Source organism: Bacillota bacterium, assembly GCA_012727955.1.
Taxonomy (GTDB): Bacteria; Bacillota; Limnochordia; order DTU087; family JAAYGB01; genus JAAYGB01.
Genome location: JAAYGB010000047.1, coordinates 57,672 through 115,342 on the forward strand (window position 1 = coordinate 57,672; position 57,671 = coordinate 115,342).

At 53.1% G+C, this 57,671-nt stretch carries 55 protein-coding genes, 2 tRNA genes and 1 riboswitch (1 of these 58 only partly in view); of the genes, 32 read left to right on the plus strand and 25 right to left on the minus strand.

Annotated elements, in window-relative coordinates; translation table 11 throughout:
* Positions 1 to 180 precede the first annotated feature (180 nt).
* Complete coding sequence (locus GX030_08440) at positions 181 to 1,194, plus strand: patatin-like phospholipase family protein (GenBank protein ID NLV92403.1); 1,014 nt, start codon at positions 181 to 183, stop codon at positions 1,192 to 1,194.
* 70 nt (positions 1,195 to 1,264) lie between these two features.
* Here the strand turns inward: GX030_08440 and GX030_08445 are convergent, their stop codons facing one another.
* Positions 1,265 to 2,650: a DUF4139 domain-containing protein gene (locus GX030_08445; protein ID NLV92404.1), complete on the minus strand. Its 1,386-nt coding sequence runs from the start codon at positions 2,648 to 2,650 to the stop codon at positions 1,265 to 1,267.
* A gap of 263 nt (positions 2,651 to 2,913) precedes the next feature.
* On the opposite strand from GX030_08445, the gene GX030_08450 reads away from it, so the two are divergent.
* From GX030_08450 to GX030_08510, 13 genes are all read left to right on the plus strand, one after another.
* The gene (locus GX030_08450; protein ID NLV92405.1) at positions 2,914 to 4,041 is read left to right on the plus strand and encodes a hypothetical protein; all 1,128 of its coding nucleotides are present in this window, start codon (positions 2,914 to 2,916) and stop codon (positions 4,039 to 4,041) included.
* A gap of 260 nt (positions 4,042 to 4,301) precedes the next feature.
* Positions 4,302 to 6,077, plus strand: coding sequence for a glycoside hydrolase family 2 (locus GX030_08455; GenBank protein NLV92406.1), 1,776 nt, complete (start codon positions 4,302 to 4,304; stop codon positions 6,075 to 6,077).
* A gap of 235 nt (positions 6,078 to 6,312) precedes the next feature.
* Positions 6,313 to 7,434 carry an extracellular solute-binding protein gene (locus GX030_08460; GenBank protein ID NLV92407.1) on the plus strand — a complete coding sequence of 374 codons (1,122 nt, stop codon included), beginning with the start codon at positions 6,313 to 6,315 and terminating at the stop codon, positions 7,432 to 7,434.
* Between the two features lie 91 nt (positions 7,435 to 7,525).
* Positions 7,526 to 8,404, plus strand: coding sequence for a sugar ABC transporter permease (locus GX030_08465; GenBank protein ID NLV92408.1), 879 nt, complete (start codon positions 7,526 to 7,528; stop codon positions 8,402 to 8,404).
* An 83-nt stretch (positions 8,405 to 8,487) separates the two neighbouring features.
* A complete protein-coding gene (locus tag GX030_08470; protein ID NLV92409.1) occupies positions 8,488 to 9,228 on the plus strand; it encodes a carbohydrate ABC transporter permease in 741 nt (246 codons plus the stop codon).
* A gap of 119 nt (positions 9,229 to 9,347) precedes the next feature.
* Entirely contained in the window at positions 9,348 to 10,181 is an 834-nt protein-coding gene (locus GX030_08475; protein ID NLV92410.1) for an RNA methyltransferase, read from the plus strand.
* 81 nt (positions 10,182 to 10,262) lie between these two features.
* A riboswitch (cobalamin riboswitch) is annotated at positions 10,263 to 10,467 on the plus strand.
* 146 nt (positions 10,468 to 10,613) lie between these two features.
* The gene (locus GX030_08480) at positions 10,614 to 12,434 is read left to right on the plus strand and encodes a TonB-dependent receptor (protein NLV92411.1); all 1,821 of its coding nucleotides are present in this window, start codon (positions 10,614 to 10,616) and stop codon (positions 12,432 to 12,434) included.
* A 43-nt stretch (positions 12,435 to 12,477) separates the two neighbouring features.
* The gene (locus tag GX030_08485; protein ID NLV92412.1) at positions 12,478 to 13,083 is read left to right on the plus strand and encodes a MotA/TolQ/ExbB proton channel family protein; all 606 of its coding nucleotides are present in this window, start codon (positions 12,478 to 12,480) and stop codon (positions 13,081 to 13,083) included.
* A complete protein-coding gene (locus GX030_08490) occupies positions 13,061 to 13,465 on the plus strand; it encodes a biopolymer transporter ExbD (GenBank protein ID NLV92413.1) in 405 nt (134 codons plus the stop codon). Before GX030_08485 ends, GX030_08490 begins: the two co-directional genes overlap by 23 nt.
* A 17-nt stretch (positions 13,466 to 13,482) precedes the next feature.
* The gene (locus GX030_08495) at positions 13,483 to 14,931 is read left to right on the plus strand and encodes a TonB family protein (GenBank protein NLV92414.1); all 1,449 of its coding nucleotides are present in this window, start codon (positions 13,483 to 13,485) and stop codon (positions 14,929 to 14,931) included.
* 20 nt (positions 14,932 to 14,951) lie between these two features.
* On the plus strand, positions 14,952 to 15,650 hold the full coding sequence (locus tag GX030_08500) for a hypothetical protein (protein ID NLV92415.1): 699 nt from the start codon (positions 14,952 to 14,954) through the stop codon (positions 15,648 to 15,650).
* A gap of 184 nt (positions 15,651 to 15,834) precedes the next feature.
* Positions 15,835 to 16,608 (plus strand): nitroreductase, encoded by a 774-nt coding sequence (locus tag GX030_08505; GenBank protein NLV92416.1) that lies wholly within the window; start codon positions 15,835 to 15,837, stop codon positions 16,606 to 16,608.
* Between the two features lie 14 nt (positions 16,609 to 16,622).
* A complete protein-coding gene (locus GX030_08510; protein NLV92417.1) occupies positions 16,623 to 17,519 on the plus strand; it encodes a sugar phosphate isomerase/epimerase in 897 nt (298 codons plus the stop codon).
* Between the two features lie 32 nt (positions 17,520 to 17,551).
* Here GX030_08510 and GX030_08515 read toward each other — a convergent pair whose 3' ends face one another.
* The 7 genes from GX030_08515 to sleB all read right to left on the minus strand — a co-directional run bounded on the left by GX030_08515 (position 17,552) and on the right by sleB (position 24,377).
* Complete coding sequence (locus tag GX030_08515; protein ID NLV92418.1) at positions 17,552 to 18,280, minus strand: DUF1624 domain-containing protein; 729 nt, start codon at positions 18,278 to 18,280, stop codon at positions 17,552 to 17,554.
* Positions 18,281 to 18,322: 42 nt separating this feature from the next.
* Positions 18,323 to 19,162, minus strand: a complete 840-nt coding sequence (gene erm, locus GX030_08520) for a 23S ribosomal RNA methyltransferase Erm (GenBank protein ID NLV92419.1) — start codon at positions 19,160 to 19,162, stop codon at positions 18,323 to 18,325.
* A gap of 131 nt (positions 19,163 to 19,293) precedes the next feature.
* The gene (locus GX030_08525; GenBank protein NLV92420.1) at positions 19,294 to 19,326 is read right to left on the minus strand and encodes a hypothetical protein; all 33 of its coding nucleotides are present in this window, start codon (positions 19,324 to 19,326) and stop codon (positions 19,294 to 19,296) included.
* A gap of 167 nt (positions 19,327 to 19,493) precedes the next feature.
* Entirely contained in the window at positions 19,494 to 21,389 is a 1,896-nt protein-coding gene (locus GX030_08530; GenBank protein ID NLV92421.1) for an ABC transporter substrate-binding protein, read from the minus strand.
* Between the two features lie 371 nt (positions 21,390 to 21,760).
* Positions 21,761 to 23,134, minus strand: a complete 1,374-nt coding sequence (ypeB, locus tag GX030_08535; protein ID NLV92422.1) for a germination protein YpeB — start codon at positions 23,132 to 23,134, stop codon at positions 21,761 to 21,763.
* A 22-nt stretch (positions 23,135 to 23,156) separates the two neighbouring features.
* Positions 23,157 to 23,639, minus strand: a complete 483-nt coding sequence (locus GX030_08540) for a spore cortex-lytic protein (protein NLV92423.1) — start codon at positions 23,637 to 23,639, stop codon at positions 23,157 to 23,159.
* Positions 23,640 to 23,696: 57 nt separating this feature from the next.
* Entirely contained in the window at positions 23,697 to 24,377 is a 681-nt protein-coding gene (sleB, locus tag GX030_08545) for a spore cortex-lytic enzyme (GenBank protein ID NLV92424.1), read from the minus strand.
* A 506-nt stretch (positions 24,378 to 24,883) separates the two neighbouring features.
* Here sleB and GX030_08550 point away from each other — a divergent pair.
* Positions 24,884 to 25,717, plus strand: coding sequence for a sugar phosphate isomerase/epimerase (locus tag GX030_08550; GenBank protein NLV92425.1), 834 nt, complete (start codon positions 24,884 to 24,886; stop codon positions 25,715 to 25,717).
* A 138-nt stretch (positions 25,718 to 25,855) separates the two neighbouring features.
* Here GX030_08550 and GX030_08555 read toward each other — a convergent pair whose 3' ends face one another.
* Positions 25,856 to 26,032: a hypothetical protein gene (locus GX030_08555; protein ID NLV92426.1), complete on the minus strand. Its 177-nt coding sequence runs from the start codon at positions 26,030 to 26,032 to the stop codon at positions 25,856 to 25,858.
* Between the two features lie 618 nt (positions 26,033 to 26,650).
* Here GX030_08555 and GX030_08560 point away from each other — a divergent pair.
* Positions 26,651 to 26,744, plus strand: a tRNA-Ser gene (locus tag GX030_08560).
* A 5-nt stretch (positions 26,745 to 26,749) separates the two neighbouring features.
* Positions 26,750 to 26,826: transfer RNA gene (locus GX030_08565), tRNA-Arg, on the plus strand.
* A gap of 150 nt (positions 26,827 to 26,976) precedes the next feature.
* Here the strand turns inward: GX030_08565 and GX030_08570 are convergent.
* Entirely contained in the window at positions 26,977 to 27,162 is a 186-nt protein-coding gene (locus tag GX030_08570) for a 4-oxalocrotonate tautomerase (protein ID NLV92427.1), read from the minus strand.
* A 214-nt stretch (positions 27,163 to 27,376) separates the two neighbouring features.
* Here GX030_08570 and GX030_08575 point away from each other — a divergent pair, with 214 nt between their 5' ends.
* A complete protein-coding gene (locus tag GX030_08575; GenBank protein ID NLV92428.1) occupies positions 27,377 to 28,246 on the plus strand; it encodes a hypothetical protein in 870 nt (289 codons plus the stop codon).
* A 101-nt stretch (positions 28,247 to 28,347) separates the two neighbouring features.
* On the opposite strand, the gene GX030_08580 is transcribed toward GX030_08575, so the two are convergent.
* The 4 genes from GX030_08580 to GX030_08595 all read right to left on the minus strand — a co-directional run bounded on the left by GX030_08580 (position 28,348) and on the right by GX030_08595 (position 31,230).
* The gene (locus GX030_08580) at positions 28,348 to 28,557 is read right to left on the minus strand and encodes a cold-shock protein (GenBank protein ID NLV92429.1); all 210 of its coding nucleotides are present in this window, start codon (positions 28,555 to 28,557) and stop codon (positions 28,348 to 28,350) included.
* Positions 28,558 to 28,722: 165 nt separating this feature from the next.
* Positions 28,723 to 29,958, minus strand: a complete 1,236-nt coding sequence (locus GX030_08585) for a Gfo/Idh/MocA family oxidoreductase (GenBank protein ID NLV92430.1) — start codon at positions 29,956 to 29,958, stop codon at positions 28,723 to 28,725.
* 384 nt (positions 29,959 to 30,342) lie between these two features.
* The gene (locus GX030_08590) at positions 30,343 to 30,717 is read right to left on the minus strand and encodes a response regulator (GenBank protein ID NLV92431.1); all 375 of its coding nucleotides are present in this window, start codon (positions 30,715 to 30,717) and stop codon (positions 30,343 to 30,345) included.
* Positions 30,718 to 30,837: 120 nt separating this feature from the next.
* Complete coding sequence (locus GX030_08595; protein NLV92432.1) at positions 30,838 to 31,230, minus strand: helix-turn-helix transcriptional regulator; 393 nt, start codon at positions 31,228 to 31,230, stop codon at positions 30,838 to 30,840.
* Positions 31,231 to 31,378: 148 nt separating this feature from the next.
* Here GX030_08595 and GX030_08600 point away from each other — a divergent pair, with 148 nt between their 5' ends.
* Entirely contained in the window at positions 31,379 to 31,603 is a 225-nt protein-coding gene (locus tag GX030_08600; protein ID NLV92433.1) for a helix-turn-helix transcriptional regulator, read from the plus strand.
* Between the two features lie 87 nt (positions 31,604 to 31,690).
* Here the strand turns inward: GX030_08600 and GX030_08605 are convergent, their stop codons facing one another.
* The 4 genes from GX030_08605 to GX030_08620 all read right to left on the minus strand — a co-directional run bounded on the left by GX030_08605 (position 31,691) and on the right by GX030_08620 (position 36,388).
* The gene (locus GX030_08605) at positions 31,691 to 33,085 is read right to left on the minus strand and encodes an NAD(P)/FAD-dependent oxidoreductase (GenBank protein NLV92434.1); all 1,395 of its coding nucleotides are present in this window, start codon (positions 33,083 to 33,085) and stop codon (positions 31,691 to 31,693) included.
* A gap of 264 nt (positions 33,086 to 33,349) precedes the next feature.
* Positions 33,350 to 34,531: a glycine C-acetyltransferase gene (locus GX030_08610; protein ID NLV92435.1), complete on the minus strand. Its 1,182-nt coding sequence runs from the start codon at positions 34,529 to 34,531 to the stop codon at positions 33,350 to 33,352.
* A 72-nt stretch (positions 34,532 to 34,603) separates the two neighbouring features.
* Positions 34,604 to 35,647, minus strand: coding sequence for an L-threonine 3-dehydrogenase (gene tdh / locus GX030_08615; GenBank protein NLV92436.1), 1,044 nt, complete (start codon positions 35,645 to 35,647; stop codon positions 34,604 to 34,606).
* Between the two features lie 45 nt (positions 35,648 to 35,692).
* The gene (locus GX030_08620) at positions 35,693 to 36,388 is read right to left on the minus strand and encodes a GntR family transcriptional regulator (protein NLV92437.1); all 696 of its coding nucleotides are present in this window, start codon (positions 36,386 to 36,388) and stop codon (positions 35,693 to 35,695) included.
* A 212-nt stretch (positions 36,389 to 36,600) separates the two neighbouring features.
* Between GX030_08620 and GX030_08625 the strand changes: the two genes are divergently transcribed.
* From GX030_08625 to tkt, 9 genes are all read left to right on the plus strand, one after another.
* Positions 36,601 to 37,506 carry an LCP family protein gene (locus tag GX030_08625; protein ID NLV92438.1) on the plus strand — a complete coding sequence of 302 codons (906 nt, stop codon included), beginning with the start codon at positions 36,601 to 36,603 and terminating at the stop codon, positions 37,504 to 37,506.
* 120 nt (positions 37,507 to 37,626) lie between these two features.
* A complete protein-coding gene (locus GX030_08630) occupies positions 37,627 to 39,306 on the plus strand; it encodes a spore germination protein (GenBank protein ID NLV92439.1) in 1,680 nt (559 codons plus the stop codon).
* Positions 39,297 to 40,550, plus strand: coding sequence for a Ger(x)C family spore germination protein (locus tag GX030_08635; GenBank protein NLV92440.1), 1,254 nt, complete (start codon positions 39,297 to 39,299; stop codon positions 40,548 to 40,550). The genes GX030_08630 and GX030_08635 overlap by 10 nt, the downstream gene beginning before the upstream one ends.
* 34 nt (positions 40,551 to 40,584) lie before the next feature.
* Complete coding sequence (locus GX030_08640; GenBank protein ID NLV92441.1) at positions 40,585 to 41,685, plus strand: endospore germination permease; 1,101 nt, start codon at positions 40,585 to 40,587, stop codon at positions 41,683 to 41,685.
* The gene (locus GX030_08645; GenBank protein NLV92442.1) at positions 41,682 to 41,936 is read left to right on the plus strand and encodes a hypothetical protein; all 255 of its coding nucleotides are present in this window, start codon (positions 41,682 to 41,684) and stop codon (positions 41,934 to 41,936) included. The genes GX030_08640 and GX030_08645 overlap by 4 nt, the downstream gene beginning before the upstream one ends.
* Before the next feature lie 46 nt (positions 41,937 to 41,982).
* The gene (locus tag GX030_08650; protein ID NLV92443.1) at positions 41,983 to 42,621 is read left to right on the plus strand and encodes a GerAB/ArcD/ProY family transporter; all 639 of its coding nucleotides are present in this window, start codon (positions 41,983 to 41,985) and stop codon (positions 42,619 to 42,621) included.
* The gene (locus GX030_08655; protein NLV92444.1) at positions 42,566 to 43,087 is read left to right on the plus strand and encodes a GerAB/ArcD/ProY family transporter; all 522 of its coding nucleotides are present in this window, start codon (positions 42,566 to 42,568) and stop codon (positions 43,085 to 43,087) included. The genes GX030_08650 and GX030_08655 overlap by 56 nt, the downstream gene beginning before the upstream one ends.
* An 81-nt stretch (positions 43,088 to 43,168) precedes the next feature.
* Positions 43,169 to 44,572 (plus strand): M48 family metalloprotease, encoded by a 1,404-nt coding sequence (locus GX030_08660; protein ID NLV92445.1) that lies wholly within the window; start codon positions 43,169 to 43,171, stop codon positions 44,570 to 44,572.
* A gap of 122 nt (positions 44,573 to 44,694) precedes the next feature.
* Positions 44,695 to 46,671 carry a transketolase gene (tkt, locus tag GX030_08665; GenBank protein ID NLV92446.1) on the plus strand — a complete coding sequence of 659 codons (1,977 nt, stop codon included), beginning with the start codon at positions 44,695 to 44,697 and terminating at the stop codon, positions 46,669 to 46,671.
* A gap of 78 nt (positions 46,672 to 46,749) precedes the next feature.
* Here tkt and GX030_08670 read toward each other — a convergent pair whose 3' ends face one another.
* On the minus strand, positions 46,750 to 48,399 hold the full coding sequence (locus GX030_08670) for a radical SAM protein (protein ID NLV92447.1): 1,650 nt from the start codon (positions 48,397 to 48,399) through the stop codon (positions 46,750 to 46,752).
* Between the two features lie 307 nt (positions 48,400 to 48,706).
* On the opposite strand from GX030_08670, the gene GX030_08675 reads away from it, so the two are divergent.
* The 3 genes from GX030_08675 (at position 48,707) to GX030_08685 (ending at position 51,705) form a co-directional block, all read left to right on the plus strand.
* Positions 48,707 to 49,639, plus strand: a complete 933-nt coding sequence (locus GX030_08675; GenBank protein NLV92448.1) for a Gfo/Idh/MocA family oxidoreductase — start codon at positions 48,707 to 48,709, stop codon at positions 49,637 to 49,639.
* Between the two features lie 72 nt (positions 49,640 to 49,711).
* Positions 49,712 to 50,935 (plus strand): anaerobic sulfatase maturase, encoded by a 1,224-nt coding sequence (locus GX030_08680; GenBank protein ID NLV92449.1) that lies wholly within the window; start codon positions 49,712 to 49,714, stop codon positions 50,933 to 50,935.
* A gap of 17 nt (positions 50,936 to 50,952) precedes the next feature.
* Positions 50,953 to 51,705 carry an alpha/beta fold hydrolase gene (locus GX030_08685; protein NLV92450.1) on the plus strand — a complete coding sequence of 251 codons (753 nt, stop codon included), beginning with the start codon at positions 50,953 to 50,955 and terminating at the stop codon, positions 51,703 to 51,705.
* A gap of 89 nt (positions 51,706 to 51,794) precedes the next feature.
* Here the strand turns inward: GX030_08685 and GX030_08690 are convergent, their stop codons facing one another.
* The 6 genes from GX030_08690 to rsxC all read right to left on the minus strand — a co-directional run bounded on the left by GX030_08690 (position 51,795) and on the right by rsxC (position 57,120).
* The gene (locus GX030_08690) at positions 51,795 to 52,619 is read right to left on the minus strand and encodes an RnfABCDGE type electron transport complex subunit B (GenBank protein NLV92451.1); all 825 of its coding nucleotides are present in this window, start codon (positions 52,617 to 52,619) and stop codon (positions 51,795 to 51,797) included.
* 53 nt (positions 52,620 to 52,672) lie between these two features.
* Positions 52,673 to 53,254, minus strand: coding sequence for an electron transport complex subunit RsxA (rsxA, locus tag GX030_08695; protein ID NLV92452.1), 582 nt, complete (start codon positions 53,252 to 53,254; stop codon positions 52,673 to 52,675).
* 25 nt (positions 53,255 to 53,279) lie between these two features.
* The gene (locus tag GX030_08700) at positions 53,280 to 53,933 is read right to left on the minus strand and encodes an electron transport complex subunit E (protein NLV92453.1); all 654 of its coding nucleotides are present in this window, start codon (positions 53,931 to 53,933) and stop codon (positions 53,280 to 53,282) included.
* 1 nt (position 53,934) lies between these two features.
* The gene (locus GX030_08705) at positions 53,935 to 54,501 is read right to left on the minus strand and encodes an RnfABCDGE type electron transport complex subunit G (protein ID NLV92454.1); all 567 of its coding nucleotides are present in this window, start codon (positions 54,499 to 54,501) and stop codon (positions 53,935 to 53,937) included.
* A complete protein-coding gene (locus GX030_08710) occupies positions 54,494 to 55,690 on the minus strand; it encodes an RnfABCDGE type electron transport complex subunit D (protein NLV92455.1) in 1,197 nt (398 codons plus the stop codon). The genes GX030_08705 and GX030_08710 overlap by 8 nt, the downstream gene beginning before the upstream one ends.
* Before the next feature lie 101 nt (positions 55,691 to 55,791).
* Complete coding sequence (rsxC, locus tag GX030_08715) at positions 55,792 to 57,120, minus strand: electron transport complex subunit RsxC (GenBank protein ID NLV92456.1); 1,329 nt, start codon at positions 57,118 to 57,120, stop codon at positions 55,792 to 55,794.
* A 487-nt stretch (positions 57,121 to 57,607) separates the two neighbouring features.
* Between rsxC and GX030_08720 the strand changes: the two genes are divergently transcribed.
* A protein-coding gene (locus GX030_08720; GenBank protein NLV92457.1) for an OsmC family protein crosses the window boundary here: on the plus strand, positions 57,608 to 57,671 show its beginning. The gene runs 347 nt beyond the window's last position; only the first 64 of its 411 coding nucleotides appear in the window; its start codon is at positions 57,608 to 57,610; its stop codon lies off the right edge, out of view.

The following is a 57,671-nucleotide window of genomic DNA, read 5'->3' on the forward strand; positions in this document are numbered from 1 at the left end:
AACATTCCCAAAATATGGGGATCCTTGCCATAGTATCTACCTGCTTTCGGTGCTGTTGAAACACTTTGTTGGAGCAAATTGTAACTTTACTTCGCATATCAGGATAGAGCAGGGATTGCTGCAAAAAAACGGGTAGAGTAGATATAAGTTCACTGCTTGCAGAGGGGAGTGGGTGTGGGGATGAGTCCATCGAAACCAGGTGTTTGGCGACAGGCACAGGAACAGCTAAAGCGACTGTGGAGGTCCTTGGGACCAGAGCCAGCCTCCCCGAGGACACCGTCGGAGCGAAGGTACAATCTAGCACTGGCCTTAGGCAGTGGTGGCCTGCGGGGTGCCGCCCATGTCGGTGTATTGTCTGTCTTGGAAGAGGAAGGGCTCAAACCTGATATCCTGGCGGGAACCAGCGCCGGGAGCGTAGTTGCCTGCCTTTATGCTGCGGGGTACAATTCGGAGCGGATGCAAGAATTGATGGACCAGTTGCCCGCGGATCTCTTTACCGATTTGACAATGCCCCGATTTCAGCTCTTGGTGGCGGGAATTAGTGTGCTGCGGGATTACCTGGGAACGGAAAGCCGAAGGAGTTCCCGGGCTCCCAGTGGTCTAATCAAGGGAGAGCGATTTCGGGAATGGCTTCAGGTTTTTCTCGGGGATAGAACCTTCGAAGATCTGCTGATTCCCACCTACGCCGTTGCCACAGACCTGGTCAGCGGCGAAGCGGTGGTCTTTGGCTCCCGGGACTTTGTCCCGGTGCTGCCTCCAGGCTATGTTTATATAACGGGGGTGTCGGTGGTGGACGCGGTGAGGGCCAGTTGCTCCATTCCCTTTGTCTTCCAGCCGATGGAACTTAAGGGCCGCTGGCTCATCGATGGAGCCTTTGCCGATCCGGTACCGGTTCGACTCTTTAGCCAGACGGACATAGAGCAGGTGATTGCCGTGGATCTGGCGGTGCCGCCAAGGGTGCAAGAGGATGAGGACTCCGGGGATTTTAACCTTTTTCAGGTATTGAGTCGAGGGACAACATTGATTACCGATCGATACGCGGCGGAAACCTTGCCCCGCTATGCGGATTTAATCATCCGACCCTGTGAATTCAAGGCTAAACTAACGGATACCGAGCAGGCAGAGACCTTTGTGGAACAGGGTCGCCGGGCCACGGAGCAGGCATTGCAGCAGTGGCGCCGCTCCTCGGCCTAAGAGAGTGCAAGTGATAGGAAAACTTCAAGGCGCCTCAATGGAGGCGCCTTGAAGTTTTCTCTGGGATGGCTTAAAGGAGGATCCGATAGGTAAAGCGCTTTTCTTCCCCGGGCTCGATGGAGACGGTAAATTCCAGGGTATTGGCGTCGGGAATCCGGTACTCTTCCTTGGCCTCCAGGAGCTCCCATGTTCCCCAGATTTTCTCGGTGACTACAACGGTGATGGCCTCCTCCTTATGATTGCGGATAATAACTTGCCGGGTGACATCCTTGGTATCTTTAGTTATTTCCCGGCTGCCTAGGGTAGTCACTTCGCCGCGAATATCAAAGGCATTGCCGACATGTAAGCGAAGGACCTCGTCCTTGGGCGTATGCTCGATGCTGTCTTCTCCGATAAACTGCAGCTCTCCGGAGCTGTCGGCTTGATACAGGCGGACCTTGCCCTGGGGCAAGGGAATCCCTAGACCGTTGGCTTCGGAGTTCTCCGTTTGCAGCATTACCTTGATGGGGGAACTGCCGTTATACCATACGTTATTTTCCAGGAGATATACCGTGTCCGTCTCGGCACTGTCGCAGCTGAGTAAACCAATCTGTTTGATCTGTCGGTCCTTGATGGTGGTTCGTCGATCTAGGGTATACAGATGATATTCAAAGAGATTTTCCTCAACAAACTGCGGTTGCGCAGTGTAGGGAGCCTGGGCCCGTTGGACCAGCAGGTTTTCAGGCCGAACCTGAGAGTCCGAGACCAGGTTGATGTCTCCGGCTACCAACTGCAAGTTGGCGTTTTCGTAGGACTTACCGCTGTTGTTCTCCAGGGTTACCCAGCCGCTCAGGGCCAGTTCTCCCGAAGGCGTCAGCACACCGACATAGTCTGCGTACCAACTAATCCCTCTGGTTAAGTAGGTGAGTTCAACCAGTTGGGGTCCCGCAGTCTGGCTGCTCACCAGCCACATCAGCGTGGGACGGATGATCAGTCCATCGGGCAGCCTTGGCAAGCGAATCCGCCCGGGAGGATCGATGACAATGCGATCTCCCTCCATTACCACCAAATTGCCCCCCTGATGGGCCAGCAATGTGACCCGTCGGCTGGTGTTGTTGTCGTCGATGAGTTCGATTTCCTGGCCGAGATATCTCTCTAACAGGCGGCTTTGGTTGACCAGGTCATACTCAAAATTTTGCTCCAGTACCTGGGTAGAGGCATTGCTCAGGGAACGAAAATGTACCGAGGTGGGGTCCAGCTGGGCCGCCACATCCGATACCGTGACATTGGTGATGCCAGAGTCGACATGAATCCGGCGAATCTCCTTGACTAAGCCCAGACCCTGGTTGTAGACGGTAATGGAAAGATCATTGTTAGCGGCGGTAATCCGTTGCCCCAAGGCGATCCCGGAACTTCCCAGAACCGTAGTGAGAATTAGGACTGCGACTAGTAATCTTGCTAATCGGGAACATCGCATTTCACATTCCTCCTCAGGTAGTTTCTTACCGAAGATACCGGCAAAGGACTGGGCGGTATCTGTTTATCCTGCTATTCTCGACAATTCCCGTTACCCCTCCAGCATCACCGCCAATCCCAGCAAAGGGTGTGGTGGTACCGATTTGCAGGGGATGTCTGGTTTGCTGCGAACTCATTGATTAATCACGAATTTTCCCAAAAAAGTTGCTGCCGGCTTATCGCCCTGGAAGAGATGTGGCACTGGAAACAGGAGGAGCGAACACTATGCTTCAGATAGATCACGGCCAGCAGATTGAACTCTGGCTCGGCCAAGTGCCGGTGAAGGCTGATTACTACCAATACCTGATGCAGCAAACCAAGGAGAGTCTCGACGGCTTTCGTCGCATCTGGGAGCTCAAGGGGATCAGTCATCTCAACAAGGGGCCCCTGGCCCAGGCCATTGCAGAGCAGATTCCGGAGCATCTGTCCCAGTGGGCGGTGGTTCTCACGGAAAAGCAGCTTCGGACCCTTGAGAAACTGGTGGCCTGCCAGGGAATTCTCAACGGTGAATTGACGGAACCCTTGTTGTCTTTGCTGCGTCGGGGACTGGTGTTTCCTGGAGTGATCGATGATGTCGACGTTTGGGCTATGCCCCAGGACTTGGTTCCCCATATAGCAGATTTGATTTCCGATCCCAGGGTGCGGCAAGGGGCCCGGGTTAATACCCAGGCTCTGCAGCTGGCCCGCGGAATGCTGGTCCTTTATGGGGTGGCCTCCTGTCATGAGCTGCTGACTTTGGTGCAGGAACACCTTCCTGAGATGGAGGATTTTCGCCGGTTCTTTGAGTTATTGTATGAAGTCCATCTGAACGATGGGGGCATCAACTTTGCCGATGGAAAGTTCGCCGCAGCGGAAGTAAGAAATCCCGAGGAAATCGCTCAGGAGCAGGCCAAGCGTCCCCTTCTAGCCTATAAGCCAGTGGCTCCGGGGCTACTGCGGGACATCGCCACCAAGGGACACCTGCCTTGGACCCCTCACCAAAAAACATTGGCGGAGCGATTGCGGCGCTGTCACGGGATCTCCGTCGATGAAGTTGAGGCCATTATGATTGAAGCATGGTATCAGGTGAACAATGATGTTTCGATGGTTGAAATGAACCAGTGGCTGGTGCAGCTGGTGGGGGTCAACTCCTTTGACCAAATGTCAGAATTGCTGCTGACCTTTACTGAGTTTGTCAACCACACTCCGCAGTGGATCTTGAAGGGACATACCCCTCAAGAGGTTGGCACCACCCTTGGCCCCGGGCTTTCCCCCAATTCGGGCTCAGGGAAAAGTATGTCTAAGGTCGGGCGCAACGACCCTTGTCCCTGCGGCAGCGGTCAGAAGTATAAGTACTGCTGCGGCAGAGGTTGATCAGCCTCTGTTGAAACATTCCTCTTTGTCCAGCGTTGGAGGATATCCTCATAAAGATAAGGTTAGCCTTGGATAAGAGGGTATCCGCATAATGAATAATCTTAATTTTGACAAAACTTGGAAGGAAACCGGTTATCTGGTTTTTAATCATAGCTGTGCAGGCAAAGGCCGGAGGGGAAGGAAAGGATTGGGAATACGTCTAAACTAATGGCGAGCTAGGTACCGCTCTAGCTACAATCATAGATAAAGAGGTGGGTTTATTGACAGCGTATCGGACTGAGTATCCCAGACCGGATTTTGTTCGTCAAGATTGGCTCTCTCTCAATGGAACTTGGGACTTTGCCTTTGCTGACTGTGCCGACGATAAGCGCTATCTTACCGACGAAGGCGCCTTCGATCGCAAGATCGAAGTTCCCTTTGTGTTTCAAAGCAAGTTAAGCGGCATCGAAGATCCCACACCCCATGAGGTGGTTTGGTATCGCCGCAGCTTCATCGTTCCGGCAGAGTGGAGCGGAAAGAGGATCCGGTTGCACTTTGGCGCCGTGGACTATGAGTCTGTAGTTTGGGTCAACGGCCAGTTTGCCGGGACCAATCGCGGCGGTTATGTGCCCTTTTCCTTTGATATTACCTCACTATTAGTTGATGGAGAAAACAGCCTGGTAGTTCAGGTGATTGACCGGGATAGCACCGACCAGCCCCGGGGTAAGCAAAGTGCCAACCTAGAGAACTGGGGTTGTTGGTATACCAGGACCACGGGAATCTGGCAGTCGGTGTGGTTGGAGCCGGTGTCGGAGGTTCATATTTCTCACCTTCGCATGGTGCCGGATATCGACAACCAGGTGCTTGATCTGGAGTATCAGCTGAGTAAAGTGACCGAGGGCCTGGAGGTTCGCTTCGACATCACCTTAGCCGGTGAGGCCGTTGCTTCGTCTACCTTCCCGGTTTTTGTCCGGCATTCCCGTTACTCCGATTTGACCCCAAGACCGGAGAATCAAGTGCGACTATCGGTACCGGAGTGCCAGTTGTGGAGCCCAGAAAACCCAGTCCTGTATGATCTGAAGATCACCCTCCTGCAGGATGGCCAGCCGGTGGATATCGTCGATACCTACTTTGGAATGCGTAAGGTAGAAGCCAGGGGCAACCGCATCTACCTCAACAACCAACCCTACTACTTGCGGATGGTGCTGGATCAAGGTTTTTGGCCCGATGGCATCTGCACACCGGAAAAGGTCGCAGAGTATGAGTGGGACGTGCAATTTATGAAGGATTGCGGCTTCAATGGAGTCCGCAAACACCAAAAGATCGAGGATCCCTACTTCTATTACTACTGTGACAAGTTAGGGTTGCTGGTCTGGGCTGAGATGCCCTCCCGCTATATCTATGATGAAATCGGCGCGATGAACATCGCCGAGGAGTGGCAGCGGGTTGTCCGTCGGTTGTACAATTTCCCCGGAATTATGGCTTGGGTGCCGATGAACGAAAGCTGGGGAGTTGAGCAGTTGCGCCAGGGTTGCAAGCGGGCTCAGGCCCATCTAGACTCCCTGTACTATCTGACCAAGGCATTGGATGACAGCCGGTTGGTGATCAGCAACGATGGTTGGCAGCAGGCCACCACGGATATTATCACCATCCACGAGTACACCCAGAATCACGAAGAACTGACGGCTCGGTATGAGCATTTCCGGGAAGACCGGCATGCAGCAGCCTTTAGCCACAATTTCCCGATCTTGCTTCCCGACTATGAGTACCAGGGACAGCCGATCATGATCACCGAGTATGGCGGGGTCAAGGTGGAGGAGCAGCAGGCCGAGGGCTGGGGATATGGTGTGGCCGCCAAGGACTATCAGGAAATGTTAGAGCGGATCAAGAACCTGACCTTCGCGATTTTAGCCCAAGAGGAAGTATGCGGTTACTGTTACACCCAGCTGACCGACGTGCAGCAGGAGGTCAACGGTCTTGCCACCTTTGACCGTAAGCCTAAGGTAGCACCGGAGAAGTACAAGGAGATTTTTGGCGTCAATCCCTCTCGACGATAACCGTCGGAGTCAAGCAAAGTTCGCAGCAGCTAGGAGGTGATATGTCCTTAGGACCAATGATCGCGGCAGCCAGTGGGATTGAACATGAACCCTATCTTTGTGATGAGGAGGATTCAGGTTGAAGAGAATCTTGTTACTGGCGCTGGTTCTGTGCGTGGTTATGAGTGCTTCAGTCTTAGCAAAGACCGTTGAGATTGAGTATTGAACCTTGTTCTCCGGTGGCGATGCTGAGTACATGGATGCTATTGTGGAGGAGTTCAACAGACAGCATCCCGATATCAGGGTAAACAGCACGCTGTTGGAGTGGGGAGAGTATTACACAAAGCTGATGACCGGTATTGCCACCGGGAATGCTCCCGATGTCGCTGTGGCCCATACGGCGCGCATTCCTGAACTGGTAGAGGAAGGTCTCTTACAACCCTTGGATAATCTCGCAGACTTGGCTAGAGTTGACTGGAATACCTTTAACCAGACCATTTTGGATGCTACCGTGGTCGATGGTCAGCACTATGCTGTTCCCATCGATACCCATCCGATTGTTTTCTATTACAACAAAGCGTACGTGAGAGAGGCCGGATTACTCGACGAAAATGATAACCTAATTCTGGAGAACACTCCGGAAGGTTTTGTTCGGTTCCTCGCAACTCTACAAGAATCTCTTCCAGACAACGTATTCACTGCCTCGATTCCCACCGGTGGCGACGATCCCTATCGGATCTGGTGGTCCTTCTATCGTCAGATGGATGGTTCGCCGATGTTCTCCGATGACTTGAGGCAGATTACTCTCGACAAAGATAAGGCCATTAGAGCAGCGGAGTACATGCTGGATATGTACTACAAGTATGAGTTCATTCCCCTTCATTTGCAGGATACCTACGAGTCCTTCCAGAATGGCAGGGCCGCAACGATTATCACCGGTGTCTGGGCAACGGGAATCTGGGAGATTACGGAAGGCCTTGAGTTCGGCGTTATTCCCTTCCCGCAAGTCTTTGGACAGCCGGGACAGTGGGCTGACTCCCACACCTTGGTCCTGCCCTATCAACGGCGGGCGGATCAGGCGAAGATGGAGGCTGCTATCACCTTTGCCGACTTCGTGGCCAGCAATGGTGACCTGTGGGCTAGAGCAGGCCATGTTCCCAGTAAGGTAACGGTGTTGGATAAGCCGGAGTTCCAGGCTTTGCCGTATCGCTCTGATTATGCTGCTTCCGCGGATTTTGCCGAGTACGATGCTTGGGGTCCAAAGGCTGGTGCAGTGCGAGCTGCCGCCATCCGGAATTTGGACACCATTTGGGCCAAGACGTCAACTCCGGAACAGGCAATTGACAATATGATTGCTGAAATTCGGGCAATTAGATAGCCACTTGATCTGTATTTCAGAGTAACTTTGCAAAGGTGCAGGAGAATCTTCTCCTGCACCTTATGTACAGAGGGGGCAAAGTACCGTGCGCATGAGCAAGCAGCTGAAAAAGGACCTGTCTGCTATTCCCTTTATTTTGCCGTTCTTCATAGTCTACGTCATTTTTGTTGTCTATCCCATGATCCAAGGGGTATGGATGAGTCTGCACCGATGGACCATTGTTCGGAAAGTTAGATACATAGGCTTAGACAACTATCGTGATATGCTGCAAGATCCCTACTTCTGGGCGGCGCTGCGAAACACGACGTACTTTGTGGTGTTGTCGACTCCAACTATTATTATCGCAGGACTTCTGTTGGCTCTGATATCAAACCAAAACCTGCGAGGGAAGACCTTCTTTCGGCTTTCCTTCTTCATGCCGAATATCTTGTCCGTAGCCGTCATCTCGACGATCATGGTGTTTGTGTTCCGAGCCTATTCCGGGTTGATCAGCACTTTGCTCAAGGATATCGGGATCCAGCAGGAGATCTTCTGGCTCGGTGACCCCGATCTCGCTTGGGTGGTAATTGTAGTCGCAACGCTTTGGTGGACCGTTGGCTTTAACATGGTTCTCTTCTTAGCCGCTCTGCAGGACATTCCCGCCCATCTGTATGAGGCGGCCTCCATCGATGGTGCCAGTTCCCGCCAGATGTTTTGGTATATAACTTTGCCTTTACTAAAACCCATTATCTGGGTTGTTACCATGCTCCAGATCATAGCAAGTTATAAGGTGTTTGCTCAGATTTGGCTCATTACTAGAGGGGGCCCGGGGGCGGCAACTCGGCCTATCATTCAATACATCTACGAGGTCGGTTTCAGGCAGAATGATTTAGGTTACGCGGCCACCATGTCCTATGCACTGTTTCTAATCCTAATGATCTTGACCTTGGTGCAGATGAGGGTGAGAAGATGGGGGGAGACTGAGCTGTGAGACAGAGGCTTAATCCTAGCGTTGTCCTTCGGTATATAGCGTCCTATGGCTTGGCACTGCTGTTTATCTTCCCAATATTCTGGATGCTGATGACCTCGCTGAAAAGAGAGGGATTTCCCATCAGGCATGTTTATCAGTGGTTCCTACCGCCCTTCACTGTACAAAACTACTATACTGTTTTCAATCGAGCTCCCATCGGTCGCTGGATGTTCAACAGCCTATTCATCGCCGTCTCCGTCACTGCGTTGGTCTTGATTATTAGCTCCCTTGCTGCCTTCGCTATTTCACGCATCGATTTTCGCTTTCGTAAGTTCGTCTACGTGTTTTTCATGGCTGGGCTGATGGTTCCAGGAGAAGCAACCATCATTCCACTCTTTAACCTGGCTAACAATCTAAACCTGGTCAACACCTACTCTGGGTTGATCCTGCCGTCTTTAGCCGGTCCCTTTGCGGTGATCATTCTCAAGGAGTTTTTTGATGGCGTTCCCAATGAACTGGTTGAAAGTGCACGCATTGATGGTTGTGGATTGTTTCGGATGTATTGGATGATTTTTGTTCCGTTGTCCAAGCCGGCGTTATCCACCATTGGCATTTTCACCTTCATTGGCAGTTGGAACAACTTCCTTTGGCCCTTCTTGATTATCATGTCCGAGGCCATGTATACGCTACCTGTGGGGATACCGGCCTTTAATAGTGCTTACTCCCAGGATTACATTCTTCCGATGACGGTGAATGCCGTGGCATCACTGCCGGCTATTATCGCCTTCCTTTTCTTCCAGAAGCAGATTATTCAAGGGATTAAACTGAGTGGTATCAAAGGATAAAGGAGAGAAATCTATCAAGGGAGACCGGGCGGCAAAATCCCAAGGCCCATCTCCCTTGTTGTACTAATCCCGATAGACTATTCACCTTCGGTATTGGATGATCAGAGTGAGGAAGGGACGTGCCAGGCATGCAGTACATCAACCTAGACCGGGAAACCAATGACTTTCAGCATCTAGAGGTGCTCAAGCGCAATCGCAATAAGCGGCATCGCTACGGAGAGATTTTCGTAGAAAGTGTAGCTTGCATTAACGCGCTGTTGGCAACGGGCTGGGAGCTTACCTCGGTGGCCTATCATGGAGAGAGGGAATTATCATCCTGGGCCAAGGAGGTTATCGCCACCGGTAATCCGCAGAAGGTCTTTCGCTTGATTGGGCCGCTGATGGAGAAACTGTCGGAGCGGGAGGAACCGTCGGAGCTGATTGTTACTGCTAAGATGAAGAGGCAAGGTCTCGAGGATATTCCTCTCACGGACTCGACGACCCTTCTCATTTTCGATCGCCCCTCTAATCACGGTAATCTCGGCAGCATCATGAGAAGCAGTGATGCCTTTGGTGTCAATGGGATCATTACCACCGGCCACAGTGTGGATATCTATGATCCCGTAGTGCTGCGAGCTAGTCTCGGTGCCTTCTTTCACCTCCCTGTCATTCACTGTCCCTCCATCAGGGAGCTAGGCCAGTGGCTTGACAGGGTAAGGGCAGAGGTGCCAGGCTTTAAGGTGGTGGGGACAAGCCCCAGCGCTCACCGGATGCTCCATGAAATTGATCTCACCGGTCCTGTAGCCCTGGTGGTGGGTAATGAATTTTCCGGAGTTAGTCGGGCCATTACCGAGATGGTCGATGAAATGGCTCTAATTCCGATGCAAGGGACCGTGGATTCCCTCAATGCTGCCTGCGCTGGTACCGTGGCTTTGTATGAGATGGTGCGACAACGCTTAACGGTTCACCGTTAAAGGAGTCTGTTTGGGGTAATTTCCAGAGGGCGAAGGAATTTCCAAGCCTGAGTCGAATAACAAGGTGCTACAACTAAATAGAGACTTCTGCTTTGGATTGGTGCCCTGCCTGAGCGAGTGCAGGGAGAATAGGGAAGATGGGGTTGTCAAGAAGACAACAAACCACGCGGACGCGCCACTGTATCCGGGAGCAGCCTACAGGAATGCCACTCGATTTTAATCGGGGAAGGCGTAGAGACTGCGATGAACGGGAGCCAGAAGACCTGCCAATCCAAGAAGCACCGAGGTTCTCTCGCGTAAAGGGGATGGTGTACTGCAGGGACTTTCAACGCTATTTGTGGATCATTGTATCGCGGTGATCGTGTAGCTATTGGAGTGCCCGGTTGTGCCTTGCCACACCCGGGCATTTTTGCGTCTAGGGAGGAGATTGCTTTGCCAAGAAAAGCTCTATACTTATTGATCCTAGCTGTGGCCTTGCTGGGCCTTACAGCAACAGTATCAGCGGAGACGGTAGGGGATGCTGCTGAACTAGGAGAAGCCGATATCGTTATTGTTGTAACCGCCAGTCGTATTCCCCAGGAAATTATTGCAAGCCCAGTAAACATTAGCGTGGTTTCTAGGGAGGAAATAGAGGCTATTGGGGCTACAACTGTGGCTGATGTTTTACGCCATGTGGAGGGCGCCGCTGTTTCTGCCCATGGCGGTTTGGGCGGCGCAACTACTATGAGTATTAGAGGTTCAACCTCTACGCAAGTCTTGATCCTGCGAGATGGACGTCGGCTCAACGCTTTGCAGAATGGGGCCTTCGACTTGGGACGAGTATCATTGAACGGTGTTCAGCAGATCGAAGTAATCAAGGGCCCAGCCTCTGTTCTGTATGGTTCCGATGCCCTAGGTGGAGTGGTAAACATCATCACTGAGCGAGGCAGTGATGGTGGACAAGTCTCCTTGAGTGCCGGCAGTTACGGAACCCGCAGCGTCCAGTTTGGTGGGGGGACAGCATTACCCTTTGGTGAATGGAATTTGCACTTGGAGAAGATTGTATCCGACGGTTACCGGCCCAATAGCGACTATGATGGGCTTTTTGTCGATGGCTCTATCGTGGTGGATGTATCCCCTTCAGCGTGGTTGACAGCCGGTATCAGCTATCATGATGGCGAAGTGGGCGCCCCTGGGCCTGTTGCTTGGCAATCGCTTATTGCTCGTCAGAAGGACTCCTATACTCGTTTTGACTTTAGCTATGACCAGGTGGTAGATTCTGAACGCGATTGGTCGGCGCGTTGGTTCCAAGACCAGTCCATTCGCAAATATAACAGCGAATGGGAGGACAGTGTCCATGAGCCCAAAACCACTGGTCTTGAGGGTCAGTATAACTGGCGCCTCTATGGTGGAAGGCACCACATAGCTGTAGGCGGCTCTTATAACAAGGACGTAGTTCAGAGTACTTCTTATCCGGGAATTCCTGCTCGAGATAGTTGGTCCCTGTTTGCTCAGGATGTGTATCAATATAACCCTCAGCTAGCCTTGACCCTTGGGGGACGAGTTGACAGCTACTCCGACTTTGGCACCGAGGTTACCTATCGGGTAGGAAGCTCGTATATCCCTGTAGAGGGTACTAGAGTATATGGGGCAATAAGCACTGGGTTTAACGTTCCTACATTTGACCAGCTGTATTTTGCTGGTTTTAACAATCCCGATCTTCTGCCCGAGGAAGCCTTTGGGTACGAGGTGGGGGTAGACCGCAAGCTGAGCCCAGAGATGCAGGTATCATTGTCTGCCTACAATCGCGTAGTGGATAATTATCATGGAAGCGACAAGAACTGGATTCCGGTTAATCTTGATGAAGTAGTTGTCCGGGGTGGAGAAATCTCTGTGGATAGAAGGATTAGTCCCAACTCAGTTCTCGCTATTAGCTATGAGTATCTAGATGCAAGGGACAAGACTGCTAATGCTCCAGTGAATTACAAGGGCAGACACAGGGCTTCGGCACAGCTGAGCTGGCAGGCAATGGAGACCCTGTCGGTGACAACCAGCTACCGTTATGTGGGTACGCGTCCCTATGTTGAGCAGGGGGCTCTTATCGATGAACTTCCCGCCTATTCCGTGGTTGATGTCAATGCTGTACAGGCAATTGGTGAGGAGCTAGAGCTCTTCGCCAAGGTTAGCAACTTGCTTGGTGAGCAGTACGAGGAAGTCAAGGATTACCCCGCACCGCCGCGGCAGATTCAAGTGGGGGTCACTTACTCCTTCTAGATGACACCTGTAGGGAAAGAAATTGTGAGGGGAGAGCCGAATCATGATGGAGTTCTTTGCCAAGGGCGGGCCAATTCTGGTTATCCTGGTGGTTATGTCAATCCTATCCCTGGCGCTAATCATTGAGAGATTCCTGGCGATACACAAGGTGAAACGCCAGTTACGGAAGCAGTCTCAGCCAGTACAGCTAGAGGTGGAGGCTTCATGGCCAGAGCCCGCCCGACCGATATTGCAGGAGGTCTATGTTGTCTTGCAGCGGGATCCCAGCGATGAAGCGATGGAAAAGGTCCGGGATCGAGCCTTGGAAAAGGTGGCAGATCAGCTGGAAAGCCACCTGGATCTAGTCGCCATGACCATCAATCTGGCTCCCCTGCTAGGACTGATGGGAACGGTGACGGGGATGATCAGCACCTTCACCGTTTTCTCGGAGCTAGGCAGCAGACAGCCTCAGCTTCTGGCCGGTGGGATCTCAGAGGCTTTGCTGACCACTGCTGCTGGACTGGCTATTGCCATCATGAATACAGCTCTCCACCATTATCTGATCAAACAGGTAGACGGCAGGTTGGCCGAGATCGAAGAGTTGTGCGATCAGGCTGTGGTCAGCTGGCGAGAAAGGGGCAGCAGCGATGCGGCGTCGACGACGGGTTGAACCTCAGATCAACATGGCCCCCCTCGTTGATATCGTCTTTCAGCTGTTGATCTTCTTTGTATTCACTGCCGGGATGGTCAGTGAGCCCATGGGAATTGAGGTGGACTTACCGGGTTCGACTACCGCTGATTCCCCCTACACTAAGTCATTGATGGTGTTTGTGACGGCAGAAGGGGAGATATTTGTCGGAGAAGAGGCGGTATTACTATCGCAGTTAAGAAGGGTGCTGCTTCAGAAGATTGGTGATGGTGAAGTCCCGGGATTGACCATCTATGCCGACGAAGAAGTCAGCTGGCAGCGGGTGCTGAGGGTAATGGATGCAGCCAGAAGTGTAGGAGTTTCGCAGCTGGATTTTGCTGTGGAAAACCTTGAGGACCTTTGAAATTGAGGTTGGAGACTATGGGCAAGATGCTGAGTTCCCCGTTAGCCAGGGGCAAGGACCGCTGTGTCGGGATACTCTTGTCGACTATCATTCATCTAGTACTTCTGGGCTGGATCCTCTCACCATGGACGGTGTCCATTGAGACCGCTAGGGACCAACAACAGCATACTGTGCGGGTTACCGTCAAGGGAACTAGTCGGGAAGCACAGGATGTTCCCCTTGCCCTTGAGGAGTTAGTGCCGGTACCCGGGGAGACCGCAGATGGTTCTCCACCTACAGCAATCCAGCAGGCGCCATTGCTCACCCCGCCAGACAACGGACAGGTGTCACCACATGTCCCAACTTCTATGGTGCCTAGCCAGCCACCGATGGCTAGCAGGTCAGCTCCTTTGCCACCGGAACCCCTCCCGGTGGCAAAGGCAGCTGCTGTGCTTTCGAGGAAGGACTCAGCGCCGGAGCCCTTGCCTAGGCTGACGCAACAGGCTAGGCCCCACACCTGGACAAAGCCCAGTGCGCGTCGGGTTGATGCCAAGGAAATTGTCCCTCCACCGGGAGGAAGGTTTGGTGGCCAGCCAGTACAGACTGGGCAAGAAACAGCGATGACGGCCTTACCCTCGGCCCCGGTAGCTACCCTAATGCCCCAGGAAGCAAAGGCTGATCTTGATCACAGCCAGCGGCTGGTCCAGGCCGGTGGACATGCGGTAGCAGGGTATCCACCGGGAGAACATCAAGCCCGCCGCGATGATACCATCGCTGCCGCGGCTTTACTTGCTAGCCGAGGGGGTCAAGGGGGAGCGCCGGCAGGGACCCGTGGAGGAGGGGATGTCACCGATTCAGACCCAATGCCTCTTCCTATTGGCAATCTGAGGACTTTGCCCCAGCAAGGAACTCCCTCCTTCAGTGATGGAGATGCGCGACCTCTGGGTGCCAAGGGGCAGAGACCTGTGGCCGGGAAGTTAGGGTCAACACCTGCGGTTGCCCCGGGACCTCGGCCGGAGCTGGTATCAATGCCACTGCCCCTCGGGCCATCTCCAGCACCGGTGATGGCGCCGGCAGCACCCAGACCAAGGCCCGTGCCACCGGTCAAACCGGCAGGCCCGACTGTCCCAACGCCGGTAGATGCAGGCTCGCCACTGTCAGGAGGGATGGGTGAAGGTCCGGCTTTACCCACGGTCGATGGAACCGGGACCGGTGGGGACGGGTGGAGAGTCACCACCAAGGTTACCCCCATTTATCCCCAGGCTGCTCGACGTCGGGGTGTGGAAGGGGTGGTGCACCTGAGGGTCAAGGTGGATGCCAGGGGAGTTCCCATGGCCGTTGAGGTAGAGGGCTCCTCGGGGCGAGATGATTTCGATACCTCTGCGGTGCAGGCAGTAAAGCAGTGGCGGTTTGCTCTCGAGGATAACTTCGACTACACAGAGCGATGGCTTCAGGTTCGGATAGAGTTTCGTTTACAATCAGACTAGCAGACTAGGGGAGTTGTCAAATGGCAAAGAGATTGGTTTTGGTATTGCTTATCTGTCATCTGTTGGCAGGGGGAGTGAAGGCCGCAACTAATTTGCCGGAGGTTCCCGACCTGCTGTTGGGGAAAGGGCAAGGGGAGCTACAAGGGATGTTGGGAACTCCCGACTATATCAAGGTCTACGATCATGGTCCGGCGCAGCAGTACGCGTATTTCACCACTGATGAATGGGCGTTGATTGCCCCGGGTCTCCTGGCGGATCAAGGAGAAGACGTGTTCATAGTCAACGCCGGCGGTCGCCAACTGCAGTATCATGTCACCTATACCCCGGCCTACCCAGGCGGAAATCGGTTTGCTCCCAGCTGGTTGGTCGGCAGCTATATCATCTACGGCGATGGTAATACCACCTTGGGCAGCATCGGTGGTATCCTCCCGGCCTCCTTGGACTTGAAGGAGGTCAAAGGGGGCTGGATCCAGCACTTTGACCCACCCTATTCTCCCGTTCTGCTGCTGCAGTGGCCCGCCGATGGATTATTTCCCGATGAAGCCTTTCGCCGGTTCCGAGAGAGAGGGCCCGTGGAAGTCATTGTTGAGATCGGACTGGCAGATTATCGGGCAGGACAATCCTTGGATCCCGAGGGAAGGATTCACTACGTGGTGGTAAGAACAGGAACTCTTCCTCAGGGTTTAACTGAGGTATCTATTGAGGACCTTTTTGACTGATCTTAGATTCTAAGATAGTTACCGACCAATGGTAACGGCTTTATTAGGAGCCTTTCCCCTACTGACTCCAATAGGGGAAAGGCTCCCTTTTTGCATCAGTTACGGTGATAATTCAGGAAGATTTCAAAGGAATTGTTTCCTTTGAGGCGAAGAGACAAATAGAACCCGTGAAAGGAGGGCAAGCATGAATAGCACCATTCGCCTAATCAACGAAAGAGTCTCACTACGGAAATTTGCCGATCGACCCATTAGTGACACTGACAAAGAGCTCATCATTCAAAGTGCCCTGCGGGCTCCCACTGCAGGGAACATGATGCTCTATTCCATTTTGGTCATCGAGGATGAAGAAAAGAAGGCCATCTTGAGTGAAACCTGTGACCATCAGCCCTTTATCGCCAAAGCTCCACTGGTGCTGATCTTCTTAGCGGATTTGCAGCGGTGGTATGACTATTACCGCCTCAGCGGCGTGAAGGAATACTGCCAGCGAGAAGGCAGAGTTTTCGAGGGACCCACGGAGTCAGACCTGATGCTCGGTTGCTCCGATGCCTTGATCGCTGCGCAAACTGCAGTCTTGGCTGCAGAGTCCTTGGGAATTGGCTCCTGTTATATCGGGGATATCATGGAAAACTATGAGACCCATCGGGATTTGTTATCCCTCCCACCCTGGACTTTCCCAATCGGTATGCTGGTGATGGGCTACTATCCGGAAACACGACCTTCAGTTCGACCCCGCTTTGATCAAAAGTACATAGTCTTTACCGACAATTATCGGCGCTTGAGTGATGAGGAACTAAAGGCGATGTTTGCTGACCGGGAGAATATCTCTCCCAATAACCCCTTTAAGGCCGAGAACTTTGGCCAGTACATGTATGCACGGAAAACTGCCAGTGATTTTTCCGCTGAGATGGCCCGCTCCATTCGGGAGATGCTGAAGCACTGGCGAGGAGAAGAGTTGTAAAGGGAGGATGGCCCGTGAAATTAGGTGTCAGTACCTACAGTCTGATGAATGAGATCAAGGCTGGCACAATGTCGGTCCTGGATGTCATTCAGTGGATCGCTGACAACGGTGGAGAGCATGTTGAGATCGTCCCCTTTGGTTTCGACTTGGTGGGAAATGAAGAGTTAATCGACGCCATTCGAGAAAAGGCCGCTGAGGTTGGGATCGAAGTCTCTAACTATGCGATTCTAGCTGACCTTCTGAAGGAGACCGAGGAAGAGCGGGAGGCTGAAGTTCAGCGCTTACTCAATGAGGTAGATATTGCCCATCGGTTGGGCGTCAAGCTGATGCGGCATGACGTTTCCGCGTTTCGCCGGCCGATGGATCGGAACTCCATGGTTGACTATGCCCGGGATATGCCCATCATGGTAGATGCCTGTCGACGGATTGCCGATTACGCTGCTCAGTACGGAATTACTACCACAGTGGAAAATCACGGGTTCTACGTCAATGGCAGCGATCGGGTTCAATGGCTCATCGAGGCCGTTGATCGGCCCAACTATCGGCAGACCATCGACGTCGGTAACTACCTCTGTATGGATGAAGACCCCTGTGTCGGTGTCAAGAAAAACGTTCAGTATGCCGTCATGGTTCACCTAAAGGACTTCTATTACCGGAGAGCCAGTCAGTTTGCCCGGGAGGGAGAGCTCTATCGCTGTGACTCGGGAACCTGGTTCAAGACCTACACCGGCAACCTCCTGCGAGGGGCCATTGTTGGGGAAGGCGACATCGATCTGTGGGAAGTGTTGGCTACCCTGAAGCATTCCGGTTATGATGGCTACCTGTCCATTGAGTTTGAAGGGATGGAGGACTGCCGCCAGGGAACCAAGATCGGCCTAGAAAACGCCCGCCGAATCTGGGACGCGGTGTAATTGCCTTGGAAGCGCCTTCGGCTGCCCTTGGACTAGGGGAAGAAAATCAGCTTCAGCCCGTAGGTGGCGGCTAAAAGCAAGGGCTGGTGGAGTAGGTAGATCCGAAGGGAGTTTCGTCCCAAAAGGATCAATCCAGAAATGATAGGGGAGTTGGGCTGGGGCCTGGCTCCCCTTTGTCTAGTGCCGCGGGGATAGGCTAGGCTGCCAAGATAAATCCCCAGGTATACAACCCCCAGCCAAGGAACGAGGGGATAGTAATCGGCCATGGAAAAGGGAAGGGTAGCAATCCCCAAGGGCAGCAGCCAAGGTGACGGTAGATTCAAGGTAGGAAGGGAGTAGGCGGCAATTAGAATCAAAAAACCTAGACTGCCCGCTAACCAGGGGTGAGGCAGCAAAGGAATAGAGAGGAGGGTGGCTGCCCCGATGAGATGAAGGATGCCAAAGAACACCGGGTTAGGCAAGAAGCAAACGGTCACCCCTGTAATAACCAGGCCCCAGGCAAAAAGCTTTATCCCCCGCAGGGCAAACCTTCGCCACACTGTTTGATCTAATCTACCACCCCGACGGTGAAAGCTGATATACAAACAGATCCCCACCAGGGTAAGAAAGGCAGTTCCGATGCTGCGGGCCACCATTTGAAATCCTGGACCGGGGATGTACCAATCCACCAGTCCCAGGAAGGCTAGATTCCAAATTTGGTGATAGATCACCATCGCCACAATACTGATTCCCCGCAGGCAGTCTAGCTCCCAATAGCGCAAGCTAAGCCCTCCCCTGAACCGCTAGTATCCTATCATCCTTGACTATAATTTCGCCCGTGGCCACCGGAATTTAGGCACATACTTCACCATAGTATCGAAAATAACTCCCCATTGTTGTTCCGACAAAGCCCCAATGGCAGTGGGAGCCGTTATTTCCAGATTCCTCTTCAGGCGCTGGAGTTGAGGAGAAGTAAACACACCCCTTAATGCCAAGTCAATGGGCAGCTCAGGATGTTTCAGTCCATGCTGGGCAACGGCCTGGAAGAGTCGGTAATTTCCATAGGGCACTATCGGTTTATCCCTTCGCCGGACCATCACCATGGCAGAATCCACCGAGGGTGGTGGAGAGAAGTTTCTCCGGGAAATAGTCCGGACATACTTAAGCTCAAACCACATTCGCCAGGAAATCACATAGGGATCTTTGACTGGAGCGGCTGTAAACCTTTTTGCTGCACCCTTTTCCATCACGATCACTCCCCGCTGAAAACTGGTGCAAGGGTTACTCAGGAGCTTTTTCATGATCGGTGTCGTGATGGCATAGGGGATGTTGGAGACTACAACAAAGGGTTCCCTTGGCAGATGAATCCTGAGGATGTCCCGGTGAATAATTGTTATGTTTGTCTTGGGGAACTTCTGCTTCAGGATGTCCACAAGCTCATGGTCATATTCCACGGCCAGTACCTTCCCAGCCCTTTGGCTGAGGACCGATGTCAATGCGCCTTTACCAGCTCCTAGTTCCAGTACTGTATCCTCTCTTGTGATGTTGGCTTGATTGACAATTTCCGCTATCAGTTTCTTGTTATGCATGAAGTGTTGTCCGAGAAAATTGGGAGGTTCCCCCCGACTGGATTTCTTCACCGGTTGACACCTTTTCTGGGCCATACTACTACATCTTCCCTTCCAAGAAAAAAGCAGGAAAACCTGCCTTTTGTGATCCGTTATAGGAATGACGTAAAGAAGGACAGAGTTATCCCAGTGCTCTGTACACAGCCAGAGCCATAAACCGTATTCTGTTACCGGTTCAAAGCTGGGAAGCGTAGTCGCATAGAGGCTGTCACTTCTTACCGTCCTCCTGAATTTTCTCTTGTGTTAGCTCTACTATAGCCTTTGTGTTTTCTCAAGTCAATTGGGAAACAGACTACCCCGGGCAAAGAGGTTACTCGGGATAGCCTGTTTGCCTAGTGGAAGCTAGATTCTGGTTAAAGGGATAGCCCTATTTGATAAACCACTGCTCTGGATAGGTAATTCGCCACCAGCTCATGTCATCGCCCCAGGGCATATGCTCCGGGAAGTTGTGGAGGCGGTTAGCAGCGACAATTGGTCTTTGGGACAGTCCCACGGTGCCAAGAATCCATAGATTTTCCGCCTGATTATCCCAGATCCTTTCGGCTATCTCTTGGTATTCCGCGTCAGATTCGACAGTATACCAGTCCTGGAAGGCATTCATGAACTCCATGAAAGCCTCGGCTGCTGGGCCGCTGGGCTCTTCACCCTGTTCTCCATCGGTATTGAGCCATTGCTTCCAGGCATAGGCCCAACCGACTTCAGAAGTTGGGTTGAACTTAGTGACATCGGGAAGGCTGACCCGGGATTCTGTCATTCGGTCGATCATCCAGACCCCGACTCCTACCTCTCCCGCCTCAACCATGGTGGTATAGAGGGTGCGTTCGTGGGAGCTGAGGACGGTACGGACACCAACCTTTTCCCAGTAGTCTCTGACCAGTTCCAGGACGGAGTTGGCAAAGGCCAGGGTGGAACTGTAGTTGATGGTGACGGTGAAGGTCTCGCCATCGGGGGTTCGGCGGAATCCATCGGCACCCCGCTCAAATCCTAGTTCATCCAACAGTTGGTTTGCCCTTGCCGGATCGTATTCGGCATAGGCCTTGGCCCACTCTTCTTTGAAGAAGCTGTTGTTGGGATGTACCGTGGCCTGCATGGGGACACCAAAGCCGAAGAAGACCAAGTCGTTAATCTCTTCTCGGTTAATCGCCAGGGATAGGGCCTGACGGAACTTGGCCTGTTGATAGATCTCTCTCAGCTTGGGATCCTTGTGACAGAGGTTAAAGCCAATGCCAATATCCGCAGGCACGGTGCTAGTCCATAGGAGCAATCGATAGTCTCCCCGGGCTTCGCTTTCCTTGAGAATGGAGATATCGGAGATCTCCAGACTTCTGCCACAGATGTCTAGGTCGCCGCTGAGGGCCCGCATTACCAGCATCTCCCGCTCCAGAACATCGACAACGATGGAGTCAATATAGGGTAGTTGGTTACCCTCGGTATCAACGGCTAGGTAGTAGGGATTGTGCTCTAGGCGAATACGGCTGGGATTGCGCTCCACAATCATCCAGGGATTGAGGGTAGGCAGATTGAGATCTACTTGGCCTGGGGTGATATTACTGTGGTTCTGGAAGGACTGGTACCAGAATTCCAGTCCCTCTTCTTTAGCCAGTTCATTGGCATCGGGGTTGTACTTGATATGCCACTGCTTAACGTAGTGTTTGGGATGGAACATGTTCCCCTGTTGGGAGCCCCAGTAGGCTAAGTAGGAGATAATTGGCTTGAAGGGGACAGCAAACTCGATTCTAATCGTGTAGTCATCGATCTTCTCGAAGACCGCTAGCTCTCCCCCTGGGCTCCACATCGCTGGCTTTACCGGAGTCAATTCGTCGTTACCAATGACATCCTCCCACCAGAACATGATGTCATCGGCGGTGAAGGGATGACCATCGGACCACTTGGTTCCTTCTCGGAGGGTGATGGTGAGGACGCGATTGTCCTCCGAGAACTCGTATCCCTTAGCCAGGTAGGGGATAATCTCTTCGGTCTCGGGATCTAGCCAGAAAAGATAGGGGATCCGGATGTGGGAATGCCCGTCGCTGGACCAGGTGTTGGGTTCGGTGGTAGCTGTGCGTAAAGTTCCCCCGTAGACCCCAACTTCGTCAAAGGGCCTGATGACCAGGGGTTCTACCGGCAGCCGTTCCTCTACAGGGGGCAGCAGTCCCTTCTGGACTTGTTCCGCCAGCATGGGAGACTCATTGTAGGCCGCCGCACCCACTGACAGCAAGAGGATCAGACTGAGACAGAACACTACAATCTTCTTGGTTCTCATTGCAACACTTCCTTTCTCGTTCTAGAGTCTTGTCCACTACTATTTATACCCAGATAATTATCAGAAAATTCCTCCAATCCGGATCTGAGGCTACAAATTCTACCCGACAGCTTGAAAAAACGGCCCTGCTGGTCTTGGTGCTGTTTTGGCCTGGCAAGGCCTCAATGGTGAGAAACAGCTCGGACCTCATGAGACTGCCGCCCCGTGGAGCCATTGACCAGCTGACCCATGCCGATGAATTGTTGCTTAACTCTACCTCTGGTCTACTGCACAAGGGTACCAAGGCATAGCTAAGAGACTTTCCGGAGAACATGCAAAAACCCCACCCCCGGCAGTCCCCAGGGATGGGGTAAGTTGGTTGTGAGTTGAAGTTACATGGTCAATTGACCATCCTCGCTGTCGATGATCAGCAGGATATCTCTGACATCTCCAGTGATAGCGTCGACGTAGAAAATGTAGGGTTCGCCCTCTTGGGTTTGTGTCTTGAATTCCCAGCAGAAGGCCTCCTGTCCCGTTACCTGCGGGATAATGGCCAAGTTGGTATCTAGGATCTCAACGCTGGGAGTGACCACCTTTCGGGCGTCCTCTTCGGTGATCTTGGGCTCCTGGATATCCCGTTGGTGATGGTTCATCAGATACTGTAGGCCCTCAAAACCAAGGATTTCACCGTTATCCAGGGCTACCTTGATCTTAATCATGTCAGGGTAGATGATCACGTCTCCACTCTTCCGGGCAAAGGGGATAATGGCCACCCCATCGGGATGGTGGATGTAGGTCGGGACCATGTCGGTATAACCTCGGGACTGGAGGAACTCCGTGGCCCGTTCCACCGCCTGCTCCAGGGAGATCTTTGCTGGCCCAACCCGGCGGTATCGCAGCATACTAATGACGTGACCGCCCTTACGGGAGATATCAAAGGTGAAATTAGGTCCGTCGTTATTGTTATCGTCTTCGTTGCGCACCTCGATGCTCCAACCAGGAATGCGACCCCGAATCTCTCCGGTCCTGACCGCTACGGGATTGGATAGGGCATCGTTTTCGGGGATGAAATCCAAGGCCTTTCGCTTAGCCTGGTCTTCGTCAATCTCTGCGCCCGTCAGGCCCCTAGGCTCCCTATCGGTCAGATGATCGGAGAAGGGTCCGTCGTAAATCAGGGTTGGGTATTCGTCCATCTGCTTTTCAATGTCCTCAAATCCGGTGGTCTGTATTTCCTTCGATTTTTCCCGGAGGCGAGGATTGGCAGTGCGGTGAAGCTCTACCCAGCTGAGTTTGCCGCTGTTGACGTCGGCCTGAATTCCCTGCAGGGATCGGCCCAGTTCATCGGCTTCCTTGCGCAGCCGTGCCAGCGTTTGTTGCTCCTCTTCAGTTAGAGTCTGGCCCATGCTGTTTTTGCGCAAGAGGCTGAAGGCATAGTCGCCGGCTTGGCTGAGAAACTTTTCGGTGCGCATCATCGTCCCCTGGGCCAAGGGTAATCGTCCGAGGTTAGCCTGTGCCTCGGCGGCATGGCGCCACACATCGGAGAGGTTAACTAGGTTTTGCTCCAATGTATTGGAGACCAGGGCTTTGGCCAGTTTGACTTGGACATTTTCCATGTTCTCCAAGAGTGCAGAGAAGGAGTGCCTGTACCCATTGGCGACAGTAACCTGCAGTTGTTCTCGGACATTTCTTTCGTTGTAGCCATAGTACCCCGCTGCGATGAGTCCCAGCGCGAGTAGGGCTACTACCGGTATAGTCCAGTTTTTCACGTTGATTGACTCCTTTCCAGCCCTATCTGGCGAAAACGTGGCTTCCTATACGACGGACTACGGTGCGGGACCAGATCCATTTGCTGCTGATGGGTTTACTGGGATTCCAAAAGAAGAGACATCCCTGGGTGGGGTCCCAGCCGTTCATGGCATCCCTGGCGGCTCTAATCGCGCTGTCGTCGGGAGACCGTTGCCAGACCAGTCCGTTGGTCACGGACTCGAAGGCATGGGGCTGGTGCATAACTCCGCTGAGGGAGTTGGGAAACTGGGGATCCTTGACCCGGTTCAAAATCACTGCACCAACGGCAACTTGGCCTTCGTAGGGCTCACCTTGGGCTTCTGCGGCTATTAGGCGGGCCAACAGATCCGCCTCATTGGCGGAGACACTCTGGGCCTCTGCCGGACCCCCTATCTTGTCCTTTGTCAACAAGAGGGAATAGCCGATAACTCCGAAAAAGAGAACTGCTGCAATAATAGACAGGAGCATCTTTCTGCTCACGAACATACCCTCCTTACCCTAATTGCGGGGACCATTTGCGGCAGTTAGAGTCTGGGATCTGACTTATCGGGCAAAGACGTGACTGCCAATTTGTGTGACAATCGGTCGGGACCAAATCCACTTACTACTGATGGGCTTACTGGGATTCCAGAAGAAGAGACATCCGTAGGTGGGATCATATCCATTCAGAGCATCCCTGGCGGCACTGATAGCCGTCTGATCCGGTGTCCGACGCCAAATTAGCCCATTGGTTACGGATTCGAAGGCATGGGGTTGGTAAATCACTCCGCTTAAGGAGTTGGGAAACTGAGGACTTCGCACCCGATTCATAATTACGGCCCCGACGGCAGCTTGTCCCTTGTAGGGTTCTCCTTCAGCCTCTGCCGCGATCACTCGAGCTAACAGATTGAGGTCGTTATTCGTTGATACCGGCGCTCTATATGTAACCTGTTGTGTCCTTGGGGTGGTAGTTTGCCCAGTGCCCAAACCCAAAGCTCTCCAAGTGGCCGGCCCCACCAGACCATCCACCCGTAGTCCGTTTCTCGCCTGGAATTGCCGGACTGCCTGGGCTGTAGCGTTACCGAAAATGCCATCGATGGCACCTCGGTAATAACCCCATTCCTGCAGTTTCCACTGTACCAATCGTACGTTGGCCCCTCGGGAGCCCCAATACAGGGTAGGACGTCCCTGAGCTTGGGCAGAAACTGTTCCGCTACCTCCTCCTGTCCCTGGGTTGAAGCCCAGAGCCCTCCAGGTGGCCGGACCGACGATCCCGTCAGCGGTAAGGCCATTTCTGGCTTGGAATTGTTTCACAGCTTGCGATGTAGCGGTGCCGAAGATGCCATCAACGGCTCCCTTATAGTAGCCCCATTGCTGGAGTCTAGATTGTACCAACCGGACATTGGCCCCACTGGTGCCCCAGTACAAAATAGGACGTGATTGGGCCTGTGCTTCCTTGTTGCTGGGAATGAGGTCATAGTGGCTGATCACTGCCATGGCAAGCAGTACCAGGACTAACAGACCCCAGAATCTCTTTTTCATGAACATCTGCCTCCCTATTATCCTGCAATGGTTTGGCTCTAGGGTTATTCTCATAATTTGAGGACCTTATTTATTCACCGTAAACAGTGGTCTAATTTGGAAAAGATGGGCAGTATAGAACTGGTTATCTAACAGGGATTCATTCAAAAGTGTATAATTGTGGTAGTAGGATCGTAAGAGGAGGGTGACAAGTGTTTAAAATTGGGGTAATGGCCGATTCCTTTAGGCTTCCCATAAGAGAGGGAATCAAGAAATCCGCTGAGGTGGGGGCTGCCGGGTTGCAGCTGTACGCTGTGGCCGGCGAGATGGATCCCGATAATCTCGATGCAGCTGCTCGGCAGGACCTACTGCAATTCATCAAGGACCAAGGATTGGTGGTCGCCGCTGTTTGTGGAGACCTGGGTGGACACGGTTTTGCTGTTGCTGAAGATAATCCGGCAAAGATTGAAAAATCCAAGAAGATCGTCGACTTGGCCAAGGATCTAGAGTCCAATGTTATCACCACCCATATCGGGGTTATTCCCGAGGCCGAGACCGATGTGCGGAAAGTGATGCGGGACGCCTGTAATGAGCTGGGTGCCTACGCGGAAAGTGTTGGGGCCTGCTTTGCCATCGAAACCGGACCGGAGACGGCGAAGGTCTTGAAGGGTTTCTTGGATGAGCTGGACACCAAGGGTGTCAGGGTGAACTATGACCCAGCTAACCTGGTGATGGTTACCGGTGACGATCCCGTTGAGGGAGTTAGAACTCTGGGAGACTACATCGTTCACACCCATGCCAAGGATGGCATTATGAGGCAGAAGACGGATCCGAAGGTGATCTATGACTACTTCGCCGAGGGTGGCATTGAAGACATGCGGCTCTCTGACTATTTCCTAGAGACCCCCTTGGGTCAGGGACAGGTAGACTGGCCGGCATACCTCAAGGCTCTAGAGGAAATTGGATATAACGGGTTCTTGACCATCGAGCGTGAAGTGGGAGAGGATCCAGAAAAGGACATCCGAGAAGCCGTCGTATTTCTCCAAAACTTACTTCGTAAGTAACTTACTTCGTAAGTAACTTGCTTCGCGAGTAGCTTGCTGGGCAAGTTAGCTTGAGCAGCAAGCAAACATACTGCGAGGATTGAAAATCAAAAACAGCCGCTCACTGGGAGTTGATCCCGATGAGGGGCTGTTTTTTGCTTATCTTTCCTGTATCTTGTAATAGCGGAACTCATTGCCAAAGGGCAGGAGCCGATTCCAGCGATACTTCTCCGATGATGATTGAGATGCTTGAGCGGGACCGGCGATGGGACGAAGGGGAGTACTTCTTCCCTCGGCCTTCCAGTATTTCCAGTAGGTAGTTCCGATCTTAAGCACAGAGCATTTCCCCTCTCTTAGGTAGATACTGTAGTGGCAGTTACAGGATCAGCGTATGCCTGGGACTGCCCCTCGTGCTGAGAGGCAAGGGCCCATTTCCTTCCGCCTGGAGGTTCTCCTCGAGAACAAGACTCGGTACACTGTTGATGTTTGGAAGTAGGGGAAGAACTTCAAGGGGAAATTCCCCAGAGTCTTGAGTAATTTCCCGGGAAATACCGGGACATTTCCCGGGAAATAGTGACAGAAAATAGGAAATATTACCTGGAAAGGGGCAGGGGGTAGAAAAGAACACAAAATACCATTGGCCTGCCGTACGTATTAGGAGGCTTTAGGCTAAATGATGAATCTGTAACTAACCTTTGGCTCCTCTCGGCTAGAGCAGCCAAAGGTGATAATTCCAACAGAATAATGTTGGAAATCTATCCTGCTCATTCCTCTTGAACTGCCTTGCAAGAACTGATATATTAGTGACAGCACTTCTTGCGGGACTACAAGCCGCGGGTGCTGAGATTGGCTAATATCGCTGTTCTTGTGGCGAACTAGTTTGAAAATCATAGTTGACAGAGTGATTAGCCCTGTGTTATACTAAGTTTCGTCGATAACAAAGATGTTTTAGTCGGAGGAGTACCCAAGTTGGCTGAAGGGGCGGGTTTGCTAAACCTGTAGTAGGGCGTGAGCTCTAGCGAGGGTTCGAATCCCTCCTCCTCCGCCATTATTGCGCCCGTAGCTCAGCTGGATAGAGTGCTTGACTACGAATCAAGAGGTCACAGGTTCGAGTCCTGTCGGGCGCACCATTCAAAACCCCGCTTATAGCGGGGTTTTGGACTATATAGCTGATTTAGCCCGATTAAAACCCCGTCGAAGACGGGGTTTTTTTATTGTCTAGAAAGAAAAGCGGGGCCGATTTGGCCCCACGCTGGTTTTTAGCAATCTTGGAGTCTATCCTACTTTCTGTCGGAGAGCAAAGTGCCACCTACACTGATGTTGTCTCCGCTGTTTTCCCGGAGGACAACGGTGAAGGCTTGCTCTGGTATGTTGAGGATTTCTGCCGCAGTTTTAGTTAGCTTAGCACAGAGTTCTGCCTTGGTTTCCTTTGACATTGGCCCTGCATCAACCTGAATGATTGGCATAGACAATCCCTCCTTGACTATCGTCAGTATACTCAAGGGTTATTATTAGACGACGTAATTGGCGATCTACACTGGGAATCCCTTCTAGGCATTCCAGAGGTTTCCCAGTTGTTGCCGTTGAGATGTGGGATCCCTCGGTGGTAGGATCAAGATGCTAAGAACAGTAATGCCGTAGGGAGGTATTTCTGTGATCAATCGGGGAAGTCGTTTGCTAATGTCATTAGTCATAATCGCCCTCTTGGTCGGGGCCTGGGTAGCGGTGCCCCGTGGGGTGGTTTCCAGGACACTGGCGGCAGCGCCCATCGCTGACCTAGATGAGATCAGCCGGTTGGTGCAGTACGTAAACAGCCATGTCACTGGGCTGTCTAAGAACGAGGCGTCACAACTAATCCTCCAGCTAGAAGAGGCTCAGCGAAGGTACTTGCCATCCTTGGAGTCACGATACTATGCCCAAGAGGATCTCGGTGCGGTATTCTTCGAGAGTTATGTCGCAGGTGTGGACCCCAATCACATGGATTTGATCGCCGAGGGCGAACTCAAGGAGCTGCTCTGGGCCACCCATGCCGGGGGATTTAAGGTAGAGACCGCTGAGGGCACCTTCTATCCAGTCATCGATTACAGCCGCTATGAGAAATATACTTTGCTGGTAACCGATGACATTGCCGAGTATATCAGGATTATGGCCCGAGAAATTACGCAACCGGCTGCCAAGGATGCAGCCCTGCTCATTGGTTGGGACGAAATCCTTTCCAGAGCCTTACAGCAGGAGCGATTCATCACCAAGTATCCCCATTCTCCGCGGATCAAGGAGGTCAAGGAGCTTTATGCTCGCTATGTCTACTTGGTGTTGTACGGTACCGATAATACTCCGCTTTTTACCCATGCTGCAGGCTCCCGGAACAATAGGGCTGGTCTGGCTCCAGCAGCTAAGTTGGTCTACTCCCGAGTGGGCCAGGTTCATACCGGCAGTGAACTTGCCCGGAGCCTGGGAGAGTGGATGGAAAGGGTAAAGGCCGATGACTTTCTTCTGACGCCACAGGTGGAGGCGCAGCGGGAGTTGTTGAGAAGTAGATTGACTGACTAGCCCGGGTAATATGATTTGGAAGAATTGACAGCAAACACCCGAGGCAGTCAGCCTCGGGTGTTTGCCCTAGCTTGCTTGGTCTCCGTGAGTAGTCTAACGAGTTAGTGGATGACGGTTACATTGGATGCTTGGGGGCCTTTGGCGCCTTGGGTGACAGTGAAGGTTACCCTTTGTCCCTCTTCCAGGGTCTTGAAGCCTTCGCCGGTAATAGCGGAGAAGTGGACAAAGACGTCGTCGCCGCCACCTTCCCGCTCAATGAATCCAAATCCCTTCTCGGCGTTAAACCACTTCACGGTACCTTGTTCCTGCATGTTACTATTCCTCCTAAAATACCGGCATAACTAGTCTAACTAGCAGGGCCAGTTCTGTTCTGCAAGTCTATCGGCTTGCTTGGTAGGAACAAGCCCAATACTACTTGCCACTGCTAGTATTGCCGCTGATTCGAGGAATCTTGCTTTCTTTTTCTGTTTACCCCCTCAGCTGTCGCTGGTAATAAGATTTTTTGGCAATAGAGGCTTTAGGGTAAATCTCTCCCCGACTTTAGCCCAGGAAACTCCATATTCATGGGGAAGTCGCCATGTCCTGTAACATTCCTCCAGGACTTTCCCTAAATCCGAGACAAAAACAGCTACAGCTTGGCCTTGCTCGTCCCTTCGGGTTCTAATCAGCTCCTCGGGGAAGGAAGTTGCCTGCGGGTTAGCCCGATGGACTGCGGTGATCACAGCTACTTCTGCCAAGGCGGCTTCCGGTCCACAGAGGATGGGCTCACCGGTTCTCACCGCGTCAACGGCGTGCCAGAGTTTGCGGGTGTCATCGGCAAAGGGATCGCCATAGTTTTTTTCCTTGCCATTGGCAAATTTGGCGACAATAGCTGCCTTGGGACCCCGGTCTTGGGCATACTCAACCACTGCATCTTCAAATTCAAAGCAAAATTGTGGATTGACCACATTGGCCGAGGCATGGGTTGCGTAGTAGAGAACCTCAATGTCTGGCTCAACTAGACAGCGCAGGGCAATGGTGTCGTAGGTTTCTATCGCGTTGGCTCGATAGGTTTCCGCTTCTATCCAGAGCGGGAAGGCACTGCGATCTTGCCGGGAACCTAGGAGGTAGAACATGTTATGGATGTAATGGGCAGTAGCGTTGTGGGCAACGCTGTCTAAGATGAAAAGGCCTTCGGAGTCCGCTACCTTACCTGCCCAGCTGTTACGGTTGTAGTAGGCGAAATCTCTGGGCCACAGAACCATACTCTTCAGGCGCTTTGGCTTGCCTAAGACGCCAGCTTGGATGTCCCCCTTGAGGTTTTGAATGGCTTCACTATGGGACCACTGATAACCAATGGAGACAAATCCCCCCAGCCGATCCCTGGTCGCGATAACCTCTAATCCATCCTCTACCGTTGAACACAGGGGTTTCTCACAGAGAACACTAGTCCCATGCTGCAAAGAGAGCTGGATCTGTTGGGCATGGAGTTGTACCGGCGAAGAGAGCACGGCTAGGTCCACTTGCTGGTGGCGGTAAAACTCCGCTAGATCAGAATAAATCAGGATTTCCCTGGCTTCCAGCTCTGTCAGCCTTTGGCATCCCTGGGGATTGGGATCTACCACTCCCTTAATCTGCACAGCATCGATGTTATCCTGCCGCAACAGCGCATCAACGTAGAAATTACCATATCCACCGATACCACAGAGTAACACTGATACGGGATTGCTCACCTTAATCCTCCTTCAAATTGTCAGCACCAATGACGGCAAAAATCTGGTTCATCTCTTCGCAATACCCAATTACTCCCCAAGGGGCAGTCTCCTTGCCAAAAACATCCACAGTTCAGGGGATCTTCAAATTTCGGTGATATGCTTGAGACATAGCGATGAAGCGTAGTTTGAGGTGACAGTCCTTGCGCAAAGGAGGTGAGGATGGCGAAGCGGTCCTCTTGAAGGATCGAGTTCTCTGAGTAGAGAAGTGTCGGAGGCAGGATAGACTCGACGAATCTACACACAAATTATGGGGAAAAGACTTCTAGGGCTGCTTCTGTGGGGGGAAGCAGCCCTTTGTCTGGCAGATATGGCGACCGCTGCGCAAGAAACGAGAGCGGCCCTCTAGGCCAACAGGTCGTTAGATTTGGCGCCGCGAATGGCACGCCAAATGTGTCCTTCCAACACTCGAATATCAAAGGGTTTATGTAGAACAGCTGATACCGGTAGTGGTTTGCTCAAAACACTATATCCGGTCATTGCGATTAGGGGTGTGTGTTGATTGGCCTCAGTGGATTGAAGTCTCCGGATAAATTGGTAAGGCGACACATCTCCGGGATCAACGTAATCAAAGATAATTATGTCAAAGGGTATTTCTGCGTACTGCAAGGCTTCAGACCGAGAAAATGCGCATACTGTTGAAAAGCCCATGGACTCGAGCAACTGTCGAAGTGCCGATTGGAACAGTCCATTATCCTCGATGAGCAGAGCCTGGCGCATGATTTCCCTCCCTATGTCATTTTCGCATTCACATCTAGGCATCTGTAGATAAATTCACCCATTGGGAAACTTTCCCTGCAAAAAAGGTGGATTTTTCACTAATTATGGGAAATATTGGTTCTATTCATCGATTGATAGGATTGCCACAATCGCCTTGAGTTGCCCGGCGCTGAGGGTCTTCTGACCGAGAAAATAGGGTAGAAGGAGATCCCACAGCTCTTTGGTGCGACCCTGCAAAGGGCCGGGATCGAAGATGGCGGCTTCGCCATAGTTGGTGGGATGATGGGGTGTCGGCTCCTTGACGTGGGAAGGGTCATGGTGATCCAGCAGGTAGTCGGTGGTTGTCCCAAAGATACGAGCTAGGGCATTAACGGCCTGAATGTCTGGGGTGCGTCTACCAATCTCCCATGAGGCAACGGTAGCCCGAGATACTCCCACCAGGGTTGCCAATCCATGTTGGGTGAGTCCTTTTGTCTTGCGCAGATCACGAATTCTGTCACCGATGGTGGCCATGAGACACACTCCTTTGTTCAAACTATACCAAAGGAAGTTGTCCGCGCACAGCAATGTGACTAATAGACACAATATTCCGGCTGACAAGTTGACCCCATAGTGGTTTGGCGGTATAATAGTGTCGCAAAGGCACAAAGTGGTGATAACAATGCGCAAGGCCCTTCAGCAAGCTCGTGCTAAGAAGGGTTTGACCCAGGCTGAGGTTGCTGCCTTAGTCGGAATTCGCAGAGCCTCCTACACGCACATTGAGCGGGGAAGTCGTAACCCGTCGATTCAGGTGGCCAGAAGGATTGCCCAGGTGCTGGAGTGTTCTCTCGATGAGCTGTTCTCAGAGGAATCTGGGGCTCCGAAGACAGGCGAGGAAAGAAAATAAGGCACAGCAGAGGGTTCCAATTGCTTTGACGCAATGGATGCACTTTCTGCTGTGCCTTCGTTTTTAGTCTTTAGTTAGATGCCTTACTTAGTCGATGCGGGCAAGAATGTTTCGGGCCACGTAGACACCACTGGCACTGGCCTGGGATAACCCTCGAGTCACACCGGCACCGTCGCCAATGGCAAAGAGATTGGGCACCTTGGTTTCTAGCTGTTTATCCAGCTCAATACGGGCGCTGTAGAATTTCACCTCTACCGCATACAAGAGGGTATCGGCATTGGCAGTTCCCGGAGCTACGGTGTCGAGGGCATAGATCATCTCGATAATATTGTCGAGGTGCCGCTTGGGCAAAGCCAGACTCAAGTCACCGGGGGTAGCATTTAACGTTGGTTTAGTGAAGCTCTGACTGAGGCGATGTTGTGTCGTTCGTCGCCCGTTGATCAGATCGCCAAACCTTTGAACCAGGACTCCGCCTCCTAACATGTTGGAGAAGGAGGCAATGCGCTTTCCGTATTGATGGGGCTCATTAAAGGGTTCCGTGAACCGATTGCTGACCAACAAAGCAAAGTTGGTGTTCCCACTGCGTCGGGCAGGATCACTGTAACTGTGTCCATTGACCGTAGTGATTCCGTCGGTGTTTTCTGCCACCACATAGCCGTGGGGATTCATGCAGAAGGTACGCACCGGATCCTGGTACTTCTTGGTACGAAAAACCAACTTGGCTTCATAGACTTCGTCGGTGATGGGCTGGAAAATTTCCGCGGGCAGTTCTACCCGCACTCCGATATCCACTTGGTTATTGAAGAGCTTGAGCCCCAGCTCTTTGCACTGCTGGGAGAACCACTCAGCTCCCGCTCTACCGGGAGCAGCGATCACAAACTTGGCGGATACCTTTTCCTGCCTCTTCCCGCTTTCAGTGTGCAATGAGATCCTATCGGTCTCCGGCTCGATGGCCGTCACCTTGGTCTGGAAACGAAATTCAATTCTTTCCTCCAGTAGTTCGTACAGTCTTTGCAAAATAGCATAGTTGTTTTCGGTACCTAGATGTCGAACCGATCCCTGAAGCAAGTGAAGGTCTCCCGCCAGGGCCTTTCGGATCAGTTCGGTGTTGTTGGAGCTGTAGACTTTGGAGGGGGCTCCCAAGTTGACGTTGATCTGGTCAACGTAGTTGATCAGATCCATCACCTGCGAGTCAGGAAGGTATTCGTTGAGCCACCCACCAAAGGCAGTAGTCAGATTATACTTCCCGTCGGAAAAGGCGCCGGCACCGCCGAAGCCCCGCATAATGCTGCAGCTGGAACAATTGATACACTGATCCACCTGTTGGGTACTGATGGGACATCGACGCTCTTTTAGGGAGCGACCCTCTTCCAGGACGATGACCTTCAGCGGCTTTTGGGCCTTGGTCATCAATTCGTACGCGGCAAAAATCGACGCAGGACCGGCGCCGATGATGGCAACATCACAAGTTGTGTTAGACATTTCTCGAACTCCTTTGCTTGCGAACTCAAGTGGCAGGATCGCCCAAGGGCCTTCGCCCTGGGGCAAGATGGAATGAGCCAATGAGATCGCCACCACCATCGAGCCGATGGCGATGAACGGTAGCTTCCTAATAACCAGCCTGATGATCAGCTGTGACTAGGAGTTGGGCACGGAACCCACACAACTCATTATACCAGGTTTAGATGGAAACAGGAGGGCTAGCGGCGAATTTCCCGCCGAAGCCCTCCTGCAACAAAAGGAAATCTACTTAATAACTCCTAACTCTTTGCCAACTTCAGTGAAAGCCTGAATACCAAAGTCTAGGTCCTCTCGGCTGTGGGCCGCGGAGACCATTACTCGGATACGGGCCAAGCCCCGGGGAACGGTGGGGAAGCCAATGGCTTGGGCAAAAACCTGTTTTTCCGCGAGTTTTTGGCTGAACTGCCGAGCGACTCCGGCATCTCCCAGGATCACAGGGGTAATGGGAGTCTGGCTCTGCCCGATATCGAATCCTAGATCCTCTAGAGCAGCCTTGAAGTAACGGCCGTTATCCCACAGTTTTGTCACCAGTTCGTCGCTTTCCGACAAGGTTCTCACGGCAGCGACACAGGCCGCGACATCGGCGGGGGTCACTGCTGAGCTAAAGAGGAAGGGGCGAGCCTTCTGGGCCAGATACTCGATCAATTCCTCCGATCCCGCTACAAAGCCGCCGACAACTCCCATGGCCTTGGATAGGGTTCCTACTTCGACATCAACTTGCCCGTGAAGATTGAAGTGATCGACGATACCTCGACCATTGGAACCCAATACACCCTCCCCATGGGCATCGTCTACCACGGTGATGGCTCCATATTTCTTGGCCAGTTCAACGATCTCCGGTAGGGGAGCAATGTCGCCATCCATGCTGAAGACGCCGTCGGTGATAATTAACCGTCTTCCCTCAACGGGTTCCTGCAGCCTTTCCTCGAGACTGGCCATATCGGCGTGCTCGTAAACCTTAATCGTTGCCCGGCTGAGGCGACAACCATCGATGATACTGGCGTGGTTGAGGCTATCACTGTAGATAGTATCGCCCTTACCGACCAAGGCGGGGATTACTGCTAGATTAGCGGCAAAGCCCGATTGGAAGGACAGGACTGCCGGAACCTTCTTGAATTTGGCCAGCTCCCTCTCCAGCTCTTTGTGGAGCTCCATGGTACCGGCGATACTACGCACCGCACCGGGACCGACGCCGTAGCGGTCGATGGCTTCCTTAGCGGCCATACGCAGCCGGCGATCCGCCGCTAACCCCAGGTAGTTATTGGAGCAAAAGTTGAGCATTTTGGTTCCATTTACCGTTACCCATGCTCCTTGGGGACTGTCCAAAGTCTGGATTGTATTGTACAGATTTTCGCTCCGAAGTCGCTCTAATTCATCCTTGATAAAGGACAATGGTTGACTCAGCATGTACTTCTCTCCCATCCTTAGTGATTCTTAGCCACAGTTGGCCCTGTCAGCTCCTGGTTTCGAGGTATCAGCCTAGGCATCCTTCAGCTTGTCACCGTCGGGGTACAGCAATACTTTGCCGGTGGCGCCGGAATTCATCAGCTCCATAGCCTTGTCGACTTCATCGAAGGTAAAGCGGTGGGTGATGATGCTGGAGACATCCAATCCCGCTGCCAAAGCTGCTTCCATATCATACCAGGTGTCATACATGCGCCGGCCGTTGATTCCGGTGATGGTAATCTGGTTAAAGATGATTTCGTCAAGATTCAGTTCCACCGGTCGGGAGAAGATGCCCAACAGGGAAGCCGTTGCACCCTTGCGCAAGGCGGCAATTCCACTGGCCAAAGCTGCCGTAGAACCCGACATTTCAATCAAGGCATCGGCTCCGAGACCAGTGTGGTCCTTTACAAACTCTTCGACGTTGTCCTCTAGGGGGTTAATTACCCAATCGGCACCTGCCTCTTTGGCAAGGTTCAGGCGATAGGGATTAATGTCCGTGGCAAAGATCTGCTTGGCGCCTGCTTGTTTGGCCACCGCGACGGTGAAGAGCCCAATGGGACCGCACCCTGTTATCAAAACGTTCTGCCCCGTCAACTTGTGGGGAGAAGCTGCGTGGAAGGCATTGCCCAAGGGATCGTGGATCGCTCCGATGGCCGGGTCGCTGCCCTCCGGTAAAACCCAGACGTTGCTGGCGTCGATGGCCGCGTACTCGGCGAAAATCCCATCGGTATCAACGCCAAGGATTTTGACATCGTCGCAGATGTGTCCCTGTCCCGTCCGACAGTAATAGCAGGTGTTGCAAACGAAGTGGCCCTCCGCGGTCACCAATTGCCCCAGCTCCAGCCCCTTGACATTACTTCCCAACTGGACGATTCGTCCGGCAAATTCATGACCGATGGTTACCGGGGGCTTGATGCGGTTCTGGGACCATTGATCCCAGTTGTAAATGTGGAGGTCGGTCCCACAGATAGAAGCGACCTCAATTTTCACCAGGACTTGATCATCGCGAATTTCTGGAATTGGCACTTCGACCAGTTCCAGACCGGGCCCGGCAGTAGTCTTTCTCAGCGCTTTCATATTCTTCACCTCAAATTCAAAGAAATTTGCTTTGGGTTGACAATCCTAGTAGATTTCGGTGTTCAATTGGTGCTGGTATCCAGCCATTTGCATCATGGCAGCGTGCATTCTCTCAATATGTTTACGCATGATCGCCTGCGCCCGGTCGCCATCACCGTCTTCGATGGCTTGAAGGATATCGAGATGCTCCCGATGCATGACTTTGGCGGCTTCCGGGGAGTGCATGACGTAATTCAGATAAGCCCGGCTGCAAAGGGGGTCAACGGCAGTAGATATCATGTGCACCAGTCGCTTATTCCCGGTGGTCTCCACCAGTTTACGATGGAACTCCCGCTCCAAATCGTAGAACCTGCGGATGTCTCCCGTTTCAACGGCCTTGCCCACTTCCTCCAGGTGTTGTCGCAGGCGGCTGACATCTTCATAGGTAGCCTGATGGGCCAGCTTCTTGGCCACATACCCCTCCAGGACCCGGCGGATCTCTGTTACTTCAATGGCATCGGTATAGTCGTCGGGCTTAACCAGAGCGCCTACCTTGGGAACCAGCTGAATTAGCTGTTCCTGCTCCAAGCGCTTCAGTGCGTCCCGGACCGGCGAGCGACTGACGTTATAGCGGCGGGCTAAATCGTTTTGACTTAACACAGTGCTGGGAGGGATTACCCCCAATAGAATTTCTTCCTTTAGTTCTCGGTAGATGGCGTCGGAACGATTCTCCGTTGTGCCTTCGGTGCCGGCTTTCTTCAATGCTCCTCACCCTCTTTCACCCGCTCAGCCCCCATTGATAATATGCGGGTTTTGCACCGCTGAAGACCTGCTTGTATACAAGTTAGACATTAATTCCCTAACTCCTTGCCGGGGCAGCTTCCAGGGGGAAATTTCCTCCCAGGGTATTAGGGGCTAATTCCCAGCGTATATATACTTGATAGCACTTAGAACCCGAGGTAGGTGAGAGAGGTGTGCGCTGCTTTCGGCCCTATCTATTTGGCGTGATCAATTTGCGGCGGTTGAGGCTGTGGGTCTGGGTGGCTTTGTTTGTCACCTTGATTCTGCTTTCCATCTCCTTGGCCAGGCATTTGCAGCCTGCTACCGGAAGCCACACCGAATGGAACATTGTTGCCTATGGCATCGATCCCGATCCCGGCCAATGGGAGGGAAAACTCCCCTTTGCCCAAACAAAATTAAAGGATGTAAGGGCCAGAGCCGATGCCATTTTGTTGATCAAAGTTGACATCAGCCAAGATACCGTTCGAGTGGTTCAGGTGCCTCGGGATTCCCTGGTCCTGACAGAACTGGGTTGGCAGAAGATTAACTGGCCGTTATTTGCAGGGGGCCACAAGTATGCGCAGGAGATGTTATTTCGTTTGGTTCCCCATCGCTTTGATAAGACTGTTATGGTCTCCTATGAAGGTCTCCAGGCCATCATCGATGCCATGGGTGGGGTGACAATTGAGGTGATGGAGGAGTTGGTCACCCCCAAGGGAAGCGTCTGGTTGTCCAAGGGGGTTCACAACTTAACGGGTAAGGAGGCCTTTCAATTTGTTCGTCATCGCTATAAAGACCCCCTCGGGGATTTGGGACGGATGCAGCGCCAGAAGCAATTGCTCGATGCCGTTCGACAAAAGGCGCTATCGCTGTCGCCCAGTGCCTACTATGAAGTGCTGAAGGTGGGGGTGGGAGCGGTGAAGACCGATCTGTCGCTGCGGGACATCGTGATTTTGGGGGAGTACTTTCTCACTGTCCGGCCCCAGGTGAAGTTCATGACCCTACCGGGGGAGGCCCGGCCTCCCGAATGGCACTACTATCCCAATCAGAAGGCCATTCTCGAAAAGGTTATACCCTTCATTAATGGGACTGATTCATAGCCCTTGCCGCTAACTGGCAGGGGTTTCATTTTTCCCTTGCTTGGGATTGTCCTGCATATTCAGGAACAAAAGGGAGCAACGTAACAATGAATTGTGCCATGGGTGAAGGATGTGGTTATTGTGAGTTGGCGATGGCCCGGTTTTGGCAAGCAGGCTCCGAAACCACCGGGCTCCCAGAGGAGGGCCGGAAAGCGCCGGGACTCCGACTCGGCTCAGGAGGAGCGGAAGCCGGAGATCAGGGAGTTCTTTGGGCATTACCGAGAGAAGCTGACGGAAGCCGGTCCCCTATCCCGTCGTCTCGACGATAACCTACAACGGGTGAAGACTGAATTCAGTGATTGGTCGGATCTTGTCGTCCGGAAAACCACTGTTGGCGAGCGGCAGATTCGGGTGGCTGTCTGTTACGTTGCTTCCATCGTGGACTCCAAGTCAATCGCCCAGAGTATCCTGTGGCCCCTGGGGGAAGACAGCCGCGAGTTGGGGGAAACCGCCTACTATTCCCCTGGAGCCACTTTAACGCGCATCAAGGGTATGGGAGTTTCCATCGGCGATCTCGCCGACGTCAAAGATTTTGAAACTCTAGCCATGGCAGTACTTACTGGCAAGTGTGTAATCCTCGTCGATGGGATTAGCCAAGCCGTTGCCGCGGACGTTCGCCAACCTCCCAGCCGAAATGTCACCGAGCCCTCTGCGGAAACCATTATTCGGGGTTCCCGGAAGGCTTTCACCGAGAGCATAGAGACAAACATCGGCCTGATTAGAAAGCGGCTTAAAACGCCGGACCTCAAGTTGAAGACGATGGAAGTGGGGCGGCGCAGCAAGACTAAGATTGCCTTGATGTATCTAGAAGGGGTGGTTAATCCCGGTCTTGTCGAGGAGGTAGTTAAGCGGATCAACGGTATTGATATCGACGTCATCTTGGAAAGCGGGTATATCGAGCAGTTTATTGAGGACAACTGGCTGTCCCCCTTTCCCCAGTGCGAGGCCACGGAGCGTCCTGACATGATAGTGGCGGCCATTGCCCAGGGAAAGGTGGTGCTTCTGACCGATGGTAGTCCCATGGTTTTGGAGATTCCTTCTACGTTAAATAATCTCATGCACAGTCCTGAGGATATTTACCAGCGGTGGATGGTGGCCTCAACGGTCCGTTTTCTCCGGTTCGTGGCAACCCTGATCTCCTTGACGCTGCCGTCCTTTTATATCGCTCTAACCTCTTACCATCCGGAAATGCTGCCCACAGAGCTGGCCCTGACCATAGGTGCGGCGAGACAAGGGGTGCCCTTTCCTTCCTTTGTGGAGGCCTTCATCATGGAGTTAGCCCTTGAACTATTACGGGAGGCGGGAATTCGCCTTCCCGCGCCTATGGGTCAGACGGTAGGTATTGTCGGTGGTTTGGTGGTAGGAGAGGCTGCGGTTCGAGCGGGACTAGTTAGTCCGGCGATGGTGGTAGTGGTGGCCACCACTGCTATCGCCAGCTTCGCCATTCCCAACTATGGAGCCTCCATCGCCTCTCGCTTGAATCGGTTCTGGCTGATGATCTGTACGACCGTCCTCGGGTTGTACGGCTTCATGTTGGGATTACTGGTGGTTCTCAGTCATCTATCGGGGCTGAAAACCTTTGGTGTCAGCTACATGTCACCCTTTGCACCTTTGAGCCTCTCGGCTCTGCGGGATACTATCGTGCGGCTTCCCCTGTTTACCCTTCGGCGTCGGGCCAGCTATCTAAGACCAGTGGACACCACAACCATGGATAAAGTCAGGGATGATCCTACCAAGCGAGGCGGAAGTGAATGGGGTTAAAAGGTATAAGAAAAGCCGTTGGTCTGTTGCTGGTATTTAGCTGTTTATTTAGCATGTCCGGTTGTTGGGATCGAACGGAGATCGAGGAACTTGCCTTTGCTTTAGGGGTTGCCGTGGATTTTCCCAAGGAGACAAAATCTAAGGATATCGAAGAGGCGCCGGTGAAGAAGGTTAACCCCAATATTGATGCGCCGGATATTGCCGTCAGTCCCGGGGAAAGGGAGGGCACCGTCTCCTTGGTTCCCGTCGAATATCTGATCACCGTAGAACTTCCAAATTTGAGGGCTTTGAGCAGCGGGCAAAGTGGGACCGCTGCCGGCGGAGGCTCAAAGCCCCGCCGGTTGGCCAGTGTGGTAGCCGCTAGTATGCAGCGAGCGGTGACGGCACTGTCGGAGCGGGTGTATCGCCCCCTGTTCTTCGGTCACCAGCGGGTCCTGATTATCGGCGAGGAAGTAGCCCGTCATGGAATCAAACCGATTATCGACTACTTCCTTCGCAACCTTCGCATTAACCCCAGGATGCGTTTCATGATCAGTAAAGGTGAGGCTAAGAAAGTTTTAGACATTGAGCCACAAATGGATCCCTTGACCTCCCGGTATCTGTTCAAGTTACTGCAGAATGCTCCCAACCATTCCTTTGGGGTGGATTCTAACTTGCTGGAGCTGACCAATCAGCTGATGGTCTCCGGCGACGCGGTGGTCAGTAGGGTAACTGCCGGTAAAGATGATGCGACAGTGGGTGGATCGGCGGTAATTCGCGACTGGAAGTTAGTCGGTTGGCTCGGGGAAGTGGAAACCCAGGGTTTCTGTTTAGCCAAAGGCTTGGCTCGCCAGGGTACCATCGGTGTTCCCATTCCCGACTATCCCAGCGAGGAGTTGGCCTACTACTATCGCAACGCCAAGTCCAAGATTGTGCCCATCGTGACCGAGGAGGAGGTCTCCTTCCAGATCCTTGTCGATTTGCGGGGCGGGATTACCCAGGAGACCGGTTATTTGGCTTTGAGCAAGGAACAGTTGGAATGGGCGGAAAGGGCCTTGGCGGCAGAGGTTTCCCGTCGCGTTAAGGCCGGGATTGATAAACTTCAGGAGTTTAAGGTCGATGCCTGTGAGTTCGGGCGGGCGGTGGAGCGGGCCAACTACCACCTATGGGAGACGAAGTATCGATCCCAGTGGGAAGAGATTTACCCCCACGTCAACGTGGAGGTGAATTCCGTCGTAACTATCCTATCCAGTGGAGTATTGTAGCTTGAATTAGGTAAGGCGAGGTGGCAAGTCCGGTATGGTAGAAGACAACGATCGTATTGGTGGCTTGGGGTTAGCCTTCCTCTTGGCAGCCGGGCTTGTTGAGGCTGGTACCTTAAAACTTCCCAGTCAGTTGGCCGCGTCGGTGGGAAGAGATAGTTGGCTGGTACCTCCGGTACTTGTGGTGGCCTGCTTCATTTCCCTCGCCTTCTTTTATTGGTTGGGCCGAAGGTTTCCTGAGGAGTCGGTGTTTGAATACAGTCCTCGCCTGATTGGCCGGATTCCTGCCCAATTACTAGCCCTGGTACTGAACCTCTACTGGCTCCTTCTGGTAGGAAGAATGCTCCGGGATTTCTCCGATACGATGCGGCTATCCCTGGTGGAATTTACTCCCGCAGAGATTGTCTGTGCTACCCTTTTGTTGGCGGCGGCATATTTAGCCCGCATGGGGCTCGAGCCCTTGACCCGAGGCGCCTTTGTGATCGTGCTTTTCACTACTCCCCTCATTGTGCTAATGTCCTTGGTGATTTTGGTCAATGCCAATTTCGGCAACCTGTGGCCCATCTTGACCAAAGGAATTTGGCCGGTGCTCAAGGAGGGCTTCTTGACTTCAGGAAGCGCAGAACAACTCAGTGCCCTATTTGTCCTCGTCCCCTTTCTTACTCATCCCCGGAAAACTTTACCAGCGGGAAGTCTAGCCCTAGGAACCATGCTGGTCGCTGATTGGCTGGTGGTGACTGGCACACAGACGGTGTTCAGCATACCTCACCTGGCCGAATTGCGAATTCCTATCCTGCCGGCCATTCAGTCGGTGGAGCTTCCGGTGATGTTTCTAGAAAGGCTGAGCTCCGTTTTCATCGCCGCTTGGATTGCTCGGGCCTTTATCACCATTGCCTTCACCCTGTGGTTAGCGGCAACGGGTCTAAAGCTGTGGACCGGCAGTGACACTCACCAAGTATATGTTTTTCCCCTGCTCCCGGTGATTTTCGTCATCGCCTTCTTACCGCTGACAATGGAAGCCCAGGCTGTGTTTGCGGACTTTCTCACCATCGTCGGGTTCTATCTGCAGATGCTGCTGCCCCCTCTGCTGTTACTGGTGGCAGCGGTGCGGGGACAGGGTAAGGCTCAGGGAGGGTGATGGTAACGGTGTTCTTGGCACAAACCGGTGGTAAGGGAATTGCTCAGGATCTTTATCAGTGGTCGGTGGAGTTCGTCAATCTGCCCCTGGCGGGCTTTGTGGTGTTCATCGGGCTGGCGATCCTACTTCTGGATCGGACCGACCTCAAGAAGAAGCAGAAGCACAAGGATGCGAAGATTAGTACGGTGTTGGGTATTGCCTACGTTGTTGGGGGATTGATCTTAGGAATCTGGCTCCTGATTTCCAGTTAGGTGCATGGGTCTTGGTATCTCCAGACCCAGGGGAGGAGGGGTGGTAGTGCTTGCAGACCGGGATCGAATCGGGGGGCTGGGCCTAGCCTTTCTCTTGGCAGCGGGGATGATTGAGGTAGGCGTCCTCAAATTGCCTCGGGTTCTGGCTGCCAAATTCGGTAGGGATTTGTGGCTGCTCCCACCGCTATTGCTGGTTACTTCTCTGATCTCCCTGGCGGTTTTCTGCTGGTTAGGAAGGAGATTTCCCCGAGAAACGGTATTTGAGTATGCTCCGCGCCTGGTGGGGAAGATCGGTGGACACATCCTTTCCTTAACTTTGGTTTTATTTTGGATTCTATGCGCGGCGAGAATGGTGCGGGAGTTTTCCGATTCCATACTGATGTCTTTAGTCCTCCTGACGCCCCGGGAAGTGGTCCTGATTGCAATGCTTCTGGCGACGGCTTACCTAGCGCGGATGGGTCTTGAGCCCCTTTGTCGAGCGGCGATTATTATCGTGCTTCTTACTATACCTATCGAAGTCTTCTTAACCGTGCTCACCTTAGTTGAGGCGGATTTCAGCCGACTCTGGCCGGTTCTCACCCAAGGGGTGGGGAAGGTGCTCAAGGGGGGGCGTACTGGCGCTGGGGCAAGTGGAGCAGTTGTCTGCCTTCTTTGTGCTTTTTCCCTTTCTCACCAGTCCCGATAAATCCTGGCGGGCAGGCAGTCTTGCCCTGGTCAGCGTGATCGGCTTCCTGTGGATGACTTCGGTTTCAGCCCAGCTGATCTTCGATATCCCTCTTCTAGTGAGCCTGAGAATTCCAGCATTGATGGCGATTCAGTCGGTGGAATTGCCCTTGCTGTTCCTAGAGAGACTAAGTTCTGTCTATATGGCTACTTGGATTGCCCAGGCCTTTGTTACCATTGCCCTTACCCTGTGGCTGGCCGCGGCTGGCCTTAGCTACTGGACCAAGACACAAGGTCATCAGGTCTATGTCTTTCCTCTGCTGCCGCTGGTGTACCTGCTGGCTACGATACCAACAACCTTTGAGGACGGGGATCAACTGGCCGAGTGGCTGAGCATCGCTGGGGCCTATCTGCAGATAGTGCTCCCGGCGGTGTTACTGCTCATCGCCATTCTTCGCAAAGAGGGAGAATCTGCCGGCTCCAAGTAATTGCCCCCAGCGCAGGAAGTGGCGGGAAGGAAGGCTAATATTCCCCATAGTATCTTCGGCAAATGTGGGGAGAGGGTTCTGATGGTGGGCAAAAGATTACGCTGGGTGGTTGTAGCCTGGGTCCTTTTCCTGGCGGGGATCCTTTTGACGGGATGCAGTCGGGGGCCTGTGTATACTACTGTAGCTGGGATGGTAGTGGATTCTACGGGCGTCCCGATGGCCAATGCCGCGATTTTCATCGGCGACGTGGCGGGAACCAGCAATTCTTCTGGACGCTTTTCCCTCACTCAGGTTCGCAGTGACGCCACCGAGGCTATCGTGATCCAGCCGGGAAGGCAGCCAGAGATCATCCCCGTGGCTTTAGCTCCAGATCCTCAGCAAATTACCCTAACAGTTTCCGGGCAGCCTCGCCGGGCCCGCTCCGGCGCCATGGTAGATTTCATTGTTTTGCTGCCCTCTTTGTGGGACACCGACCTGGATCATCCCTGGAATTTCACCTACTTGAGCCAAGCTGAGGTGGCCCGGGAGGCTAAAGCTTTACTGGGGATTCAGGATCTGAGGACGGTAGTGGACTATTTGACCCTACAGGAGCTGGGGCTAGTCTGTGATGCTTTGAAAACCAAAAACCTGGTTTGGATCAGCGATGAGCTGAAGCATCGGGTGCAGGTATATAACCGGGACCGGGAGGAAGTCCAGGATATTCCCTTTACCCAAATTAGCTCCACGGGGCGGGATGGACGTCGATCGGTCCGGGCCATTGGAGAGACCCTGGCAGCCTGGCTGGGTGAAGGGCCGCAACCGCAGCAGAAGCCAAGTCCTGCAGAACGGGATGAGGCCACCTTAGCCAAGGGAGCTCGGGAGTATATCGAAAATCGCTACAAAGTCACTTACCACGGGCCTGAGGTGGAAAGGATCAAGGGGGTGGCGGCACCGATTTTCGCCAATTCCGAGCGGCCAACGCTATCCTTTACCCTGGGTATTCTGGAGACCAAGGAGTACAACGCATTGGCATTGCCCGGCGGTTATATCTATATCACTCGGCCCCTATTGAACTTGATGGAAACGGAATCGGAATTGGCAGCGGTAATTGCCCATGAAACGGCACACATTACCCATATGCATGCTGTGGATAACTACCGTCGCCAGTTGGTGACGGTGCTGGCCACAGTGTTTCTCACGGTGGCCACCGGTGACGCTCAGGGCTCCGTGGATCTAGTGAACTTCTTTGAACAGTTTATTGCCGAAGGGTACAGTAAGAGTCAGGAGTATGATGCTGACGCCACGGGATTTCGGTATCTGATCAAAGCCGGTTACGATCCCGACGCTATGGCTAGTATGTTGGAGAAACTCTTGGCCCTGGAGCTAAAGTTTAATGGACGAGAGGTGTACAGCCGTACCCACCCGGCCACATCGGATCGGATCAGAGCCATCAACAACCACAGGGAGAGAATGGGGTATTATCGGTTATTGGGACAATATCTATAAATTAGCTCCCTTCTTTCCGTCAAGGAGGAAATTCGGGAGGATCTGGTAGAGGCAAGGGCCAATCAAGATGTTAGAAGAGTAAGTAGGTCGAATACCGACGCTGATAAGGAGGTCACAGCACTTTGCTTAAGACTATTGCAAACACTGTCAGGGGCTTGTCGGCCGATGGTGTTGAAAGGGCTAATTCTGGCCATCCGGGGATGCCCTTAGGAACCGCTGATATCGGGGCGGTTCTCTTTGGAGAAGTGATGAATTACGATCCGACGCAACCGGAGTGGCCCAATCGAGATCGATTTGTTTTGTCCGCAGGACATGGCTCCATGTTCATTTATTCTTTCCTCCATCTGGCGGGCTATGATTTGCCCATGGAGGAGCTGAAGCGTTTTCGCCAGTTGGGGTCAAGGACTCCCGGCCACCCGGAATATGGCATTACTCCTGGGGTGGAGACAACCACCGGCCCCTTGGGTCAGGGAATCGGCAACGCCGTAGGAATGGCTTTGGCGGAAAGGATTTTAGCCCATCGGTATAATCGTCCGGGGTATGAAATTGTCGATCATTACACCTATGCCCTGTGCGGCGACGGTGACTTGATGGAGGGCGTTGCTCAAGAGGCTTCGTCTCTAGCGGGACATCTGGGCCTGGGTAAGCTGATAGTCCTCTATGACTCTAACCAAATCTCCATCGAAGGCGGCACCGATTTGGCCTTCGGTGAAGATGTGGGGATGAGGTATGAAGCCTATGGTTGGCATGTACAAAGGATCAACGGCCATGACTTTACGGAGATTCGTGAGGCCATTGAGGCAGCTCAGGCGGAAAAGGAACGCCCCAGCTTGATTATTGCCCGGACCAGAATCGGATACGGCAGCCCCAAGGAAAATAGTGAAGAGTCCCACGGTGCTCCTTTGGGCCCGGAGGGTGTCAAGGCTCTGAAGGAAAAGCTGGGACTACCTCAAGAGGAATTCTACGTTCCCCAAGAGGTCTACGATTATTTTGCTCAGGTGCGGGAGAAACAGATCAATCGCCGGCAGGAATGGGAAAGCCTCTTTGCCCAATGGTCCCAGGAGTTCCCTGAGCTGCGACAGCAGTGGGACGCCGCCCAGAACTGGGCTCTGCCCGAGGATATTGCTGAGGTGCTGCCGCGGTTTGAAGTGGGCCAGAGTATCGCCACCCGGTCTGCCAGCGGTGAGGTACTTCAGAAGCTGGCCGATGCCCTACCTTACCTAGTAGGAGGTTCCGCGGACTTGGCCCCCTCCACCAAGACTTACCTCGAGGGGAAGGGCTCCGTTGCTCCTGGTGATTTTTCCGGGAGAAACCTGCACTTTGGAGTTAGGGAACATGGGATGGGTGCTATCCTCAATGGAATGAGTCTGTACGGGGGATTGCGGGTCTTTGGCGCCACCTTCCTGGTCTTCTCCGATTACATGCGGCCAGCCATTAGACTGTCGGGCTTGATGAACCAACCGGTAGTCTATGTTCTGACCCATGATTCCATCTGGCTGGGCGAGGACGGACCGACCCATCAGGCCATCGAGCACACAGAATCCCTGCGGATTATCCCCAATGTGACGGTATTTCGACCTGCCGATGCCCAGGAGACCAGGGCAGCCTGGCTGGCCAGCCTGCGCAGCACCAAGGGTCCATCGGTATTGGCTCTAACTCGCCAGAACGTCCCGGTATTTCCCAAACCCGAGGGTGAGGATATCGATGAGTTGGTGGCCAAGGGCGGATATATCGCCAAGGAAGCCGAGGGTGACCCTGCGCTCGTAGTGGTGGCCACGGGTAGTGAAGTGACACTGACCCTAGAGGGACTAGCCTCTTTGCCGGATCAGGGCAAGTCCGTTCGGGTGGTATCGATGCCCTGTCGGGAGTTGTTCCTGGCGCAGCCCCAAGAGTATCAAGACGCGGTGTTGGGAAGTGCCCCGCGTTTGATGGTGGAAGCAGGAGTGGGTTCGGGCTGGGCTCAATTGGCCCGTCCCGGTGATAGGATTCTCTCCATCGATCGCTTTGGCGAAAGCGGCCCTGCTGAAGAGGTGGCTGCGGCCTTTGGAATTGACGCCAAGGGTATCGCCGCTAAGGTGAAGGAGTGTCTCCAGGCCTAAGGGATCTCAGAGGGAAAACCAATAGTCCAAGGATGAAAGAAAAGGGCACCGCAACAGCGGTGCCCTTTGGCATATTTGTTACTCAAAGGTAATCCAGGGAAGCAGTGGTCCCCAATCGAAGTCTCGGCCCAAAATGGCCTCCAATTCCGCGGGACCGGCGATGGGCTGGGCCAAAAATACCTGGGTAGCCCGCTTCCGGCCCATTCCCGGCAGGGCCTCGAGTTGCGCCACACTGGCCCGATTGATGTTGAAGGGGGTAGGTAATGCGGTGATGGAGCGATATCCGTGATCAATTACCCGCACCGTGAGGATCTCCCCCAGGGCATATTCTCCGGGAACTCCTACCAAGATGGGATAGCTGCCCAGTTGTCGACCGAAGCTGACCTTGCCCCGAACTTCCTCAATAATGACGCCCTCCAGGACTGTGCCCCAGGGAAATACCCGTTGGAGCATCGGGCGGTTAATCTCCTTGTTGATTTTGTCCTTGTAGGCTTGAAAGCGATGTTGGGGAACCTTGCTCCCCCGGTAGTTGCCATGGGGCAACACCTGGCGAATGTTAATACGTCGGACCATCAGGCCGGAATCCAGCAGTCGCAGGAGCCACTGGTAATTGAGCTCCATCGTTTCCTTGGTCTCCCCCAGCAGTCCGTGAATCAGATTAATCCCCGGTAGTAGTTTGGGGATGCCTCCTTCTCGCCATCCTCCAAATTCATTCATTAATCGCACTGCCTCGAAGGTTTCCTCCGGTGAGGTTTCTACCAAATTAGCCGCCAGAACCTTGGGATCCGCGGATTCCAAGCCAAAGGCAGCTACGTCTCCAGCGGTGTTGTAGGCGGCGATGGTGGAGATGGCCTTAGCCGCTACATCGGGTTGCCGCATCAGCGTTGCTGGGTTGGCATTGTCCATGTGCAACAGCTTCAGTTCGGGAGCAGCTTCTCGCACCCCTTGATACAACTCCTCGATAGCACTGGCATTGATCAAGAGTTCCTTGCCCCTGCGATGGGCGTTATACAAGAACAGATCCGTTTGGCATCCTAGTCGGAAGTAGCGGTTGCCCAAGCGGTAGAGCTCCGCTACCTCGGCTACAATATCGGTAACGGGACGGGTGTAGTGAACTCTTTTCCTGGCTTCAGTACAAAAGGCACAGTTATGGGCCCGGGGACATCCCCGATAGGTTTCCAGTTCACAAACCACATAGGGGTAGTTAGGGTGTTTGGTGGTTAAGGCAGCACCCAGCACTGCCCAGCGATTAATGGCGGAAGCCCACTGGTTCCCATCGGTGTCTATAGGGACACTGCCGCCGGTAAAGTGGGCGAAAATCGAGGTCGCGGCAATTTCGTCACACACTATGTCCGCTGAAGGCAGATCTTCGCCGGTAAGCACTATGGGTCCACCTAAGATCAGTGGGCCTGAGGTGGTCAGCTCCCTAATCTGGCCTATCTCCCGGGAAGAAATTGGTCTGCCCCCCAGATAACGCCCCGGTACCGTGGCCCCAGCGATAATGATTACTTCATCCATCCTCCCGAGAATCTCCGCGGCCAGCTCCCAGTTGCTTCGTACCTGGTCGATGGTTCGGTAGAGAATCTGGTCCGGTGTCAATCCGGCATCCAGCAGGGCCCCGTAGACGTAGCGGATTTGTGGTGAAATATATGGCGGTACTCCCAAGCATGAGGGCTCATCAAGATAGCCATCGATGAGAGCAACCTGTCTTAGATTCGAATTTAGCATCGGTAAATCCACCTTTAAGTAGGGTGATCAATCCTATCCCTACCCCAGTGTCGACAGGTTCATTCTGTCGTCGATCCCTTCTTGATGGGCTACTGCAGTTCCTGCCAAGGCTGAAGGACCAGTTTCCAGGAAAAAATAGAAAGCCAGAGAAGATAGATACAGAGTAAACAGAATTGTATCGGGAAGTGAGGAGATTATCTCAGTTCAAAGTTTCCTTAACTGAATGCAGTTCCTCCTTGGAAACCGCAGATAGCTTGAGTTGTAGTCGAGGTAGCCAATTAAACCAACTTTGTGGGAGGAGATAACGTTGACCAGACCGAGGATTGGCATTGTTGGATTGGGGAGTATGGGAGAAAAGCATGTCAAGACCTGTGTCGAGGACCGCACCGATATAGATGTCCTGGGATGTACCGTGGGTCGACGACGGATGGAATATATGATGACTAAATGGGGGATTCCCGTTGTCCTCGATTACCGGGAACTGGTAGGGAAGATCGATGGGGTAATAGTGGCGGTGCCTACGGAACTTCATAGTGAAGTAGCCGGGTGGTTTTTGCGTCATCGCATCCCTGTATTGGTGGAAAAGCCCATCGCAGATACACTAGAGTCTGCTCGGGAGTTAGTGGAGCTGGCCCAGGAGCATGATACCCCCTTGCAGGTAGGGCATGTTGAACGGTTTAACCCTGCCTGGAGAGCCGCCCGTCGCTGGTGGCAGGATCAGGTATCGGGGCCACCGGATCGGATCGAGGCCCTTCGTTTAAGTCCTCCTCCCCAAAGGGATCTGGGCGTGGGAGTCATTCTGGATATGATGATTCATGACCTGGACCTAATCCTCAGCATCCTGCCGGAGCAACCGGCCATCCCGTGGGTGGAAACCCTCACCCTCGATGAAAGCAAAGAAGAAGACTTGTGTATTGCTCGGCTGCAGTGGCCCGGTGCCGTCGCCTCCGTTACCGCTGCCCGCATCGCCTATCGACGGGTGCGTCAGTTAAAGGTCTCCCAGGGTTCCATTACGATGAAAGTGGATCTCTTGGATCCCAGGGTTACCGTTACCCGGGACGGAGAATCCTGGGAGGAATTGGTGGTAGAATCAGGATGGCCCCTGGAGTATCAGCTGGAGGAGTTTCTCCAGGTCATAGCGGGAGGTCCTTGCCAAGTCTCCGGTGCCGAGGCGCTGAAATCCCTGGAATTAGCCTATGCCATTACGGAGCAGGGAGCCAAGATCACTAAGGGGAATTAATCCACTAGAGATCTTGGCCGGTGGCCTTGGGAAAGGGATGACAGATTGCAGCTGAACCAACCGTTTCATATCATGGTCAAGCCAATAGGGCCGGTATGTAATTTGGCCTGCGAATATTGTTTTTACCTGGGAAAGGAGGCGTTGTTTCCCCAGGTAGAGGATTTCCAGATGACCGATGGGGTGTTGGCGGAATACGTCAAACAGTATATTACCAGCCAGCCGGGGCCCGTTGTTCCCTTTGCGTGGCAGGGGGGAGAGCCAACTTTATTGGGAATCGAGTTTTTCCAACGGGTCCTGGAACTGCAGGCCCGCTACTTACCCGCGGGATGGCAGGTAGAAAATGCCTTCCAGACCAACGGCATTTTGTTGGACGAGGAATGGTGTCGCCTCTTTCGGGAACACAACTTTCTCGTAGGCTTAAGCGTTGACGGCCCGGCAGAGCTACACGATATCTACCGCAGGGACAAGGGCGGAAACCCCACTCACAGCCGTGTGCTTCGAAGTATGCACTTATTACAGGAACAGAGGGTCGACTTTAATGTTCTCTGCTCCGTCAACAACGTTAACTCCCAGCATCCGGAAAGGGTCTATAATTTTTTCCGGGACGAGGGGGTAGAGTTTGTTCAGTTTATTCCCATAGTCGAACATTTGGGTGGCGGTCAGGTGACCCAGCGCAGTGTAGAACCGAGACAGTGGGGAAGTTTCCTCATCGGTGTGTTTAATCGCTGGCTGCAGGATGGTGTAGGGAAGATATTCATTCAAACCTTTGAAGAGTGTGCCTCGGTCTGGGCTGGCTTTGGGCCTCGCCTGTGTGTCTTTACTGAGACCTGTGGGCGAGCGATGGCGATGGAACACAACGGTAATCTATACTCCTGTGACCACTTTGTCTTTCCGGAGTACAAACTGGGTAACATACTGGAGACACCGATGGCGCAGCTGGTGGAGTCAGAGTTTCAGCGTCGCTTCGGTACCGACAAATCTGAGGCCCTGCCCCAGTACTGTCGGGACTGTGATGTTAGATTCATGTGTAATGGGGCCTGCCCCAAGGATCGATTTGCCGTTACTCCCACGGGAGAGCAGGGACTGAATTACCTCTGTGAGGGTTATAAACGGTTCTTTCACTATGTAGATCCCTATATGCGGACCTTGGCCCAGGCGATTCACGCCCGTAAGCGCCCGGAACAGATGCAGGAGGATCTATTGACTGTCCATAAACAAATATGGGATGTAGGCAGAAATGATCCTTGTCCCTGCGGCAGCGGGGCTAAATACAAGCGGTGTTGTCTGAAAGACTAATGGAGGGGGATGGTTGCATGGAGAAACCAGTTGTGATAAAGAATTTGGGCCAGCAGATGGTGGGCATGCTTCACCTGCCGGAAGGGGAGGGTCCCTTCCCGGCTGTGGCTTTGTACCATGGGTTTACCGGGACCAAGGTGGAGCCCCATCGGATCTTTGTGAAAATGGCCCGCAGGCTTAATGCTCTAGGTATTGCGGCGGTGCGCTTTGATTTTCGGGGCTCGGGAGACAGTGAGGGCGATTTTGCCGATATGACCGTCAGTGGTGAAATTTCCGATGGGATCAAGATCCTGGACTATCTGACGGAATTAGAAGCAGTGGACAGCCAGCGTCTCGGGGTCTTGGGGCTGAGCATGGGAGGGGCGGTGGCAGCTTGTGTAGCGGGACGGGATGACCGGGTCAAGTCAGTGGCCCTGTGGTCTGCTGTTGCTGACTTTGCCCTCTTTGCCCAAAACAAGGAGGCCCTGGCCAAGGCCAAGGAGCAGGGGTATGCCGACGTTGGCGGCAACGTTCTCAACTATGAATTCTACGAGGACGCCAGCAAACACGATCCCGCAGCGGCCATTGCTAAGTTCGCCGGGCCGGTACTCATTGTTCATGGCAGCGAAGACCCGACGGTACCCGTATCCCATGCCGACATCTTTGAGCAGGCTATTTCCGGCCAGAAGGAGAAGGTCATTCTCCTGGGAGCGGATCATACCTACAACCGGCGGGATTGGGAAGAGGAAGTGCTGGAAAGAACCGCCCAATGGTTCCAAAGGACTCTCTAGTCTCTGTGAAAAAAGCCCTGTATCAGGGCTTTTTTTGTGAAGCAAAAACCCGCCCGGTCAACGGGCGGGTTTTATTCAACCGACCAATCTTAGCTGGCAGCCTGGGTCTTCAGGTGAGCCAATCGGGCTTCAAACTCGATGGCCTTGGTGGGACACTTTTCGACACAGGCTCCGCAATCGATACATTTGTCATAATCCACGGCGGCTAGATTGTCGTTGACGGGAATGGCGTCCGCGGGACAAACTCGACTGCAGGCTCGGCAACCGATGCATCCTACGGTACAAACGGCACGCACATCTTTACCCTTGGCCAGAGACTTACACCGGACATGGACGGGTTTTTGGTCACTGACCAAGTCGATGATGCTGCGGGGACAGGCCTTGACACAGTTGCCGCACCCGGTGCAGGCCACGGGGTCCACCACCGGCAATCCGTTTTCTCCCATGTAGATCGCATCAAAGGGACAGGAGAAAACACAATCGCCAAGTCCCAGACAACCATACTCACAACCCTTGAAGCCACCGCCGAGAGCTTGAGCTGCACGGCAGGTTTGAACACCATTGTATTCTGCCCGAGTAAGGGCTTCCTGGTTCCCACCGTGGCACTGTACCTGGGCAATCATGCGGTTAGCATCATTTGCTTCAACTCCAAGAATCTTGGCTAGCTGGGCTCGCTGCTCTGCACTGGCCACCGGACATCCCGTTACATCGGCTTCTCCCTTGGCCAGAGCTTCGGCGAACTGCTGACAACCAGCTCGACCACAGCCACCACAGTTGGCCCCCGGAAGAGCCTCTACCAGCTGCTCTACCCTGGGATCAGTTTCGACGGCAAACTTCTTGGAAGCATAGGCTAGACCTAGGCCCAAAGCGCCCCCGAGCACCCCAGTGGTAATAATTGATGCAATTATGCTCATTATCGGTCCTCCTTATGAGTCCGCGTATTTTCCCTTCAATATATTCTATCGAGTTACATGGCAATGAGTCCCGAGAAGCCTGCAAAGGCCATGGACATGATACTGGCGATCAGCAGGGCAATCCCGGATCCCTCGAGAGCCTTAGGCACATCGGCAAAGCGCAATTCCGAGCGAATTCCCGCCATAATCAGCATCGCCAAGGTGAATCCTGCACCCGCTCCCAGACTAAAGACAACGGTTTGGATTAGGTTGTAGCCATTGGTCACTACCAAGATAGCCAGCCCCAAAATGGCGCAGTTGGTTGTGATCAATGGCAGGAAGATTCCTAGAGCCTGATATAAGGCCGGACTTGTCTTCTGCAGGAACATCTCTACCAATTGGACTAAGGCGGCAATCACCAGGATAAAGACCACGTTCTGCAAGAAGGGCAGATTAAAGGCATCGAGAATGAACCGCTGAATTAACCAGGTAGTGATACTGGCCATGGTCATTACGAAGGTGGTAGCCATCCCCATACCCAATGCCGTGTCCGTATCCTTAGAAACCCCAAGGAAGGGGCAAATGCCCAAGAAACGAGACAATACAAAGTTATTGACCAGGACGGAGCCGACGAACAACAATGCAAGTTCTCTCACCGCTAAACCTCCTTTACAATCGCTCCTACTGAGCTACAGTGGTACCAGATACAGCCTGCCTCTTTACCGCAGCGGTGCGGCGTTTCTCCAGGTAGGCAGTGAGCTGGTTCATTCCTCCGACCAAGATTCCCAGGGTTAAGAATCCGCCGGGAGGCATCAGGAAGATGAGCCAGGGAGTAAATCCGGAACCAAAGAGAGAGACTCCAAAGATGGTACCCATACCCAAGATCTCTCGAATGCTACCGAGGAAGGTGAGGGCCCAGGTAAATCCAATCCCCATTCCTGCGGCATCGGCGATGGCCAAGTGCACAGGAGCCTTGTTGGCATAGGCTTCGGCCCGACCGAGAATGATACAGTTAACCACGATCAAGGGAATAAATAGTCCCAAGACCTGATGGATCTCTGGAGCATTGGCTGCCAAAACCATGTCAACAACGGTAACGAAGGTAGCGATAATAACGGTATAGCAGGGAATCCGCACCTGACTGGGAATCACGTTCTTCAGCAAAGAAATCATCGCTGAGGAGCAGATCAACACAAAAGTCGTGGCCAATCCCATCGCCAACCCATTGGTGGCGCTGGTGGTAATGGCCAAGGTCGGGCACATTCCAATCAGCAAGCGGAAGGTGGGGTTCTCCTTCCACAGTCCCCGCAATAGGTCGCTCCAAAATTTAAGCATACTAATTCGCCTCCGTATCTACGCTAGCGATGGCTTCTCGAACAATCTTGATTACTGCGTCGGTCGAGACCGTCGCACCGGTAATCCCATCGATATCGTTTCCGCTTACGAAGGGATCGTCGAGGGATTTACCGATAAACTGATTGCGGAATCCAGCATCGGCAATTCGAGCTCCCAGTCCCGGAGTTTCTGATTGCTCCAGCACTGTCAATCCCGTAATCACTCGGCTATTGGGATCAATACCGACCATCAGTCGAATCGGACCTTCAAATCCCTTGGTGGAGTGCAGAACTGCATAGCCCATGAGAGCTTTTCCTTCGTCAAAGACTGGGAACACCCTCATACCCTCGGGAAGGGCTTGCCCACCGGTACCGGCAGGCAGGGCATCTGAGGTCGATTCGGTGAAACTGATGCCGCCCGGGACGACGGCGATTACAGCATCTCTCATTTGCTCTAACTGGCGCTGTACCAAAATCGCTTCCGTCATTTGATGGAAATAAGCTAGGGAAGCACCGGAGATAATGCAAACTACTGCCAGAGTAATAACCAAAGACATGGAGTTACGCACGGGCTTTCACCTCCCCAAAGAATTTGGGACGAGTAAATCTGTTGATCAGCGGAGTGAAGCCGTTCATTAACAGAATCGAGTATGAGACTCCTTCTGGATATCCTCCCCAGAGACGGATCACCATCAGGATTACACCACCACCGATGGCAAAGATCCAGCGGCCCTTGGTGGTCAGGGGAGTGGTTACCATATCGGTGGCCATAAAGAAGGCTCCCAACATCAAACCACCGGTCAAGAGATGAAAGAGTGGATCCTGCCCAAAGACCAGTGCAAAGACAATTACGGTACCTAGATAACCTACAGGAATTCTCCAGTCGATATAACCCTTGTAAATGAGGAAAAGTCCTCCCAAGAGAATAGCCAATGCCGATGTTTCGCCGAGACTACCGGGCATACGGCCAATGAACATATCCCATAGGCTGAGTTCATCCCTAATGGGTGTGCTGGAGGAGGCTGTAACTGCCGATCCGGAACTGACGCCATCCACGGTACCCGAGGTAGCTACATCCATTGTTCCGGAACTGTAGCTGTCTACGGTACCGGAAGTGGCTACGTCCATTGTTCCAGAGCTGTAGCTGTCTACGGTGCCAGAAGTAGCTACATCCATTGTTCCGGAGCTGTAGCTGTCTACGGTACCAGAAGTGGCTGCATCCATTGTTCCAGAGCTGTAGCTATCAACGGTACTGGAAGCGGCTACGTCCACCTTGAGCGCTGCCAGGGGTGTTGCAGTGGACAGTCCATCGATGGGCGTGGTCCAGGCAGTCATTGCCATTGGAAAGGCTGCCAAGAGAAATACACGGCCAACAAGAGCGGGGTTAAAGGGGTTATGCCCCAGTCCACCGAAAATCTGCTTTCCAATCGCGATGGCAAAGACCGTGCCCGCTACAGCCATCCAGACCGGTAGGGAAGGCGGCAAGTTGAAGGCCAACAATACCCCGGTAACCAGGGCACTACCGTCCCAGATGGTGATTGGTTTCCTGCGGATCTTCTGAAAGACATACTCTGTAACTAAAGCTGTGACGCTACAAGCAACAATGAGTAAAGCTGCTCGGAACCGAAAGAAGTAAATCGATGCCAAGGCTGCCGGTGCCATTGCCGCCAGCACGGTGTACATAATCCGGGGGATGGTCTCGCCGGAAGATATGTGGGGAGCTGGAGACAAGAGCAGCTTTGAGTCAGTGCGTTCCATTCTGTCCCTCTCCTTACTGAAATATAGTCAAACAAGTTCAATCTAAGCTGGTGAAAAGGAATTACTGATGCCCGTTGACCCAGCTATCGGGTCTATCCCTGCTAGCTGGCTTGCTGCCGCCGCTTGGCAATCAACTCTTGCTTGCCAATCTTGATGTCTTGCACTAGGAAGCGGTGGGCCGGGCAGACGTAGGAGCAACTGCCGCACTCCATGCAGTTGAGTATGCCGTACTCGGCAGCCTCTTCCAGCATTCCGGCGTGGGCGAATTTGGCTATGGTTACCGGCAGCAAGAACTGTGGACAGACGCTGACACAGCGTCCACACTTGATGCAGGGACCGGGTTCTGTAGCCTTAACTTGGTCTTCTGCAAACACCAGCAATCCCGTAGTTTCCTTAACAACAGGCACCTGGGTGGAGTATTGGGTAAATCCGGTCATTGGTCCACCCATGATGATTTTCCGGGGAGTACCCTTGGGACCACCGGCCGCGGCAATTAGCTCCTCAAAGAGGGTACCTAGACGAACTAGGAAGTTAGAGGGCTGAGTAATGCCTTCTCCACTGACGGTGACTATTCGCTGATACAAAGGCAGTCCTGTTTTTAAGCTGTTGGCCGCTGCCGCCGCGGTACCAACGTTGTTGACGACAACCCCTACATCCCTTGGTAGGCACCCAGGGGGAACTTCCCGATTCAATAGGGACTTGATTAGCTGTTGCTCTGCCCCTTGTGGATACTTAACCCCAAGACCGACAACCTGGATATTGGTCCCGGAAGCTGCCTTCGTCAAGGCTTCGATGGCATCAGGCTTGTTGACCTCGACCCCGATGTACACCTTAGTCACATCCAGGGCCTTAGCCAAGGCTTGGGCGCCGTAGACAACCAGGTCAGGATGCTCGACCATGAGACGGTGGTCACCGGTGAGATAGGGTTCACATTCGGCGCCATTGAGTATCAGGGTGTCGATGGGCTTATCCGCCGGTGGCGTCAGTTTGACATGGGTCGGAAAGGCTGCACCCCCCAGGCCAACGATACCAGCTTCCCGGATACGATGAATGATCTCCTGGCGGGACAAATGCGCGATATCCGCCGGTTCAGGTAGATCGGGACAAATTCGGTCCTCACCGTCATTTTCAATGACGATGCAATCAACGGTTCCCGAGACGGGATGGGGATAGGTCTCTATCCCTTTGACCGTTCCTGACACCGATGCATGAATCGGTGCCGAGATCAACGCGTCACATTCGGCAATCTTCTGTCCAAGGAAAACCTCATCGCCCCGTTTGACCAAGGGCGTGCACTGATCACCGATATGTTGACGTAGGGGAATAGCCACTACTTTCGGCGCCGGCAGCACCTCGATGGGCCTATGATTACTGAGTTCTTTGCCCTCAGGGGGATGGATTCCACCTCGGAAGGTATGGCGCTTACTAATCACAACGAGACCTCCTCGCTTAATCTACACGCGGAAAAAACTCTAGCTGCTTCTGACCAGGAAAAAACAGGCAGAAGGCCAGTAGGGTTGAAGCAGATATAAATTCGAGATATCCGCTATGTGATCCTTGTCACTTTGGATACAAATCTCTAACCAAAAAATGAAAGTGATACCATTCACTACAGAGCGCGAAAAACGTCACAAACCCAGACAAACTACCATTTTCCTCCAAGAGGCGAATTATTGGTATACAAAGTTACTTCGGGGTTACTTCGGGATGGACAAGAGGGTTCCTGTTGCCCAGGGTGGTGAAAATCATCACTAATCCCTTCGGGGAGCCCAGTGTAGATGGAGGCAGGAAAGGGAAAGGATAGAGAAAAAGGAATATTGTACCTTCTCCTGGGCCGATCCTAAGGGGAAGGGCCTGATTGATCACTGCTGCTAATTACTCTATTCGATCTATGGTACTAGGGAGGGAATGGTTGATATGAAACTAAAGGTCAACTGGAACGAGGGTATGACGTTTACCGCGCACACCCCGTCGGGACACA

What these genes read in the sequence shown, in the direction of transcription:
- GX030_08440 (NLV92403.1), top strand. Translation starts at nt 181, where the DNA reads ATGAGTCCATCGAAACCAGGTGTTTGGCGACAGGCACAGGAACAGCTA.
- GX030_08445 (NLV92404.1), bottom strand. Translation starts at nt 2,650, where the DNA reads ATGCGATGTTCCCGATTAGCAAGATTACTAGTCGCAGTCCTAATTCTC.
- GX030_08450 (NLV92405.1), top strand. Translation starts at nt 2,914, where the DNA reads ATGCTTCAGATAGATCACGGCCAGCAGATTGAACTCTGGCTCGGCCAA.
- GX030_08460 (NLV92407.1), top strand. Translation starts at nt 6,313, where the DNA reads ATGGATGCTATTGTGGAGGAGTTCAACAGACAGCATCCCGATATCAGG.
- GX030_08465 (NLV92408.1), top strand. Translation starts at nt 7,526, where the DNA reads ATGAGCAAGCAGCTGAAAAAGGACCTGTCTGCTATTCCCTTTATTTTG.
- GX030_08470 (NLV92409.1), top strand. Translation starts at nt 8,488, where the DNA reads ATGCTGATGACCTCGCTGAAAAGAGAGGGATTTCCCATCAGGCATGTT.
- GX030_08485 (NLV92412.1), top strand. Translation starts at nt 12,478, where the DNA reads ATGATGGAGTTCTTTGCCAAGGGCGGGCCAATTCTGGTTATCCTGGTG.
- GX030_08490 (NLV92413.1), top strand. Translation starts at nt 13,061, where the DNA reads ATGCGGCGTCGACGACGGGTTGAACCTCAGATCAACATGGCCCCCCTC.
- GX030_08495 (NLV92414.1), top strand. Translation starts at nt 13,483, where the DNA reads ATGGGCAAGATGCTGAGTTCCCCGTTAGCCAGGGGCAAGGACCGCTGT.
- GX030_08500 (NLV92415.1), top strand. Translation starts at nt 14,952, where the DNA reads ATGGCAAAGAGATTGGTTTTGGTATTGCTTATCTGTCATCTGTTGGCA.
- GX030_08505 (NLV92416.1), top strand. Translation starts at nt 15,835, where the DNA reads ATGAATAGCACCATTCGCCTAATCAACGAAAGAGTCTCACTACGGAAA.
- erm (NLV92419.1), bottom strand. Translation starts at nt 19,162, where the DNA reads ATGGCCCAGAAAAGGTGTCAACCGGTGAAGAAATCCAGTCGGGGGGAA.
- GX030_08530 (NLV92421.1), bottom strand. Translation starts at nt 21,389, where the DNA reads ATGAGAACCAAGAAGATTGTAGTGTTCTGTCTCAGTCTGATCCTCTTG.
- GX030_08540 (NLV92423.1), bottom strand. Translation starts at nt 23,639, where the DNA reads ATGTTCGTGAGCAGAAAGATGCTCCTGTCTATTATTGCAGCAGTTCTC.
- GX030_08550 (NLV92425.1), top strand. Translation starts at nt 24,884, where the DNA reads ATGGCCGATTCCTTTAGGCTTCCCATAAGAGAGGGAATCAAGAAATCC.
- GX030_08570 (NLV92427.1), bottom strand. Translation starts at nt 27,162, where the DNA reads ATGCCAATCATTCAGGTTGATGCAGGGCCAATGTCAAAGGAAACCAAG.
- GX030_08575 (NLV92428.1), top strand. Translation starts at nt 27,377, where the DNA reads ATGTCATTAGTCATAATCGCCCTCTTGGTCGGGGCCTGGGTAGCGGTG.
- GX030_08580 (NLV92429.1), bottom strand. Translation starts at nt 28,557, where the DNA reads ATGCAGGAACAAGGTACCGTGAAGTGGTTTAACGCCGAGAAGGGATTT.
- GX030_08590 (NLV92431.1), bottom strand. Translation starts at nt 30,717, where the DNA reads ATGCGCCAGGCTCTGCTCATCGAGGATAATGGACTGTTCCAATCGGCA.
- GX030_08595 (NLV92432.1), bottom strand. Translation starts at nt 31,230, where the DNA reads ATGGCCACCATCGGTGACAGAATTCGTGATCTGCGCAAGACAAAAGGA.
- GX030_08600 (NLV92433.1), top strand. Translation starts at nt 31,379, where the DNA reads ATGCGCAAGGCCCTTCAGCAAGCTCGTGCTAAGAAGGGTTTGACCCAG.
- GX030_08605 (NLV92434.1), bottom strand. Translation starts at nt 33,085, where the DNA reads ATGTCTAACACAACTTGTGATGTTGCCATCATCGGCGCCGGTCCTGCG.
- GX030_08610 (NLV92435.1), bottom strand. Translation starts at nt 34,531, where the DNA reads ATGCTGAGTCAACCATTGTCCTTTATCAAGGATGAATTAGAGCGACTT.
- tdh (NLV92436.1), bottom strand. Translation starts at nt 35,647, where the DNA reads ATGAAAGCGCTGAGAAAGACTACTGCCGGGCCCGGTCTGGAACTGGTC.
- GX030_08635 (NLV92440.1), top strand. Translation starts at nt 39,297, where the DNA reads ATGGGGTTAAAAGGTATAAGAAAAGCCGTTGGTCTGTTGCTGGTATTT.
- GX030_08640 (NLV92441.1), top strand. Translation starts at nt 40,585, where the DNA reads ATGGTAGAAGACAACGATCGTATTGGTGGCTTGGGGTTAGCCTTCCTC.
- GX030_08660 (NLV92445.1), top strand. Translation starts at nt 43,169, where the DNA reads ATGGTGGGCAAAAGATTACGCTGGGTGGTTGTAGCCTGGGTCCTTTTC.
- GX030_08670 (NLV92447.1), bottom strand. Translation starts at nt 48,399, where the DNA reads ATGCTAAATTCGAATCTAAGACAGGTTGCTCTCATCGATGGCTATCTT.
- GX030_08680 (NLV92449.1), top strand. Translation starts at nt 49,712, where the DNA reads ATGGTCAAGCCAATAGGGCCGGTATGTAATTTGGCCTGCGAATATTGT.
- GX030_08685 (NLV92450.1), top strand. Translation starts at nt 50,953, where the DNA reads ATGGAGAAACCAGTTGTGATAAAGAATTTGGGCCAGCAGATGGTGGGC.
- GX030_08690 (NLV92451.1), bottom strand. Translation starts at nt 52,619, where the DNA reads ATGAGCATAATTGCATCAATTATTACCACTGGGGTGCTCGGGGGCGCT.
- GX030_08700 (NLV92453.1), bottom strand. Translation starts at nt 53,933, where the DNA reads ATGCTTAAATTTTGGAGCGACCTATTGCGGGGACTGTGGAAGGAGAAC.
- GX030_08710 (NLV92455.1), bottom strand. Translation starts at nt 55,690, where the DNA reads ATGGAACGCACTGACTCAAAGCTGCTCTTGTCTCCAGCTCCCCACATA.